The 57,671-nt window shown below is 59.0% G+C and carries 43 protein-coding genes and 1 pseudogene (1 of these 44 only partly in view); 31 read left to right on the top strand and 13 right to left on the bottom strand.

Features of this window, described 5'->3' with window-relative positions; genetic code table 11:
• Positions 1-127: 127 nt before the first annotated feature.
• Genes AC3A5O_RS03085 through AC3A5O_RS03070 form a run of 4 tightly spaced genes read left to right on the top strand, consistent with a single transcriptional unit; the run spans position 128 to position 5,998 of the window.
• Entirely contained in the window at positions 128-2,188 is a 2,061-nt protein-coding gene (locus AC3A5O_RS03085) for a type VI secretion system Vgr family protein (RefSeq protein WP_305468865.1), read from the top strand.
• Positions 2,185-3,039, top strand: a complete 855-nt coding sequence (locus AC3A5O_RS03080; RefSeq protein WP_305468867.1) for a DUF4123 domain-containing protein — start codon at positions 2,185-2,187, stop codon at positions 3,037-3,039. The genes AC3A5O_RS03085 and AC3A5O_RS03080 overlap by 4 nt, the downstream gene beginning before the upstream one ends.
• Positions 3,036-3,809: a hypothetical protein gene (locus AC3A5O_RS03075; RefSeq protein ID WP_305468869.1), complete on the top strand. Its 774-nt coding sequence runs from the start codon at positions 3,036-3,038 to the stop codon at positions 3,807-3,809. Before AC3A5O_RS03080 ends, AC3A5O_RS03075 begins: the two co-directional genes overlap by 4 nt.
• A gap of 11 nt (positions 3,810-3,820) precedes the next feature.
• Positions 3,821-5,998, top strand: a complete 2,178-nt coding sequence (locus AC3A5O_RS03070) for a lipase family protein (protein WP_305468871.1) — start codon at positions 3,821-3,823, stop codon at positions 5,996-5,998.
• A 151-nt stretch (positions 5,999-6,149) separates the two neighbouring features.
• On the opposite strand, the gene AC3A5O_RS03065 is transcribed toward AC3A5O_RS03070, so the two are convergent.
• A complete protein-coding gene (locus AC3A5O_RS03065; protein ID WP_305468874.1) occupies positions 6,150-6,332 on the bottom strand; it encodes a hypothetical protein in 183 nt (60 codons plus the stop codon).
• Here AC3A5O_RS03065 and AC3A5O_RS03060 point away from each other — a divergent pair.
• From AC3A5O_RS03060 to AC3A5O_RS03000, 13 genes and pseudogenes are all read left to right on the top strand, one after another.
• Positions 6,318-7,433 carry a type IV toxin-antitoxin system AbiEi family antitoxin gene (locus AC3A5O_RS03060; RefSeq protein WP_305468876.1) on the top strand — a complete coding sequence of 372 codons (1,116 nt, stop codon included), beginning with the start codon at positions 6,318-6,320 and terminating at the stop codon, positions 7,431-7,433. The two genes, AC3A5O_RS03065 and AC3A5O_RS03060, sit on opposite strands and share 15 nt — an antisense overlap.
• Positions 7,418-8,323 (top strand): hypothetical protein, encoded by a 906-nt coding sequence (locus AC3A5O_RS03055; protein WP_305468878.1) that lies wholly within the window; start codon positions 7,418-7,420, stop codon positions 8,321-8,323. Before AC3A5O_RS03060 ends, AC3A5O_RS03055 begins: the two co-directional genes overlap by 16 nt.
• Before the next feature lie 24 nt (positions 8,324-8,347).
• Positions 8,348-8,561: pseudogene (locus AC3A5O_RS03050) on the top strand (IS66 family transposase); the annotation flags it as partial.
• 58 nt (positions 8,562-8,619) lie between these two features.
• Positions 8,620-9,198, top strand: a complete 579-nt coding sequence (locus AC3A5O_RS03045) for a plasmid pRiA4b ORF-3 family protein (RefSeq protein WP_305468880.1) — start codon at positions 8,620-8,622, stop codon at positions 9,196-9,198.
• 616 nt (positions 9,199-9,814) lie between these two features.
• Positions 9,815-10,174, top strand: a complete 360-nt coding sequence (locus AC3A5O_RS03040; protein WP_305468882.1) for a DUF6124 family protein — start codon at positions 9,815-9,817, stop codon at positions 10,172-10,174.
• A gap of 455 nt (positions 10,175-10,629) precedes the next feature.
• The gene (locus tag AC3A5O_RS03035; protein WP_305468884.1) at positions 10,630-11,190 is read left to right on the top strand and encodes a hypothetical protein; all 561 of its coding nucleotides are present in this window, start codon (positions 10,630-10,632) and stop codon (positions 11,188-11,190) included.
• 73 nt (positions 11,191-11,263) lie between these two features.
• The gene (locus tag AC3A5O_RS03030; protein ID WP_305468886.1) at positions 11,264-12,283 is read left to right on the top strand and encodes a hypothetical protein; all 1,020 of its coding nucleotides are present in this window, start codon (positions 11,264-11,266) and stop codon (positions 12,281-12,283) included.
• 64 nt (positions 12,284-12,347) lie between these two features.
• Positions 12,348-12,941, top strand: coding sequence for a hypothetical protein (locus tag AC3A5O_RS03025; RefSeq protein ID WP_122567620.1), 594 nt, complete (start codon positions 12,348-12,350; stop codon positions 12,939-12,941).
• Between the two features lie 167 nt (positions 12,942-13,108).
• Positions 13,109-14,140, top strand: a complete 1,032-nt coding sequence (locus AC3A5O_RS03020) for a histone deacetylase family protein (RefSeq protein WP_305468888.1) — start codon at positions 13,109-13,111, stop codon at positions 14,138-14,140.
• 12 nt (positions 14,141-14,152) lie between these two features.
• The gene (locus AC3A5O_RS03015) at positions 14,153-15,253 is read left to right on the top strand and encodes a polyamine ABC transporter substrate-binding protein (protein ID WP_122567622.1); all 1,101 of its coding nucleotides are present in this window, start codon (positions 14,153-14,155) and stop codon (positions 15,251-15,253) included.
• A gap of 188 nt (positions 15,254-15,441) precedes the next feature.
• Entirely contained in the window at positions 15,442-20,058 is a 4,617-nt protein-coding gene (locus AC3A5O_RS03010) for a dermonecrotic toxin domain-containing protein (protein ID WP_487752838.1), read from the top strand.
• A 123-nt stretch (positions 20,059-20,181) separates the two neighbouring features.
• On the top strand, positions 20,182-23,829 hold the full coding sequence (locus AC3A5O_RS03005; protein WP_487752837.1) for a dermonecrotic toxin domain-containing protein: 3,648 nt from the start codon (positions 20,182-20,184) through the stop codon (positions 23,827-23,829).
• Between the two features lie 145 nt (positions 23,830-23,974).
• Positions 23,975-24,781, top strand: coding sequence for a hypothetical protein (locus AC3A5O_RS03000; RefSeq protein ID WP_487752836.1), 807 nt, complete (start codon positions 23,975-23,977; stop codon positions 24,779-24,781).
• A 43-nt stretch (positions 24,782-24,824) separates the two neighbouring features.
• Here AC3A5O_RS03000 and pdxR read toward each other — a convergent pair whose 3' ends face one another.
• Positions 24,825-26,372 (bottom strand): MocR-like pyridoxine biosynthesis transcription factor PdxR, encoded by a 1,548-nt coding sequence (pdxR, locus tag AC3A5O_RS02995; RefSeq protein ID WP_487752835.1) that lies wholly within the window; start codon positions 26,370-26,372, stop codon positions 24,825-24,827.
• Between the two features lie 100 nt (positions 26,373-26,472).
• On the opposite strand from pdxR, the gene AC3A5O_RS02990 reads away from it, so the two are divergent.
• Genes AC3A5O_RS02990 through AC3A5O_RS02980 form a run of 3 tightly spaced genes read left to right on the top strand, consistent with a single transcriptional unit; the run spans position 26,473 to position 28,245 of the window.
• A complete protein-coding gene (locus AC3A5O_RS02990; RefSeq protein WP_487752834.1) occupies positions 26,473-27,114 on the top strand; it encodes an FMN-binding negative transcriptional regulator in 642 nt (213 codons plus the stop codon).
• Positions 27,115-27,116: 2 nt separating this feature from the next.
• Positions 27,117-27,563 carry a GNAT family N-acetyltransferase gene (locus AC3A5O_RS02985; RefSeq protein ID WP_305468895.1) on the top strand — a complete coding sequence of 149 codons (447 nt, stop codon included), beginning with the start codon at positions 27,117-27,119 and terminating at the stop codon, positions 27,561-27,563.
• Between the two features lie 10 nt (positions 27,564-27,573).
• On the top strand, positions 27,574-28,245 hold the full coding sequence (locus AC3A5O_RS02980) for a GNAT family N-acetyltransferase (protein ID WP_122567628.1): 672 nt from the start codon (positions 27,574-27,576) through the stop codon (positions 28,243-28,245).
• A gap of 118 nt (positions 28,246-28,363) precedes the next feature.
• On the opposite strand, the gene AC3A5O_RS02975 is transcribed toward AC3A5O_RS02980, so the two are convergent.
• Both AC3A5O_RS02975 and AC3A5O_RS02970 read right to left on the bottom strand, forming a co-directional pair.
• Positions 28,364-33,361 carry a dermonecrotic toxin domain-containing protein gene (locus AC3A5O_RS02975; RefSeq protein WP_487752833.1) on the bottom strand — a complete coding sequence of 1,666 codons (4,998 nt, stop codon included), beginning with the start codon at positions 33,359-33,361 and terminating at the stop codon, positions 28,364-28,366.
• Between the two features lie 127 nt (positions 33,362-33,488).
• On the bottom strand, positions 33,489-34,388 hold the full coding sequence (locus AC3A5O_RS02970; protein ID WP_122567629.1) for a homocysteine S-methyltransferase family protein: 900 nt from the start codon (positions 34,386-34,388) through the stop codon (positions 33,489-33,491).
• Positions 34,389-34,501: 113 nt separating this feature from the next.
• On the opposite strand from AC3A5O_RS02970, the gene AC3A5O_RS02965 reads away from it, so the two are divergent.
• From AC3A5O_RS02965 to AC3A5O_RS02955, 3 genes are all read left to right on the top strand, one after another.
• Positions 34,502-35,323: an ABC transporter substrate-binding protein gene (locus tag AC3A5O_RS02965; protein ID WP_305491369.1), complete on the top strand. Its 822-nt coding sequence runs from the start codon at positions 34,502-34,504 to the stop codon at positions 35,321-35,323.
• Positions 35,320-36,153 carry an amino acid ABC transporter permease gene (locus AC3A5O_RS02960; RefSeq protein ID WP_024619059.1) on the top strand — a complete coding sequence of 278 codons (834 nt, stop codon included), beginning with the start codon at positions 35,320-35,322 and terminating at the stop codon, positions 36,151-36,153. The genes AC3A5O_RS02965 and AC3A5O_RS02960 overlap by 4 nt, the downstream gene beginning before the upstream one ends.
• Before the next feature lie 494 nt (positions 36,154-36,647).
• Positions 36,648-38,498 (top strand): autotransporter outer membrane beta-barrel domain-containing protein, encoded by a 1,851-nt coding sequence (locus tag AC3A5O_RS02955; protein ID WP_487752832.1) that lies wholly within the window; start codon positions 36,648-36,650, stop codon positions 38,496-38,498.
• Between the two features lie 72 nt (positions 38,499-38,570).
• Here AC3A5O_RS02955 and oadA read toward each other — a convergent pair whose 3' ends face one another.
• Both oadA and AC3A5O_RS02945 read right to left on the bottom strand, forming a co-directional pair.
• Positions 38,571-40,379, bottom strand: a complete 1,809-nt coding sequence (gene oadA / locus AC3A5O_RS02950; RefSeq protein WP_122567633.1) for a sodium-extruding oxaloacetate decarboxylase subunit alpha — start codon at positions 40,377-40,379, stop codon at positions 38,571-38,573.
• Positions 40,380-40,391: 12 nt separating this feature from the next.
• Entirely contained in the window at positions 40,392-41,807 is a 1,416-nt protein-coding gene (locus AC3A5O_RS02945) for an acetyl-CoA carboxylase biotin carboxylase subunit (RefSeq protein WP_025216234.1), read from the bottom strand.
• A gap of 187 nt (positions 41,808-41,994) precedes the next feature.
• Between AC3A5O_RS02945 and AC3A5O_RS02940 the strand changes: the two genes are divergently transcribed.
• A complete protein-coding gene (locus tag AC3A5O_RS02940) occupies positions 41,995-42,957 on the top strand; it encodes a LysR family transcriptional regulator (RefSeq protein WP_122567634.1) in 963 nt (320 codons plus the stop codon).
• Here AC3A5O_RS02940 and AC3A5O_RS02935 read toward each other — a convergent pair.
• Complete coding sequence (locus tag AC3A5O_RS02935) at positions 42,899-43,108, bottom strand: PA3496 family putative envelope integrity protein (RefSeq protein ID WP_487752831.1); 210 nt, start codon at positions 43,106-43,108, stop codon at positions 42,899-42,901. The two genes, AC3A5O_RS02940 and AC3A5O_RS02935, sit on opposite strands and share 59 nt — an antisense overlap.
• A gap of 316 nt (positions 43,109-43,424) precedes the next feature.
• Positions 43,425-44,291 carry a transcriptional regulator HexR gene (hexR, locus tag AC3A5O_RS02930; protein WP_003187110.1) on the bottom strand — a complete coding sequence of 289 codons (867 nt, stop codon included), beginning with the start codon at positions 44,289-44,291 and terminating at the stop codon, positions 43,425-43,427.
• A 431-nt stretch (positions 44,292-44,722) separates the two neighbouring features.
• Between hexR and AC3A5O_RS02925 the strand changes: the two genes are divergently transcribed.
• Positions 44,723-45,037, top strand: coding sequence for a hypothetical protein (locus AC3A5O_RS02925; RefSeq protein ID WP_487752830.1), 315 nt, complete (start codon positions 44,723-44,725; stop codon positions 45,035-45,037).
• Positions 45,038-45,105: 68 nt separating this feature from the next.
• On the opposite strand, the gene AC3A5O_RS02920 is transcribed toward AC3A5O_RS02925, so the two are convergent.
• Positions 45,106-47,979 carry a putative bifunctional diguanylate cyclase/phosphodiesterase gene (locus tag AC3A5O_RS02920; RefSeq protein ID WP_487752829.1) on the bottom strand — a complete coding sequence of 958 codons (2,874 nt, stop codon included), beginning with the start codon at positions 47,977-47,979 and terminating at the stop codon, positions 45,106-45,108.
• Positions 47,980-48,240: 261 nt separating this feature from the next.
• Here AC3A5O_RS02920 and uvrD point away from each other — a divergent pair, with 261 nt between their 5' ends.
• From uvrD to AC3A5O_RS02905, 3 genes are all read left to right on the top strand, one after another.
• Positions 48,241-50,424 (top strand): DNA helicase II, encoded by a 2,184-nt coding sequence (gene uvrD / locus AC3A5O_RS02915; RefSeq protein ID WP_305468908.1) that lies wholly within the window; start codon positions 48,241-48,243, stop codon positions 50,422-50,424.
• A gap of 303 nt (positions 50,425-50,727) precedes the next feature.
• On the top strand, positions 50,728-51,606 hold the full coding sequence (locus AC3A5O_RS02910; protein ID WP_305468909.1) for a Tim44 domain-containing protein: 879 nt from the start codon (positions 50,728-50,730) through the stop codon (positions 51,604-51,606).
• Positions 51,607-51,746: 140 nt separating this feature from the next.
• Positions 51,747-52,154 (top strand): SMI1/KNR4 family protein, encoded by a 408-nt coding sequence (locus AC3A5O_RS02905; RefSeq protein ID WP_003187120.1) that lies wholly within the window; start codon positions 51,747-51,749, stop codon positions 52,152-52,154.
• Positions 52,155-52,167: 13 nt separating this feature from the next.
• Here AC3A5O_RS02905 and AC3A5O_RS02900 read toward each other — a convergent pair whose 3' ends face one another.
• A complete protein-coding gene (locus AC3A5O_RS02900) occupies positions 52,168-53,931 on the bottom strand; it encodes a cation:proton antiporter (RefSeq protein ID WP_122567639.1) in 1,764 nt (587 codons plus the stop codon).
• Positions 53,932-54,210: 279 nt separating this feature from the next.
• Here AC3A5O_RS02900 and AC3A5O_RS02895 point away from each other — a divergent pair, with 279 nt between their 5' ends.
• Positions 54,211-54,696 carry an acyl-CoA thioesterase gene (locus tag AC3A5O_RS02895; RefSeq protein WP_047226692.1) on the top strand — a complete coding sequence of 162 codons (486 nt, stop codon included), beginning with the start codon at positions 54,211-54,213 and terminating at the stop codon, positions 54,694-54,696.
• A gap of 127 nt (positions 54,697-54,823) precedes the next feature.
• Here the strand turns inward: AC3A5O_RS02895 and pdxY are convergent, their stop codons facing one another.
• Positions 54,824-55,696 (bottom strand): pyridoxal kinase PdxY, encoded by an 873-nt coding sequence (pdxY, locus tag AC3A5O_RS02890; protein ID WP_122567640.1) that lies wholly within the window; start codon positions 55,694-55,696, stop codon positions 54,824-54,826.
• 119 nt (positions 55,697-55,815) lie between these two features.
• On the opposite strand from pdxY, the gene AC3A5O_RS02885 reads away from it, so the two are divergent.
• Complete coding sequence (locus tag AC3A5O_RS02885; protein WP_122567641.1) at positions 55,816-56,238, top strand: DUF3301 domain-containing protein; 423 nt, start codon at positions 55,816-55,818, stop codon at positions 56,236-56,238.
• A 12-nt stretch (positions 56,239-56,250) separates the two neighbouring features.
• Here AC3A5O_RS02885 and AC3A5O_RS02880 read toward each other — a convergent pair whose 3' ends face one another.
• Positions 56,251-57,216, bottom strand: coding sequence for a CobW family GTP-binding protein (locus tag AC3A5O_RS02880; RefSeq protein ID WP_305468911.1), 966 nt, complete (start codon positions 57,214-57,216; stop codon positions 56,251-56,253).
• 27 nt (positions 57,217-57,243) lie between these two features.
• Here AC3A5O_RS02880 and AC3A5O_RS02875 point away from each other — a divergent pair, with 27 nt between their 5' ends.
• Complete coding sequence (locus AC3A5O_RS02875; protein WP_122567643.1) at positions 57,244-57,597, top strand: NADH:ubiquinone oxidoreductase; 354 nt, start codon at positions 57,244-57,246, stop codon at positions 57,595-57,597.
• Here AC3A5O_RS02875 and AC3A5O_RS02870 read toward each other — a convergent pair.
• A protein-coding gene (locus AC3A5O_RS02870; protein ID WP_305468913.1) for a DUF1826 domain-containing protein crosses the window boundary here: on the bottom strand, positions 57,594-57,671 show its final stretch. The gene runs 573 nt beyond the window's last position; only the last 78 of its 651 coding nucleotides appear in the window; its start codon lies beyond the right edge, outside the window; the stop codon is at positions 57,594-57,596. The two genes, AC3A5O_RS02875 and AC3A5O_RS02870, sit on opposite strands and share 4 nt — an antisense overlap.

Here is a 57,671-nt window from a genome sequence, read left to right as displayed (position 1 = left end):
CGCGATCATTTTTTCTCTCAAAGAAAATTCCTACATCCTTTTCTTTTTTTACCGGTGCGTGCGCGCACCCTGATCAAGGCTGCTTCAATGAGACCAGGAGCCAAAGCCACAGCCCAAGGACGTTCGCATGTTCCATACCCTTGATTTGCCCAACTTCCGCCTCACGATTGCCGATCTCGAACATGACCTCCAAGTCGTGGCCTTCGAGGGTCACGAAGCCATCAGCGCCCCTTATTCGTTCGACATTGAACTCGTCAGCGAACAAAGAAATATGAATTTGGAAAATTTATTAAACAGGCAGGCCTTTCTAACATTCGATAAACAGGGCAGCGGTGTTCACGGACTGATTTATCGTCTTGCACAAGGTGACTCGGGCAAACGTTTAACGCATTACAAAATAAGATTAGTGCCACGACTGGCTTACTTGGAGCACCGCACCAATCAGCGAGTTTTTCAACAGACCAGTGTGCCGCAAATCATCACATTGATTTTCAAGGAACACGGCATTCTTAGCGACGCTCATCGCTTCCAGTTGAACGCACGTTATCCGCCTCGCGAGTACTGCGTGCAATACCACGAATCTGACTTGCACTTCATCCAACGGCTGTGTCACGAAGAAGGCCTGCATTACCATTTTCAGCACAGTGATTCGGGCCATCTGCTGGTACTGGGTGATGACCAGACCGTATTCCCCCGGCTTAAACACTGCACTGCTTATAAACACGACAGCGGCATGGTTTACGACGAACCGGTTATCCATCGTTTTGGCCTGCGACTGGAGACCCGAACCAGCCGCGTCACGTGTCGTGACTACGATTTCAAGAAGTCGACGTTCCTATTGGAGAGCAGTTGCCAGCCTAACCTCGGAAAAGTCCGGCCGGACTTGGAAACCTATGATTATCCAGGCGACTTTACCCAGGAAAAACGCGGCAAGTTATTGAGCCTGCGGACCTTTGAACGCCATCGCGCCGACTACCGCCAAGCTGAAGGAAAGAGTGATCAGCCGGCACTGACGACGGGACACTTCCTGACATTGAGTGAGCACCCTCGCCAGGAATGGAATGACCTATGGCTCCTGACCGAAGTGCATCACCAAGGCAAACAGCCGCAGGTGCTGGAAGAAATGCCCCCCTGCGATACGGGCAGGCATGAAGACCACCTCAATCAGGGCTATCGCAATCGCTTCGTTGCCACGCCTTGGGACGCCGTCTTTCGTTCGCCGCGGGTCTATAAGAAACCACGTATATCGGGCAGCCAGACAGCAATCGTCACCGGCCCCCAAGGCGAAGATATCCACTGCGACCTGTATGGCCGGGTCAAGGTCAGGTTCTTCTGGGATCGCGCGAAACGCTTCGACGACGGCAGCAGTTGTTGGTTGCGAGTCGCCTCGAACTGGGCAGGCAACCGCTACGGCGGCGTCACGATCCCGAGGGTGGGCATGGAAGTGTTGGTGACGTTCATGGAAGGCGATCCCGACAAGCCTTTGATCAGCGGGTGCCTGACCAACAGCGCCAATGCCTCGCCCTACCCGTTGCCTGCGCACAAGACCCGTACCGTGTTTCGTTCTTGCAGCTCGCCGGACGGCAATGGCTTCAACGAGCTGCATCTGGAAGATCGCGCAGGTCAGGAGCTGATCTATCTACGGGCCCAGCGTGACATGGAACAGAAGATTGAAAACGACAGCCGACTGGAGATTGGCAACGAGCGGCGGGAAACCATCAAGGGCAACAGCATCACCGTCCTGCACGCCGAGGAGCATCGGACCACGGCCGCCAACCGCACGGTCCAGGTCGAAGGCAATGACTACCTGCGCGTCGCCAACCGCCACATCCGCGTTGATCAGGTACTGGCCGTCGAGGCCGGTCAACAGGTGCATATCAAGGCGGGTGCCCATGTGGTTCTTGAAGCTGGGGCGACCCTCAGTTTGAAAGCCGGCGGCCAGCACATCGTGATCGACCACAGCGGCATCTACAGCAGCAGTGCAATCCAGATCGGCGGCGCACCTATGGCCGGTATCACCGCATCGTCGTTCACGCCTGGTTCGACGGCTCCCCTGACGGCCCCCCTGCCAGTGCTCGCCACCACCCAACGAGCCCTGATAGCGGCCAGCAAAGCAGCGGGACTGGATTTCTGCCCCCTCTGCGAGGCTTGCCGTGAGGGTTTATGCCCAACGGAGGCCGCCGCATGAAACGCTCACTCCCGCATCGATGGCTGATCGAACAGCAACGTCTTGGTCATGCCTTGTGCGTTGTGCTGGACTCAGAAAATGAGCATCACATGCGCCAAACATTGCTGAAAAGCAGTCGTCCCGACCAATACCTGAGTGTGTACGGCCAAACCCTGGTTGCTGAACTCGGTGACACCGGGCCCTTTATCTTCATCGTCGAGCGGCCCGGCGACGAACCTGTCAATGAACTGCTCGACCGGCCTGACAGCCATTGGGGCTGGCTTGCCAGCCTTCCCAAAGGGGGCCTGCCAACGTTGATGGAGCACTGGCGTGAGCGGTTGATTATCGGAGAGCGCCCTCATCAAGCGCTGTACCGCTTCCATGACAACCGCGTCCTGGCCCGGGCGCTCAAACATCTGCCCGTTGAAGCCTATCCGGCCTACCTCGGGCCAGCGCTAAGCGTCTGCTACTGGCAGGACACTGGCTGGGCAAGCATGCATAACCCGGCACCGGGGACATACCCAGTGCCTGCTTCGCCGCCTTGGTTGCAGGTGCCTGCTACCGCGCAGCAGGCGACACAAACTCGACTCCTCAATGCCCGCCGCTTCCTGTTGGCCGAACATGTCCGGGCCTTCGCCACACTTGCCGAGCAACGGGATCCAGAGACGTGGTTGCGTGCCACGCTCGATCAGGCCAAGGCATGGCACTGGCAGGCCCCTGAACAGTTGGAGTTCTTGCTGACTCAGTGCCTGCATGCACCCACCCATAGTCCGGCGTCGTACTGGCAAGTACGCCCGGCCGAAAGCCCCGACGAGCATTTTCAACGGGTACGCCTGATGACGGCATTCTGGCAAGGGGATGCGCCGCTATGAAATATGCCCTGCGAATTTCGTGTTTGAGCGGCTGCCTGGCGCTGACGATGGGTTGTGCCGCCAAACAACCGAACACGTTCATTTTTACGGCAGACTTGCCGCCTGACTTTGCCTACCGTGCCGCGGTGTACTACGTACCCGCTCCAGGCGAAACCTGCGCCGTCGAGACCCGGTATAACAAGGCGCCGGTATTCAACAGGGAGTGGCGCAAGGCCTACACACCTGATTCCGAAATCGTTATTCGCCGAACCCGCATGGGTTGCCCGTTGGTGATCGATCGCATCGAACTCGAGATCAACTCCGCCTACGGTAAGGATTGGAGCGATATCAGTCAGGACTCGGCCAATATCGTGATTCGCGATGCGCTGGAAGAACAATACAAAGGCGCTTTCAGCGAAGCGGGCGAAAGCACTTTTTACGGCCAATGCCAATGGTTGTTCCGCACCTCAGGCAAACCTCGCATCCTCAGAAAAATCCTCGACTGCAAAAAAACCGACCCTCAGGGCGTGCTTGGGCGCGGGCGTCCTTTCTCGGCGTACACCCTCGATCAGCTACCGGGCAAGACCGTGAGGATGAAGATCAAGTTGGCCCGCGAGGAGAGCCCTTACATGGGGGATACCTGGGTGAAGGTGCCTAACGGCTGGAAACGCTGCATGGGCGATAACTTCGAAGATCCATACGCATTTTGTTTTGGTAATTACAAAGACTTCAGCGGTTTTCAGATGCCTGACGGACGCAAATGCACTATTTATCCCGGCTGTACGGAATAAGGAGATCACGTATGACGTCGTTTCAAAAGGAATTGGAATCAAGGCTAAGCAATCGCATTTTGACTTGCCCTGCAGGGGGTAGATGGACCAGCTTTCAGCTCGTCGATGAATTGGGCTCTGGCGAGCCTTATGCGGGACTGTCCTATGTCGCTACCGATTCGGAAGGACAAAAATACCCCGGCAACCTGGATGCCACGGGTATCGGTAAAGTCACGAACCACTATGCCGGGCCGGTTGCCCTTGCCTTCGAGCAACAGTATCAAGAGCAGGAAAAGCTCTATATAGAACTTCAGCGTAGAGCCCACTACCCTCTCAAGATCACCGAACTGCAAGTTCGCGCCGAGCAAACCCGCTACCTGAACCCAAATGCCACCCGCACTCGGGAAAATCCGGCACAAGCCTGCGCAGATGATTTTTTCCAGGTAGAAGTTCGGCATCTGGTCAAGCATGTCGCCCATTTGCCCCCCGAGGTGTACCGCCATTACCCGCACCCGGCAGGGCCGGCACGGCTGATGGGCGAACATGGCAAGCTCGGCGTGGCCCTGATGCCGCACAGACACACGGTGCTTGAAATACGACCGTTGCGCGCCTTGCGTCCCATGCTGTCCACGCCCCCCGAGTTTTGCGTGCTCAACTTGTATCAACTGGCCCTGTTGTCGACGCTGACCTATTGCCCCTTCGGCCAGAAACCTGAAAAGGCGCCGATAACAACGCCGGTGAGCTTCACTCGGCAGCCAAGCGTGGGTAATTGGTTCGCCGACGCATTGGCCAAGTTCGAAGAACTCGGGGAGTTCTATCCGGGCCAGACAAAGCCCTACTACCCGCTGTATGAAGACGTGCCCTACTCCAGACGCCTGGAGATCGTGCCCTTCGACCCGGCGCTCTACGCGGTCAATGATCCCGCATTGGGGCTGCGTCAGGAACATCCCGCCAAAGTCCATTTTCTCGACGACACCGGCGAGGAAAACAGTACAAATACCCAGGCCTACATCACCCACAACGATGAGCTGATCCTGATAGCCGTGCGCGGCACCCAGCAACTCGCCGACTTCCTGCGCGACGCCGATGCACGTCAAGTGCCGTTTGAAGAAGGTGTGGGCCAGGTGCATCGAGGATTCTATGGCGCCGCCAAAAAAACTGCGGCCTTCGTGACGCGTTATCTGGACCGGTTCTACGCAGGGCAAAAACTGCTGATCTGCGGCCACAGCCTGGGCGGCGCGGTGGCCTTGCTACTCGCAGAAATGCTGCGGCGCAGACCGGAAGGCTACACCCTCCAGCTCTACACCTACGGCGCCCCCCGCGCCGCTGATGCCACCTTCACAAAAAACGCCGAAGCCCTGGTGCATTACCGAATGGTCAACCACAACGACCCGATACCCAGCGTGCCCGGCAGTTGGATGAATACCCAGAGAGGCGTTTATGGCACAGGGTTGGCCCTTGCATTCGCCAACGTACCGGTCGGGCTTTCCGTATTCGTCGCGGGCATCACTCGCTGGACGGGCGAACCGTATGAACACCACGGCACCTTGCGGCATTTCCTGCCGGTGGAATTCGGTCGCAAGGAACGCTCCTCCATTCTGTGGATGCCCCGTTGCGACACCATCACCCAACACGCCGCCTGCGACGTGGCCCTCGAACATAAACATGGCCTGCCGGACCGCCCGGCCCTACTGGCCCAACTCATCCAGACCGGCAACCACTTCATGGTCCCCAGCTACATCCCCGCTTGCTGGGCGACCTTGCGGCGCTGGCAGCAAGCGCAAATCAGCGGAAGTACGCTGGTGACAAGACGCGAATATGAATGGATCGACAATGCACTGGCGCGGATTACCCAACAGTTGCGCGATGAAGAGCGTCGCCTGGCGGGAAGGAGCGCGCCCAATGGACGTAGCGAAGGCGCCCTCAACGTTGCGCTCATCCGCGAGGTCGACAAGCTGCACAGTACGCGCGCGCGCCTGGCGACACTGCGTACCGCGTCGGTGAGGGAAAAAGACGTCTATGGGAGCTTGTCGGAACAACCTGAGCAACTGGCCCACAACCTGGCTCGCTGGCAGGCGCATCCGGAGAACAGGGTGGCGGAGCAACTGGCGATGGCACCGGCCATGGATGACGGCAGTGAATTGATCCGTGGTGGTCACGGGTATGCCATTGGTGAACCGTATACGCTGGATCTTGATTCCATCATTTGACCGGCGCGGCTGCCAACCTACGGCGGCTGCGCCCGAGGCGTCGGACTGACTTGAGCGCAAACAAGCTCTGTCGCCACGGACCGCGTACGTCTTCAGATTAGGTATGCAGCTCTACTGCCTTCTCGAAGGACGGCTAATTTCCTGAGGATCACTAGCTACAAGCCCATTCTTGCTCGCCAAGAGCTTTACAGATCAAAAAATGATCTTTTTTAGGTTGAATGCTATATTTAGCTGCCCAGCTAAATATTGAATTTAAGCTAATATATTGCTCCAGCTGAAAGTTTTGCTGGGCAGCTAAAGATGGGAAAGGAGCTAAGATATGGAAAAACATCATGATTGGAGCTCCAAGCTTGAGAGTCAGGTCTTGGATAGCTTAGGGCACAGTCTCACTGACGCTTTTGGGCACGAGGCGCGCCTTAAAGTGCACGCAGGGCATGAAGGTCTAGCCGCAGGCCCTGATGCTGTGATCGAGCTGAGCACGTCAGCTAAAGATCTACAGATTCTCGTCGAGGTCATTGGCAGTGCTTACCCTCGAGACATCCGAGACGCAGTCTGGCGCCTGGACAGTTTTGAACGAAATCGACTCCACGATATGGACAGTGTCCGGATGATTGCAGCGGAGTCGCTGAGCCCTGGCGCAAAAAAAGAATTGAAAGAGAGAGATATCGCTTTTTTTGAGCTAGGTGGAAGCCTCTACCTCAAGCATGACTCTTGGCTAATTGATATACAGCGACCATCAAAACCCAGCGCCTCAAGGCGAGCGTTACAGCTTTTTACAGGTGCTCGCGAAAATGTCATTCATTCGCTGCTAGTGCACAGCCATGAATGGCTGACGGGCACTGAGCTATCAAATTTAGCAGAGACCTCTCAATACACCTGCTCCCTGGTGCTTCAAGAGCTGACTCAGCGCGAATGGTGCGAATCAGTAGGTGGAGGTCCAACCCGACGCAGACGATTGATCAACCCAGGAGCGTTACTCGACGCGTGGGCCGAGCAATGGCAGGCACGAGCACGTGAGAATTCATCCACTTGGTATACGTTTGTGGAAAGCCCAAAGCACCTGCTTGCACGGGTTGCAGAAACAGTTGCCGAAAAGCAGATCGATTTTCCATGGGCATTCACAGGGACCGCTGCTGGCAACGTATTCGCACCATTGCTAACAAGCACAGACACTGTCGACCTGATTGTCCCTAAGGGCTATGCAGAAGACATGGCCGATATGCTCAGGCTCAAGCCCGCAAAAAAAGGGCCGAACGTCACCATCACAGAGCGTGAAGGCGCTAGCTTGCTGTTTAGGCAGTCCCATCCCGAATTCCCTGCATATTTTGTAAGCCCATACATTCTGTATCTCGATCTCCTTGATGGTCGAGGGCGAAACAAAGAGCTGGCTGAGCACATTAGGAAATTTTTGGAGGTTGAATGGGCAAGGAATTGAAACCCCGCACGGCTGCGGGGTACGACGTTGATATGACAAACGCCTGTGAGAGGACCTTACTCACACTACTCAGTGCGTTTGGTAATTTGAAAGACACATTGCGCTTAATCGGCGGCCTAGTGCCTCGCTACCTGACCCCAGAGGCACCACCAGAGGTGCCAATGCATGCGGGTACGTCTGATGTAGACCTTGTGCTGAACCTAGAAGTCCTGGCGACCGGCAACGAATACGCCAGCCTTGCCGATCAGTTGAAGGCGCGAGGCTTTGTACGTTGGGTCGAGGATGGAAAACCAACGTCTTGGAGATGGCGCAGACAAGTTGATGAGCATATTGAGGTCGTCGTAGAGCTACTACGTGATGCCGGTGACGAGCAACCTGGAAAGGCCGTGAGCGTTAGCGGCGAGCAGGTCTCAGCACTGACCATCAAACACGCCAGAATCGTGCACGACTGGTATCAAGAAAAAGAGGTCGGTGCTCAACTGCTCGACGGCGGAGGAATGTCGGTCGACATCATACGGTTTGCAGACGTGCCTGCATTTGTGATTCTGAAAGCTATTGCCCTTGACCAGCGGCAAGAGAACAAAGATGCAGCGGACCTCATCCATGTAGTTCAATACTCAGGCTCACTTGAAAACGTGGCCAGGCTTTTTGTTGAGCGAATTCGCACGGGGCAGCATGCAGAGGCCGTGAGCGATGGGTTGGCTGCATTGGCCCGGCGCTTTGGCGACGATAAATTCAGCGATGGGTTTGAAAAGGTAGGGTCAGTCGCATACGCACGGTTTCATGGCGGCGAAGATGAAGACGATCTGATTAGCGCACAGCGCTATGCGGCAGGCTTGATTCAAGGTTTGCTCGCAGAAATCGAAGCTCAAATGGCGAAAGCTACCTGACTCAGGCTGTCCACCACCAAAGCTCACTGCGATGATGGTCGAGTCGAAATCGACAATAGCTACGCCGAACGGGCATTGCGCGCCGAGGCATCGGGTCGCAAATTACCTGTTTGCTGGTTCCGACGCCGGCGGAGAACGAGCCGCTGCGACATACAGCCTGCGGGGTTCGACCAAACTCAACGGCCTGAACCCGCAGGTCTTGACCTACGTACCGGAACGCATCGCCGAGCACCCGATAGCTGCCGCCCTGAGACGTGTCTCTCACACTCACAAAACACTGCGAGGCTGCCTGACCCATGGCTAAAATTGTTCCCTTGCCTAAGCCCGAGCGCGACTTGTTGCTCCTGCACATCGAGCTGAAGTGGATGACTCCAACGATTTGGCGTCGGTTCGCAGTGCCTGAAAACATTACCTTGGGCAGGTTGCATCAGGTGATCCAGATCGTGATGGGTTGGGGCGATTACCATCTGCATGAATTTGAAATTGCCGGTGAGAATTACGGCGTGCCCGATCCTGATGGCTGGGGGCCGCCGGTGAATCTGGAAGCTCGTAAAACACTGATCAAGGCACTGAACGGAAAGCGGACATTCAATTATCTCTATGACTTCGGTGATGAGTGGCATCACCGTATCAAGGTCGAAAAAACATTACCCGCTACTGCCTGTCCTCAAGTGCCGTACTGCCTCGAGGGCGCCAATGCCTGCCCACCGGAAGACGTGGGTGGAGGGCCGGGTTACGAAGTGTTTTTAGAGGCCATGACCAACCCCGAACATCCCGAGCACGACGCTACGGTGGAATGGTACGGGGAGATCTTCGACCCGACGTTCTTTGATTGCGAACGCGTGAACCAGTGGTTAAAACGGATCAAGGTCTGAGTGGCAGGCGGGTGTAGTGCGGATGCTTACCTCAGATTAGGTAGGTAACGTGCTGCCGCCATCGCGAGCAAGCTCGCTCCCACAGGGGTTGGCGGTGTGTGCTCATTCTGGGATCAGCTCGGGACGGTCAACGACGCTCAACCTGTGGCGAGGGAGCTTGCTCCCGCTGGGCTGAGTAGCAGCCCCAAAACGGCCGGCGCATTCCTACAGAAAAACCGCTGCCCCACCGGGTGAGAGCCACGCTTCCTCGCCCCGAATCCTGGGCATTACGAAGGCTTGTTTATTCTCCCTCCGCCCCCCTTCCACCAAGCTACGAATCCTTGCGCCATTGCCTACAACTACGCCAGAATCCGCCCGCTTGTGCGCCTTGCCCATGGGTTCTATCGTTTCCCTGCCACTGCCCATCAGTGGTCGGGTTTAGTAGCCCGAGGTTGTGTCAGTAAGATGCACGAGCACTCCATCCAAACAGGTTCCTAACCTGTCCTTGATGGTGGCTGTGCGCAGGGCGCTTCGGCGCGCCGGCAATGCTGATCTCCCCGGTCTACTAACCTGCGTACAGCCGCCACCCTTCTTTTAGTAGGGAAGAGGTTGCGGCTTAACCATGGAGTATCAGCACATGTTCAAGCCAACACCGAATCCCCCCGAAGCAGATCGCAGCTCTGCGTCCACCAAATCCAAAACTAAGAAACAAGACGAAGCAGAAAGGCGCGCCTTGGATTTTTACCTGCAACCGAAACCGGAAAAACCCGAAGATGCATCCAAACCGGGCCAGCTCTTCACCGTGGCAAAAAACGCCGACAACGAATGCCTGCTCGCCAACCTCAGCGAAAACCTGGCATCCGCCGACGCGATGATCAGCAACCTGGCCTTCGACCTGGAAGGCCCCCGCCGCCACATCGCCCTCGGCATCCAGCAATTGATCGAGATGAGTTCATTGCTGGCGAACCGAGCGCTGGATAACGTCGACCCTCGCTAACCGCTACACCACCCGTGGCGAGGGGATTTATCCCCGCTGGGTGGCGAAGCCGCCCCAAAACAGGCTGGCGCATTTCTTCGGAAATACCGCGTCGGCCGGTTTACGACGGCTGCGCCGCCGAGCGGGAGCAATCTCTGGCCACGGACCGTGTACACCCTTAGTCCGGGCATATAACGTGCTACCGCCATCGCGAGCAAGCTCGCTCCCACAGGGGATTGGGGCTGGGTACCCACTCTGCGACCACCTCGGGATGCTTAGCGACCCGGCCTTTGCGCTGAGTGGTTTCGCAAAGCCCTACGCGCCTTGGAATAAAGCGCGTCGCAAATCAGTCGAGATTCACTCAATAAAAAAGAACCATATTATTATTTATGAACCAATCTTGATAATTTGGTTTTTAAGGCGCAGGATGATTCCATCTCCTCTGCTTCGGAGGAACGCTACTGGAGTTGTTCCCTATGAGCGATGAAAAGGCCGAAACGGTCTCCTACACCCTGCGCAACCTGAGCAGCAGCTTGGACAAGACCATCGCCGCTGTGGCCAGTACGCTTGGCAAATCGAAAAACACCTTGATCCTTGAGACCTTGGAGCGGGAGTTTTACAACTACATCACCACCTACGCCCGGTCGAATTTGCTGGTTTCGGCGATGGATGCCGAGCTGGCGAAAAAATTCGGAATCGAGATTCTTCCGGAGTGGTATGAAAGCGTCCACACCATCCAATATGACCGCTACCTCAGTACCGAACTTAAATTGGACAGCATCGATAAGGTGGATGCTGTGTTCAAGGGGAACCTCCCGTTGCTTGAGTTGCGTGCCAAGCAGTTGGTAGACAAGGGTTACCTGAAACTGCCACGGGGCATCTCCTTGACGTTCGCCTTGTTCATCGAAATCGCCAAGCAAGATGAGGTGCTTGTTCGCAAGATTCACAAAGGACTGTTCGGAATCAGTGAGAACTTCTACGAATACGTGAACGACATTCGTAAAGCCCTTTCGCTTCCCGCTATCAAGCCTGAATAGCCAATGCCAGAGCTACACCTCATTCACCCTGCTGATTTCGTTCACCTAATAGATGAACAAGGAACTATGACGCATGCTACTCGACCACCTTAGTGAAATTACCGACAACCAACACTACCTTGTAAAAACAAGTATTCACTACGACGAATACCTGCACTCGCTAAATAAAATCCTCAACGCTCTTCAGGCTAAAATAGGCGAGAAGAAAATCAATCGTCTCATCCGAGACAAATTACAAGTTCGCGCCGGAGCTTTTAACGAGAGTCAATATATACAGGCTGCCTGCGAGCTGACAGCCATGAGCGAGTTCATCGACTATCCAGATGCGGCATTCGTCTACGAAGATAAAATCACTCCCCCTAAAGACGTAGACTTCAGCGTAACGGTCAAAGGAAAAAAATATAATCTGGAAGTAAAATGTGCCTCTTACAAAGATGAGACACGCCTCCCTGACGAAGTGACGCTTACGTTTTCAAATAGAATGCCAATCCGCGAACAGGCGCTTGGAGAGGTGGGTGAGCGCCTGATGTCGAAAGGCAAAATTGTCAAAGAAGGGAAAAATCTAGATAACGTAATGAAAGATTTTCTTGAGTCCACCCAAGAAAAAGTCAAACAATGCAGAACAGACGACACCAATATATTAATTGTATGCTGTCACGACGAAATTGACATGCAGCTGTGGCGTGGGTACCTATTTGGGGAGGGTGGATTCTTTACTGAAAGCAGCCCAATCGGACACGAACGATTCGATCACGTAGATTTCGTTCTATTCACCAACACTTATAACAGACACTTCCAATATTTCAATGATCCGAGGGTATCCAATCACTGGAGCCTCTCTTCCTCTTTTAATTTACTGTACCCGAACAGATTTTCAAAAAAAAGCAAGTCTATATCCGTTGAAAGCGGACGAGAAAAGCTAAGTGAACTAAATAAAATATTTCCCAACCACAACATAAAATTCGAAGACTACCTGAAGAACCAGGAAGATGTTCCTTCTGGAGAAAAAAAAGCGACGAAGAGCTTCCTTGGCGTTGCTTGGTACGCCGACAAATTCAAGGCCAACAGTGTTTTTTATTTTCGACAGAGCTGAGTCACGCGCCCTTATGTGATCAAGACATTATCAATGACAAGCAAGACCACTTGAGTACCTGTAAATGGCCACTGTTCCTGACGTTTTCATTATTGAAACATTAAACCCTGACGATGAAGGCAATGGTCGCTTCGAAGGCAGCGTTATTTCTTCAGTCTTGAGGCTACACGAAAAAAAACCAATATACTGCTATGTCAGGACGCGGGATCAGTTCATCGAAGCTGTTACAGAGTTCGGAAAGTCGAGATATCGGTACCTACACATCTCAGCTCACGGGAACAAACATGGATTATTTACCACCAATCAGGACAAGGTGAGTTATATAGATCTTGCAAAAATCCTGGCACCTCACCTGAAGAAACGTCGCCTCTTCTTATCCGCTTGTTCCATGATCCATGAAAAATTTTTATCTGCACTTTTCTCTACTACCGAATGCATCTCAATTGTGGGACCTCGCAAGGCATTATACTTTTCTGACGCAGCGGTGACTTGGCCCGCCATTTACCATCTTATGTTTTCTGAAGATACTAAAGGCATGGCTCAAGCTCATCTTAAAGAACAGCTAGCCCATGTCCGCGCTCTTTTTAAAATCGACCTGGCTTATTGCTCAAAATCAAAAAAGAAATGCGGCTATACTCATAATCTCTTGCCTGATTAACACCGCCCCCATGCCCCAACCCCGCGCACACCCGCGCCAACAAGGGGCGATTTACGGTCAAACCTTTTGGCCATTTCGATCCCCTTTTGGCCTCTCCTGCCGTTCTCCAAAACCCCGCACACCGCAAGACTGTGTCTAAACCGACCAGCCTTGCGGAGAACAAAAAAATGCTGACGATCTACTCAGACGATCACCACCTGCACCACGGCCGCTGCGAGTTGATGGACGGGCAATTGATGCCCTGTTTCGAGATGCCGTCCCGGGCCGATCATGTGTTGGAGCGGGTCAAGACGCAGGGGCTGGGGCCGGTGGAGGCGCCGCAGGATTTTGGCTTGGGGCCGATCCAGCGCATCCACAGCGCGGCGTACCTGGAATTCTTCAAAGGCGCTTGGGACCGCTGGGCCAAGTACAACCGCGACGGCGATTTGTTGCCCTTCACCTGGCCAGCGCGGACCTTTCGCACAGTCATACCCACCAGCCTGCACGGCCAACTGGGTTATTACAGTTTCGACGCCGGCGCGCCGATCACCGCTGGCACGTGGCAGGCGGCCTACAGCGCCGCGCAAGTGGCCCTCACCGCCCAGGCGGACATCCAGCGTGGTGCGCGCAGTGCCTTTGCCTTGTGCCGCCCACCGGGGCACCACGCTGCCGGTGATTTGATGGGCGGTTATTGCTACCTCAACAACGCCGCCATCGCCGCCCAGGCCTTTCTCGACCAGGGCCATAAGAAGGTCGCGATCCTCGATGTGGATTACCACCACGGCAACGGCACCCAATCGATTTTTTACGAGCGCAGCGACGTGTTGTTCACGTCGATCCACGGCCATCCGGAGGCGGAGTTTCCGTTTTTCCTGGGCTATGCCGACGAGCATGGCGAGGGCGAAGGTGAGGGTTTCAACTTCAACTATCCTTTGCCGGCGGGCTCAGGCTGGGACACCTGGAGCGCGGCGCTGGAGCAGGCCTGCGGGCAAATCCGGGGTTACGACGCCGACGTCATCGTCGTGTCCCTGGGCGTGGACACCTTCAAGGACGACCCTATCTCGCAGTTCAAGCTCGACAGCCCGGACTACCTGGCGATGGGCAAACGCATCGCGGCGCTCGGCAAGCCGACGCTGTTCGTGATGGAAGGCGGTTACGCGGTGGCAGAAATCGGCATCAATGCCGTGAACGTTCTTGAAGGTTTCCAAAGCGCCCCATGAGGAAATAACAGCATGAACAGACTCAAGCGTTTAATGGCTCCAGCCGTGTGCGCCGCGCTGCTTTGCGGCGCTGTCCAGGCCGAGGAACGCACCTTGCGCGTCTACAACTGGTTCGACTACATCACGCCCAAGGCCTTGGAGGATTTCAAGGCGCAGAACAGCCAGGTCAAGCTGGTCTACGACATCTTCGACACCAACGAGGCCCTGGAGGCCAAGCTGCTGACGGGTAATTCCGGCTATGACGTGGTGGTGCCGTCCAACGTGTTCCTGGCCAAGCAGATCGAAGCCGGGGTGTTCCAACCCCTGGACCGCAGCAAGCTGCCGAACTGGAACCACCTCGATCCCAAGCTGATGAAGCTGATCGAAGCCAACGACCCGGGCAACAAGTTCGCCGTGCCCTACATGTACGGCACCATCCTGATCGGCTTCAACCCGGACAAGGTCAAGGCCGCCCTGGGCGACAACGCGCCGGTGGACAGTTGGGACCTGATCTTCAAGGAAGAGAACATCAGCAAGCTCAAGCAGTGCGGCGTGGCGCTGCTCGATTCGCCGTCGGAGATCCTGCCCCTGGCCTTGCAGCACCTGGGCCTGGACCCCAACAGCAAGAAGCCGGCGGACTACGCCAAGGCCGAAGCGCTGATGATGAAAATCCGTCCGCACATCACCTATTTCCACTCATCCAAGTACATGGCTGACATCGCCAACGGTGATATCTGCGTGGCGGTGGGCTACTCCGGCAGCTTCTCCCAGGCGGCCAACCGCGCCAAGGATGCCAAGAACGGCGTGACGGTGGACATGCGTCTGCCCAAGGAAGGCGCGCCGATCTGGTTCGACATGCTCGCCATCCCCAAAGGCGCGAAAAACCCGGACGACGCCTACACCTTCATCAACTATTTGCTGCAGCCGCAGGTGATTGCGCCGGTGAGTGATTTTGTCGGTTATCCGAACCCGAACAAGGACGCCACCGAGATGGTCGACCCGGCGATCCGTGGCAACCCCAATCTGTACCCGACTGAAGCGGCCATGACCACGCTCTACACTTTGCAACCGTTGCCCAGGGATGCCGAGCGTGCACGCACGCGTGCCTGGACGCGGATTAAATCTGGACAGTGAGGTTGACTGCTTTGTGAGCGCTTCGCGCTCAAGCGGGAGCAAGCTCCCTCGCCACGGGGTTGGCGTGCGCCATAGGAGTACGGCGCGCTATACATAGTTACCACCTTCCCTGTCTTGTGCCGCCCTAGCATGGAGTCCCCCAGCGTTTCGCTCCGGGACTCCACGTCGCACAAGTCAGGGAGACTCCGATGACACAAAGCTCTGCACCCACACGCCTCAAGCCCGCAATCAACCCCAAGGACGCCGTGCTCAACCGGTTGCTCGCCGGCCCCACCTACCCCGAGGTGGCCGCCATCCTCCTGCGGGACGGCCTCAAGAAGCTCTACCCCACGCTCAACCTCGACCCCCACACCACCGTGGTCGGCGAGCCGGCCTGGGACATCGTCGACGGCGAAATCGTCGAACGCCAGACCCGTTATGAGACCCTGAGCGACATGCTCGCCGGGCTGTTGATCGACAGCGGCCCGACGCTGCTGATCGAAGGGTTTCACTTTTTGACCCAACTCCCCCTCACGTCCCCCGATGTGCATTTGCCGGTGCGTATCGACCAGATCGGACGGCTGATCAACGAGCTGCAGCCGGCCATGCTGACGGCCTGCCAGGAACAGCAATTGGCCTATTGGAATGCCTCCGTGGGCGATGCCGGCCCGCGCTGGCATGAACTCTCCAGTGCATTGCGCACCGCCTGGGACGTCAAGCGGGTCAAGGGTTGGAGCGAGGCTGAATGCGCCATGGCCAGGCATTTGTTCCGTTATCCCGACCGGCAAGGCCGCCAGGACAATAACCTTTATGACGCCCATGCCTATCTGATCGACATCGACGGCATCGACGGCGATCAAGTGCAACGCATGGATGACAACACCATCGTGGTGCTGATCGGCAAGATCGACAACAAGGAAGTCATCCTCAAGTACTCGATCGTCAACAGCTATGAGAGGTTCGAGACCCAGCAGGCCTTGGGGCAGTCGCTCCCCGCCCACTTGGCCCCGGACAGCTACCGGAAAATCCAATGGCGGCTGTATGAGCCCGACGGCAATATTTTCGATTACAAGGCCTGCGGGATGATCGCCGAGCAGGTCAAGATCATCGGTGCTTCCAACGTCCCGGACATGTTGACGTTCCGCGAAAACAGCCAGGCCCCCGGCGTCGATGCCAATGACGACCTGGTGGAGGTCTGGTTTCAAAAACAGATGCCCCATTGGTTGCAGGCAGCATCGCCGTCCGACCAGGTCCTGTTTGCCCAGCACATGAAGAACCTGTCGATCTTGAGCCACGCCCACGCCGGCAAAACCTACCTGGACGATATTCCCGCCATCAAGGCCTTTGCGTTGAACGCACTGAAAACCCAGATGACCGCCGACCATGCCGATGCCGCGAAGCTCGATCTGGAAACCATCGAGATCGAGGTGCGCAGCCCGGTCATCTGGGGGAGCTTCGTGGTACCAGGCAGGGTCGACACGGCCCGGTTCAGCCTGGTGGAGCTGGCCTTGCAAAACCTGATCGCGCTGCCCCTGGGCAACAAAACCGTCAGGTCGCTGGACGACAGTGAATTACCCGAATGGATGACCGTCGCCTACCTCGAAAACCTCATCACCCAGGCCGATATCGGTCGCGTTTATCCTGAGCTGGTCAAGAGCAAGTTGCTCGACGATCCAACGGAGTCGGCCCGCCGCGAAAAACTCTACACCGACCAGTTGCGCATTCAGCTGCCGATGCTGGCGCTGGAAAGCAAAATCCGTGGCCAGGGTAACCTGGACGAAAAGGGCTACCGTTACGTCGCGGCCCTGATGGAGCCTGACGAAGCCGATCGCAAGGTGGACGGCAACCCTATCGTCCTGCGCCAACTGGCCTTCGTCCCGGAACTGCAACTGGGCAACTCGGAGGACGTGGTCACCAATATGTTCGTCATCGGGCCGCAGGATTCGAACGCCGGGCCCTGCCTGTTGTATCGACCGATGCTCGAACCGCAGTTGTGCCAATACCCGTCGTTCAGCAACCTGCTGTATGCAATCAGGCAAACGCCGGCCTTGCGCCAATCGGTGCTGGCCTGGTTGCCCGATGGGGTGCGTGACGATTACGGCCGCTATGTGTTCCCGGACCTGCTCCCCTCCCCCTGGAGCATCGTGGCGTTCGTGGCCGCGCCGTTGACGTCCTTGGCCAATAGCGGGCCCATCGGCTTGACCGACAAGACCCTGGGAACGGATTTTCTGCCGCTGTTGTTCAAGGCCAACGCCGAAGCCTTGGTCGAATTGGCCGATCGTGAATCGATCTCCAACCACGAGAGTCGCTGGCAGACCTTCAAGCGTGCCGGCTGGCTGATCCTGAACCTGGCCTTGCCATACCTGGGAACAGCCGTCGGCACCGCAACGTGGCTCTGGCAAATCCTCGACGAGATGGAACAGTTGACGCAGAGCCGCGAAGGGGCCGACAGCCAGGCCAAGTGGGAGACGTTCACCGACCTGCTGTTGAACATCGCTCTGGCGATCATTACCCACACCATCGACCGCGCCAGGGCCGCCCGACGTCCGCGCCGGCCAGAGGCACCGGAAGTAGTGGTGCACGAAAACCTGCCCAAGCCAAAACCTGAGTTCGTGATAGAGCAACGAGCACCGCTTGCCAGCACGACGTTGCCAACCGAACACTACGCGACCATTCGCTCCAGCGGCGCCTTGGTGGGCCGGTCGAGGGAGAGCGCCAAGCTGCTCGACAGCTTCAGCCTCGAAGCGCCCCAAGACCCAGGCCAGCGCCAGACCGAGGGCGCGCTCAAAGGGCTCTATGAGCAGGCCGGCGACTGGTACGCCAACCTGTCCGGCAAATGGTTCAAGGTGCTGGTGGAGGGCGAACAGGTGTCGATCATCGATGAGAAAGACCCTGCCCGCGCAGGCCCTCCCCTGATGGGTGATGCACAGGGCGAGTGGCACGTGGATACGCGTCTGCGTCTACGCGGCAGCGGGTCGCAAGGGATCAGGCAGAAAGTCATCGCCGCAGCGACACGTCGCCGAATCGAGCTGTTGCTGGAACTGAACCTGTTCGAGGCCAAGAAGCCGCAGCACCAGAAACTGCTGACCATGCAGGCGCAGGAAATGAACGAGGCGACGGGCGCGGCCAAGGAAACCAAGCGCGACACCTACGTCAACACCTTGAAAGCCCAGCGGGAAAACTACGAACAAGCCTTGAAGATCCTCTTGGAATGGCCGGTGTTCCAGTCCCGGCCCGACTACCCTCGCACCCGGCTCGGCTACCTGAACGCGCAGGTCAACTTCACCTTCGTGGAGATGGATGCGCTGAACGAACGCTTCACCCCGGTCATGGGCAAAGCCAAGGCCATGATCACCTCCGGGGTCAAGGTGCTGGAGCAAGCGCATATCGATACTGCCGAGAACATGATCCGCGTCGGTGACGACATGATCGAGCGCCTGGACTACATGGAGACCCGCTTCGCCGAGCTCAAGGAGGTGGGTCACGAAGGTTTCGAATTTGTCCGACGACACCGTAAAAAGATGCCGCTGTACACGAGTGACGACCTGCAACTGATCAAGATCGACATGTTTCGCCACCTCTGCCTGTCCCTTGAAAGTGTCGAGTCGATGCCCGAAGGCTGGGAGGCCATCAACCAGATCGTCGATAACGCCACGGTGGCGTTCCAAAGCCTGCGCGACGCGATCAATGAGCGCAGCGTGATCCGCTTGGACGAGCAGATCGACGCCTTCGGCAGCCTGATCGAACAGTTCACGGCTATCGACGAGCATCTCCAATACCTGGCCAATGAATACAAGGGCAGCGCCCGCCCGATACAACTCACTCGATTGCGCACCGGGATTGGCCTGGTCAAAAAACGCACATTGCGCCATTTGGCCGCCGCCCTCGATGAACGAAGCAACCGGCGCATCGCGAGCTCGCCTTACGATCTGCGCCCAAGGCCCCGGAAAAAATTCATCCGGGCGCGCTTCTGGGGGCTCGTCAGTGGCGAACCGCGTTTATCCAAAACCCTGGAGGAAACCGATTGGGTCGACGTGAAGAATCCGTTTTCGGGCGAGATCATCGTCACGTTCCACCGCAAGGAAACCGGCGAATGGATTCCTCACGTCAAGCCCGACGCCACGCCGGCCGCCGTCCCGGCATTGGCCACCAGCATCATCAAGGGCACCGACCTGATCAACGGATTGACGGCGTTCAAGGCACAGATCGAGCAAACCGTAGAACAGACGCACCAAACGCCCGCCGGCATCGGGATGATCCTCAACGCCCATGCCGGCAGGATGGAAAAAGTCAGCGCGGCCATTCAAAAGGCCCTCGACCAGGCGCAAGGCGTCGAGTCCAACGAGACCGCTGAGCTTCCCGCCGTACAACGGCGCTCGGCCGAAGCCTTGCGCCTGCAATTGGAAAAGGAGGCGAGCGCGCTACACGTCCTGGGGTTTGAAACCGTACTGAACGTCATCAAGCGTCGCCCGCCGACCATGAGTAGCGTCATCTGGCTTAAAAGCCGCAACCAGATTTCCATTACCAAACAAAAGACCCGGCAACGGATCAAGACCCCGCCGTACGGCTACCTCGACCGGTATGAGATCAAGGACCTGAAAACCAATAAAACGCTGTGGTTCGCCGATTTCCGTTACTCGACCAACTGGGTGCCGGCCTATGCGTTTCTGTCCGGGCGCTTGAAAACCCTTGAGCAAATCGACCAGAAAGTCTCCCCGCTCGTCCCCACCAAGGCGTTCAACCAGCGTCAATTGATCGACCATTACCGCAGTGAAATTGCCGCGGACCAAGCCAAGGAGGTGTTCTTCCAGAAAAAACACGGGTGACCAGCACGCCGTACGGCTGCGTATACATAGTTACCACCTTCGCTGTCATGCCCCTCCCTAGCATGGAACCCCCGAAGCACTCGGTTTCGGGGATTCCACGTATCACCAGACAGGGAAAGCCAAATGACAGAAACCGTCACAACCACCATGAGTTTTACCTCCGAAGTCACCCTCAGGGAGGCGGTGCTCAATCAAATGCTTGCAGGGCCCACCTCCCCGGAGGTTGCCAGCCTGCTGCTGCGCAAAGCCCTCAAGAGAATGTACTCGACGCTGGACCTCGATCCACACAATACGGTGGTCGGCGAACCGAATTGGGACGTCGTCGACGGCAACATCGTGGAGCTTCCCACCCGCTATAAATCCCTCAGCGACCTGTTGGCCGAGCGTGTAGGCGAGAGCGAGTCGACCTTGCTGATCGAGGGGCTGCATTTTTTGACAAAGTTGCCCCTCACTTCTCCGCCGGTGCATCTGCCGGTGCGTATCACCCTGATCGGGCTGCTGATCAACGAACTGGTCCCCGCCATGACGTCCGCTTTCCAGGAACAACAACTGGTGTACTGGAACACGCCACTCGGCACGACCGGCCCTCGCTGGCATGAGCTCTCCAGCAACCTGCGCAAGATCTGGAACGTCAGCCAGGTCCCGGGCTGGACGGCGACTGAATGCGACATGGCCAGGCAGTTGTTCCTTTACCCGGACCTGCAGGACCGCAAGCGCCATGACCGCTATGACAGCCATGCCTATTTGATCGATATCGATGAAACGGACGGCGATACGGTCAGCCGCGTGAACGAAAACTCGATCGTGGTCTTGATCGGAAAGATCGACCGCAAAGAAGTCATTCTTACGTACTCGCTGCGCAACGGTTATGAAAAGTTCGCTTCACTAGAGGCGTTGGGTCAATCCTTGCCGACTCATCTGAACAGTGCCAACCGCACACAAATCCAGTGGCGGCTCTATGAACCCGACGGCAATGTTTTCGATCACAAGGCCTGCGGGTTGATCGCCATGCAGGTCAAAGTCATCGGCGATCCCGGGTTCCTGGAAGGCCTGATCGCCGACGAGAGCGAACAGGCGGACAACGACGGACCGAACAGGAATAACGAACCTGCCGAGGACTGGTTTCAGAAACAGATTCCCGGTTGGTTGCAAGCCGCGTCGACATCCGACCAGTTCCTGTTCGCCCAACACTTGAAGAACCTTTCGGCGCTGAGCAGCGCCCATGCCGGCAAGACCTACCTGGAGGGTATTCCCTCCATCAAGCAGTACGCGTTGAACAGGCTCAAGCAGCAGATGCTGTCGGACCATGCCGACGCCTCGACCCTCGAGCTGGAAAACATCGAGGTCCAGATACGCAGCCCGGTGGTCTGGGGAACGTTCGTGGTCCCCGGCAAAATCCAGACCACGCGGTTCAGCCTCGTTGAGCTGGCCTTGCAAAACCTGATTGCGCTGCCCCTGGGGGACAAAATAGTCAGGTCACTCAACGGCCATGCATTGCCCGAATGGATGACCGCCGATTACGTCGAAAGCCTCGTCACCCAAATCGACATCGGTCGCGTTTATCCCACCCTGATCAAGAACAAACTCCTCGACGATCCGGCCGAATCCACCCGCCGCGAAAGCCTCTACACCGCTCAGTTACGCATCCAGTTACCGCTGCTGGCGCTGGAGAGCAAAATCCGGGGCCTGGGGGACATCGATGAACGGGGTTACCGTTATGTCGCCGCGCTGATGGAGCCCAAGGCCTCCGAGCGCCAGGTCGATGGGCAAACCATCGTCCTGCGCCAATTGGCGTTCGAATCCAAGCATGCACTGAGCACCTCGGCAGACGTCGTCACCAACATGTTCGTGATCGGCCCGAAAGAGCCGGATGCCGGCCCCTGCCTGCTTTATCGTCCGTTGCTTGAGCCGCAGCTGTGTCAGTACCCGGCGTTCAGCAACCTGATCTACGCCATCCGGCAAACCGCCTCCTTGCGCCAATCGGTACTGGCGTGGCTGCCCGATGGGGTACGTGCCACTTACAGCCGGTTCGTTTTCCCCGGCGCCCTGCCTTCGCCTTGGGCCATTGCGGAGTTTGCGGCCGACCCTGTGTCGTCGTGGCTCAATAGCGCCCCCATCGGTTTGAGCGAGAAAACCCTGGGGGCTGATTTCCTGCCGCAGTTGTTCAAAGCCAACGCCGATGCCTTGGTCGAGCTGGCCGATCGGCAATCGGTGTCCAACAGCGAAAATCGGTGGGCCACCTTCAAACAGGCCGGCTGGTTGATTTTCAATCTGGCGCTGCCTTACCTGGGCAGCTCCGTGGGTACCGCGGCCTGGCTCTGGCAAATCCTGGACGACCTTGAAACGTTGACCCAGAGCGACGAAGCCTCCAACCGCCAAGCCACTTGGGAAGCCTTCATCGACCTGCTGCTGAACATGGCCATGGCGATCACGACTCACGCCATCGACCGCGCCAGGGAAAACGCGGACAGCCGTCGACCGGCGGCGCCAGCGGTCGTGCATGAATCGCAAAGCCCGACAAAACCTGAACTCGTGATCGAGCGGCTCGCCCCGTTAACGCAAAAGAAACCGTCACCTGAGCACTATGACGCCATCCGCGCTAGCGGTGCCTTGACAGACCAACCCGCAAAACGCGCCAAGCTGCTTGAATCCTTCAGCGTGAGCGAACCTGAAAACGCCGAACAGCCCATGATCGAAGGCGCGCTCAAAGGGCTCTACCAGCAGGGCGGGAACTGGTACGCAAAAATCGCCAGCCAGTGGTTCGACGTAACGGTGGAGGGCGAGCATGTGTCCATCGTCGATGCAAACGAGCCCACGCGCACCGGCCCTCCGCTGATCAATGATGCGGCAGGCGAATGGCGTGTCGACACTCGCCTGCGTTTGCGCGGCAGCGGGTCAAAAGGTGTCAGGCAGAAAGTCATCGCGGATGCGAAACGCCTCAGTAACCGACTGCTTGCCGAATTGAACCGGTTCGAGGAAAGGAAAACCCAGAACCAGAAGCTGCTGACCATGAACGCCAAGGAGATGAGCCAGGCATCGGGCGCTTCCAGGGAAGCCCGGCGCAACGTTTATTTGAGTACATTGAAAACCCAGCGGGAAAGCTATGAAGAAGCGTTGGAGATCCTGATTCAGTGGCCCGTCTTCCAATCGAGGCCCGACGCACCTCAAGCCAGGCTCGGTTACCTGAACGCGCAAATCAACTTCACGTTCGAAGAGATAGACACCTTACAGGAGCGATTCGCCCCGGCCCTGAAAACCGCCGTAGACATGACCACCTCGAACATCGAGCACGTGGAGCAAGAACACGTTGATGCCGCCGACAGCATGATCAGGATCGGTGACGACATGATCGAGCGCCTGGATTACATGGAGACGCGCTTCTCCAGGCTGAGGAAGGTCGGGCGCGAAGGCGTTGAACTGCTCCGGCAACACCGGGGGAGGATGCCGTCCTACACGAGCGATGCGATTCGGCTCATCCAGTTGGACATGTATCGCCACCTCTGCTTGTCACTGGAAAGCATCCCCGACATTCCCGAAGGCTGGGCCGACATGAACCAGCTTGTCGATAACACCACGATCGCATTTCAAAGCCTGCACGACGCCATCGATGAACGCAGCGTGATCCGCCTGGACGAGCAGATCGATACATTCGGCAGCCTGACGGAGCAGTTCACCGCCATCCAAGAACATCTCCAATACCTGGGCGAGGAATACAAGGACAGCGTCCGTAACCGAACTCAATCGACTGGGCAGGCAGGTCGGCAATCTTAAAAAACGGGCGTTGAATCAGTTGGCCCGCGCCCTCGATGAAAGAAGCAACCGGCGAAGCGAAGCCGGCCCTTATCGGGAACGCCCAAGGCCCAGGAAGAAATTCATCCGGGCGCGTTTTTGGGGCCTGGTCAGCGGGGAACCCCGTTTGACCAAGACCCTGGAAGAAACCGATTGGGTCGATGTCAAACACCCTCTCACGGATCGCATCATCGCCACCTTCCATCGCAAGGAAACCGGCGAGTGGCTGCCCCATGTGAATACCGATACGCCGTTGGCCGTCCCGGCGCTGGGCACCAGCATCACCAAGGGCAAGGCGCTGCTCGACGGATTGATGGCGTTCAAGGCGCAGGTCGAGCAATACACGAAGAAACCAGAGCGGTCGCCCACCGGTATCGGCCTGCTTCTGAATGCACACGCCAACCGAATGGAGAAAGTCGCCATCGCGATCACCAAGGGCCTGGACAATGCGTCGAACGAAACGGTGGGCATTTCGGCAGATCAACAACGTGTGGCGCAATCCACGCGCACGGCACTCAAGAAGGCATCGAAAACCCTTCACGACGAAAGCTTCGAAACCGTACTGAACGTCATCAAGCAGCGCCCGCCGACCATGAGCGACATCATCTGGCTTAAGAGCCGAAACCAGATTTCCATCACCAAGCAAAAAAATCGACAACGCATCAAAGTCCCTGTGCATGGCTATCTCGACCGATATGAGATCAAGGACCTGACCACCAATAAGACTCTCTGGTTTGCCGATTTCCATTACTCGAGGAACTGGGTGCCGCCTCATGCGTTCCTTTCCGCGCGTTTGAGAACACCTGAGCAGGTCAGTCAAGGGATAAGCGTCGAGTCCACCCAGGCACTTAATCAGCGGCAACTGATGGAGCATTACCGCAGCGAAATTGCCGTGGATCAGGCCAAGGAAGTGTTTTTTTCAAAACAATCATGACGGTAAAAACCAGGGCATCCACAGATGTCCTGGTTCCGCGTCTTCAGATTTTCCAGGCAGTTGCCAGGTTCGCCAGCGCGACGGCTATCGCCGCTGGCGGGACCGCTGCGAACCCCAGCACCAAGCCGGCGCGTACCTGGGACGACGTTGTCGCCGGCAACCAGTAGCTACTCAAGCCATTGACTTCCACGCCTGCGCTGACCGCTTGGGCGATCAGCTCGTGCTCACGTTCAATGCTGTCCACCGGCACCGTGACATGGAGCCCGGCCACCACCGTGGGCATGGCGCCGACACCCGCAACGGCCTTCGGCCAGCCCGCCAGCAACGCGTCCCGCCGGGCCAGGGCTGCCCTGCGCATCCGCCGGATATGCCGCTGGAAATGCCCGGCGGCCATGAACTCGGCCATCACCGCCTGGGTGCTGACTTCGGAGTGGCGCACGTCCACGGCGCGGCGCCGGGCGAAGGCGTTGACCAGGCCTGGCGGCAGCACCAGGTAGCCCAGGCGCAAGGCCGGGAACGCCACTTTGCCGAACGTGCCGACGTAGAGCACCCGCCCCTGGCGATCCAGTGCCGCCAAGGGCGCCAGGGGCGCGCCGCTGTAGCGGTACTCGCCGTCGTAGTCGTCCTCGACGATCCAGCCGTCGTTGCGTTCGGCCCAGGCCAGCAGTTCCAGGCGCCGTGGCAGGCTCATGACGACCCCGGTCGGATACTGGTGGGACGGGGTGACGTAGGCCAGCCGACAGTGGCTCAACCCATCGAGCGCCGTGCAATCCAAACCATCGCCATCCACCGGCACGCCCCGGACATCGGCACCGGCAACGGCGAACGCATGTCCGGCCGCGCGATAGCCGGGATTTTCCACCGCCACGACGTCGCCCGGGTCCACCAGCAGCTGTGCACAAAGGCTGATGCCCTGCTGTGCGCCACTGGTGATCACAATTTGTTCAGCCGTGCAGTGCAGCCCCCGGGAGCTGCGTAAATAAGCGGCGATCAGCCCGCGCAAGCGCGCATCCCCTTGGGAATCGCCATAACACAGCTGTTGCAGGTCCGGCTTGCGCCAGAAAGCCGCATTCAGCTTGGCCCAGACGTCGAAAGGGAACAGATCGAAAGCCGGCACACCGACCCTGAATGCTCGCGGCGGGCCACTGGGCGGCTGGGGCAAATGGTGGTTTTCGACACGATTCAACGCACCGCTGTGGATAACTTTACTGGATGGAATCACAGGCAAATCGAGCCAGTCTGTGGATAAGGCTGTGGGTAAGCCTGTTGAAAACCCTGTGGATACTTTTGTGGATATGTTTTTCAGCGGCAATGTTGTCGAGGACAGTTTCGCCACGTAAGTACCGTCACCGACCCGCCCTTCGATGAAACCCTCGGCGTAGAGCTGGTCGTAGGCGCGCACCACGCTGTTGCGCGAGATCGACAAGGCCGCCGCCAGGTCGCGGCTGGCCGGCAGGCGCGTGCCGCTGGCCAGGCGTCCGTCCAGCACCCGGGCACGCAACGCCTGGTAAAGCTGGCGGCTGAGCCCTTGGCGGCGGTCCAGCTCGATGCCAGCAGGGTTGAACAACAGTGGCGGCGCGGCGTTGTGCATGACAGTCCTCAGGAATGGACCTATCGAATTGGCCAGAAGTGGCTCTTACAACAGACCAATAGCCTGCCTAGGATGCTCGCATTCGCCAAGGAAAATCATCATGTACAACCCCAAAGCCTTTGTCGTCGACGACCTGCCCCAGTTGCACCAGATGATGGGCGATTGCCGCTTGGCCGTGTTGGTCACCCACGGTGAACACGGTTTGCAGGCCAGCCATTTGCCGCTGTTGCTGGACACGCAACAGGGGCCGAACGGCAGCCTCTACGGGCACATGGCCCGGGCCAATCCACAATGGCGCGACCTGGAAGCCGGCGCCGAGGCCCTGGTGATATTCGCCGGTTCCGACGCCTACGTCAGCCCGGGCTTCTACCCGAGCAAGGCTGAACACGGCAAGGTCGTGCCGACCTGGAATTACGTGGCCGTACACGCCTACGGCAGCGCCGAGGTGTTCAGCGACGCCCATCGCCTGCGCAACCTGGTCAGCGCCCTCACCGACCGCCACGAAAGCGCTCGCGCCCTCCCCTGGAAACTCGATGACGCACCGGCCGAGTACATCGACAGCATGCTCAAGGCCATCGTCGGCTTCGCCCTGCCCATCCAGCGCCTGGAAGGCAAGCGCAAGCTCAGCCAGAACCGCAGCCCCGAGGATGTCGCTGGGGTACGCAACGGCCTCGCCACCAGCCCCGACCCGCAGGACCGGGCCCTCGCCCACCTGATGCCTGAACAATCGTCCAAGGAGTGAACATGAGCCAACTCGACATCCGCCGCGTCAGCGCCGACGATCACGCCGCCTGGCTGCCGTTGTGGCACGCCTACCTGCGCTTCTACAACACCGAACTGCCGGAGGCGGTCAGCCAAAGCACCTGGCAGCGCTTGCTCGATGAGCGTGAACCGACCCATGCTGCCCTGGCCTGGCAGGGCGACACGGCGGTGGGCCTGGTGCACTTTATCTACCACCGTTCGAACTGGAGCATCGAGAACTCCTGCTACCTGCAAGATTTGCTGGTGACGGAACAGCGCCGTGGCACCGGCGTAGGTCGCCAGCTCATCGAATTCGTCTACGCCACCGCCAAGACCGATGGCTGCTGCAAGGTGCACTGGTTGACCCACGAAACCAACGCCACGGCGATCCAGCTGTACGAGCGCATCGCCGAGCGCCCAGGCTACATTCAATTTCGCAAAGCCCTTTAAGGAGCGCCTTATGTCGACTTCACTCGCTGATTGGAAAGGTGTCCCGGCGCCGTCTGCGCAATTGCTCGAAGGGCGTTTCATCCGCCTGGAAAAACTCGACCCGGCGCGGCATGCCGATGGCCTGTGGCAAGCCCTCGAAGGCCCCGGCGCCGACCCGAAACTCTGGGATTACTTGCCCTATGGCCCGTTCAAGGATCGCGGCGCGTTCGATGCCTGGCTGAACAACCACGCCGCCAACACCGACCCGTACTTCTTCAGCGTGATCGACCGCGCCAGCGGCGAGGTGCAGGGCATTCTCAGCCTGATGTCCATCGTCCCGGCCCAAGGCCGCATCGAGATTGGCCACGTGACCTTCGGCGCGCCGATGCAGCGCTCGCCGAAAAGCACCGAGGCGGTTTATCTGCTGGCCAAGGAGTCGTTCGCCTTGGGTTATCGTCGCCTGGAGTGGAAATGCAACAACGCCAACGCTCGCTCCAAATACGCTGCCGAGCGGCTGGGGTTCACGTTCGAAGGCGTGTTCCGCCAACACATGGTGGTCAAGGGCCAGAACCGCGACACCGCCTGGTACTCGATGCTGGACTCGGAATGGCCCACCATCGGCGCCGGGTTCGAGCGCTGGTTGAGCGACGAGAACCAGCGTGAGGACGGGCAAGTGCGTGGTTTGGTGGAGTGTCGATCCTAAGTCAGCTACCGACCACCTACCCTATGGCGGACTGTAATCCCCTCGCCACGGTTATTGGCTGGAAACCCAATACCCGCCACACCACCACCCCTGTGGCGAGGGCCCTTGTTACGGTACATCACTCGGGTATCGGCGTTTTGCGTGTAGCCAGGAATGATCGAAGCGATTCGGGGGTCACCCCCGGTCCGACGTATTGCCAGGCCCAGTCCGGTATCGTTCCATGACGACTCAGGTAAAGCGCGAGCGTCAGGCGGCTGTGTTCGGCAAGCGTTCCTGGAAAGTCAAAGTTGTGCAGAAATGCCAGCACCTGTCTCGGGGTCACGTTATAAGCGCTGAGAATAACCTGATGGGCGCGGGCTTCATCGGCGGCAAGGCTGTCGATCAACGCGTTGCTGAACGCCGACTCGGAACTCAGCGAATCAGGCCGCGCCAGTGTTTGCCGGATATTCTCATCGCTGAATTGCGGCCCCACCAGGTCTTCCCAGATTCGCCAGGCGCTACGCGCTGAGATACCGGGCATGGTTTGAATGGATTGCCAGAGGTACGGGATCTCGAACAAAACCGCGATCCGGCTGTTGGGAACCCTCTGCCCTGTCATGGTGAACAAACCCGTGGCATTCGACATATTGCTCTTATCGAGATAACGCACGCCTTGGAGAAAATCCCAAAACTCCACTAATTCATTCTGACGGTAAACAAGGTTGCGTAGATTGCTATCACTGAACGGCCCCATCCAATCAATGTCAATGCGGCCCCATCTCACCAACTCTTGATAACGGCTGCTGGCATATTCGGCAATGATTTGAAGTCGCGTGTTATTCAATGCCGGATTACGTATCCATGCCGCAAGATTCTTCACCGGAAACAGGCCGCCCAAATTGGAACCGATCACGGGACTGCGCAGCAGGATCTGGGCCCGCCTCAACAAGGCGGGGTGACGCCCGAGGGTCACAGTGAGCAGGTCCGTGAGGTCCTCGACCCTGTCGTAGTATTTGAACTGGTCCATCAGATCATCGTCGTCGATGACCTTGCCCGTTTCATGCTCGTATCGACTACTCACTTTTTCGAGATCATCGTGATCTACCAGATACTTACCATCGAGTAGTTCTTCGAGCTGATCGGGATTGAGCCGACCATGCACGGCTTCATCGTATTTGACGAAGGCCATGTCATTGCGAGGATGATGGTCTGTCAGGTCACGGGCCCTGATACCGTACTCAAGCATGATGTGCACCACGTCCTGAGTGAGCATGAGGTATTCATTATTGAGCAGCTCGGCGATTTCCCGACTGTTGATGGGCTGCAGCAGCACATCCTCGAAGAACGCCTGCAAGGCCTGGTCCTTTTGCGCGTAATACGGAATGCTGCTCAGCGCCAGGATTCCCGGCGGGCGGGGTGATAAAAATTTCCCGATGTATTGCAGGATCTCCGGCGGCAAGTCAGCCACTTGGGCCTGGTTCAATACCCTGCGCTCCATTTCTCTTACATACAGGTCCAAGTAATTGCGCAGCGGCTGGAACAAGCCATTTGGATTGTCACCGCCATAGATGATTCGGGTGAGATCGAGCACGGCCGACTCGTCCATGATATCTGCCAGCGTCCGTGCATTATCAGAGAGCGCTTGCTGAAGCCCGGAGGGTTGCGCCACCAGGTAGTCGCCCACCTCCGGGTGCAGATCGATGTAATCGGCCAGGTCGTTGCGCAATCCCTGCATCGAAAACCTCTCCGACGCCAGCCCCTCGTTCAGTCCCCGGGCGGTGGCATTGAAGAAGCAGTCTCCGTTGGCATCGAACTCGACGACCTCTTCCCCCAACATCAGGTTGTAATGGTTCTCACCGATTCGGCTCAAAACGACATCGGTGTCTGATCGAAGCGGATGATTAATCTCCGGATAAGCCCGTTCACTCTGTCCCGGCGTAAAACGCACTGACCAGTCTTGACGGTCCGGTCTTTGCTCGATGATCAACAAGCTGCGGTTGCGTGGCCAATTCGGCAGCCGGGTAATGAGGGCCGGGACCAGATCCATGATCTCGACGTCCCACTCGCCAGACGTGCGCACCAGATCGGCAGCGGTGCGAGACGATGTGGCAGACCTCTTGGGATTCGAGGGGCCTGGCTGAGGGGACGTCGCCCGCGAACGCTTGCCACCGCCCCAACCATGGCCTACCGAGCGCCACTCCCCATCGGGCATCCGCGCCACGGTACTTCTGCTCACGCCACTGGAGCGGATGCTCAACCCCGTGACAGGGTCGACGATGTTGGCCTCGGTGGTCCTCAACCGCGTATGGTCGTGCACCCGGAACACCGTCCCGTCGGGTTGCCGCACATACACCGGACGGGTCACGCTCCCCGTGGCGTTCTGCGTGATCGTGGGGCGATAAAACCCCTGGGGATCCGGGGTGACGCCTTGCAGCAGCGAGGTATCCGTCACCGCATAACGGCGATAGAGCGCCTCCTCCAGCGGCAGCCCGCCCAGTGCTTCGGCCTGGTTTGGGCGAGCCGTCATCGCCAGGAAAGTGGACCGGCCGCGTACCGGCACGCTCACTCCACCGGCCAGCCCTTTCTGCACATGGTTTGCCACGCGATCGACGAACGCCAGGGTGGGCAGGTTCGTGGGCACGGCACCGGTCCTGAGCACCAGCAGACCTGTGTTGATGGCGCGCTTGAGCATCTGGAAACCGGGCACCAGCAGCAGCCCGGCCAAGTCAAAAATGATCTCGACCGTCATCATCGCCAGCTTCGCCGCAGTTTGATGACTGATATCCCGGTTGCTGTTGGAGCGGTGATCCGCGTAGGCGCTTTGGAAGTCGACGTAGGCTCGGTGGAGCTCTTCAAAAAGATCGCCATTGAGCAACACCCCACGAACCAGCGGACGACCGCCCTGCTGCCCCAATGAACGCTTTATCTGCGTGGGGTCCAGCGTGGAAATACGCGAATGGAAATACGCCTGCCATTCCTTTTTCGGCAACAGCTCGACAATACCGTCGCTCAGGTCGGCGAACTCACGAAAATCATCGCCACCGGGGCTGTCCGGGAAATAAACGCCCACGGTGCCCTGGATATCCGGGCCGTCCTGATCGGAAAAAATCAACACACCATCGATACTGACTGCATTGTTTAGCGCATCTAGTTGCCCACCAGCCCCCACGCTGCCGCCCAGCACCAGGCCATGGACACAGACCTTGCGCCCATCGACCCAGGTACGCCCCGCCGCTGTCGGCGAACGCAGCACCGTGTCCAGCCAGAAAGCCACCCGCTTGCGTGACCTCGGTGGGTCGAAAGCCTTATCGAGCACGGTGGCCTTGAACACCTCGTCGCCCCTGAGCGAAGCCTCGTAACCCTTGAATTGCAAATTAGCCAGATACGCCGCCTGCCAGGCGGCCTTGTAGCGAGGTTTATTCATCTCCTTGCGCAGCAGGGTTTCATAACGGCCCCCGATATCAAGTTGGTTCGCCATCTCGGCCAGTTGCTTGCCCGTCAGCGTGACAAAAAAGCCATTGGCCGGGTGTTTGACACGTTGGCCATGTCGATCGAGCAGATAAACCGGCAAGACTTCCCTCATCGCATTCGGGTATTGATGCGGGCGCAGGTTATCGAGCATCAACTGGGTCAGGCTGCTGGTGCGGAACTGGCTCGGACGGGCGCTGCCGCCCTGGAACAGCGTGACCATGGTGTTGTCCGGGTCCGGCTCAATGCCCGGGTTCACGGTGCGCTCAAGGTACTGCCTGATCTGCTGGCGCGCGAACTGCAGCAGCGTCTGCACACCGCCGCCCAAGGCGTAGACCGCCTTGAATACCTGCCCCTCCAGGCGACGATAGTGGGCCTGCTCGGAACGGGTCGCGGCCCGGTAGAAACCCGGACGATTGTTTTCCACCAGGGTTTGCTGGCGCACCGCCAGGGGCCCGGTCAATGACAACATGGGCAGGCCCAGCGCACTTTCCGCACGCTGCGCGAAGGTGTTCAACGGGACCGTCTCGTTGCCTGGCGCATTCAGGACCGTTTCCAGGGCAGCGCTTTGCAACTGCAGCAGGTCATCGGCCGCGACTTCGAATACATGCCCGGACAGCTCGGAGGAAATGTCGAGGATCGTGCGCTCCTGCCCGTCGTGGGTCGGCTGCACATTGCTGATCAGGTCCTGGACAGAACGGAAGCGCTGTATCCCGCCTTCCAGGGAGTACAGGAACAATGTCAGGCGATCGGTAAACTTGATCACCATCGCCGCGGGCCATTTCTGCGGCGCGGCCGTGCCCATGTCCAGCATCACGCTGTAGACATGGGGGATGGGGGCCAGCAGCAACCGGTCTCGGTCCGCCTTGGCGGGATGGGTGGTGATGATGTCCAGCAAGCGATCTTCATCTTTCTGCTGGATGCGCTCACTCGGTGTGAGTCCGCTGGCCGGCCCCCGATCGACTTTGTACAGATTGAAAAAATGCAGGAATCGCAGGGAAAGCCAATGCGCGAAAGCCGCAGCCGTGGTGGGCAGCTCAAGGGTGTCTTCGCGGTAGTGGCGATTGCGAAACTGGGTCAAGTCGTCGCGAAACTGGCGCTTCACGCGTTCATTCGTGGTGGGGTTGGCGAGATAGAGCACCGCCTCCATGGCCCGTAGATCCTGTAAATCCAGCGGGCCGACAAACAGACTGTCGGCCTCCTTCACCGAGTCTGGACGAGTGAAGAAGCCCACGCCGCCGTCCGTGTAGGTCGCGGGCGTGTCCGCCTGCAAGCATCGCCACAGGACGTCGGTAAAACTCTCCGAGGCCGTCAGTGCACGCCCACCGTTCGAGTCAGCCTTGAAGTGGCCCACATAGCAGAAGTCCGGATCGATCTCCGCAGGTCGTGAGGCCCGTAACTTGTGCGAGGGGATCTTGGTTTGCAGCGTGTCGACCAGCAAACGCTTGAGCACGGTGTCGAACGTGGGAAGGCCGGCGAACAGACGTGCCAGTTTCGCCTGGTTGGTGTCCAGCAAGCCCAATAACCTGGCCTGCTCTTTTCCCTTGGGGCTGAGCAGGTCGCCTTGAGCCGCGCTGTCGAGGCCGCTGGGTAACACGTCGGTGGGTTTAAGGGAGACAACAGGGGTATTCGATGGCGCGCCTAGCTCATGTTCGGGAAAAATAGACATTCAAAGGTCCGGTTTTGATTGAGAAAACCGGACCCTATCCCGTCGTCGAAGCGCGAATGACATACATATGTATAGGCATCGCCGAGCAAGCGACGAGAATCGTAAGCTTGGATGTCCTGTCGGCAGCTCAGTCCAGCTGTTGCGCCAACACGGCAATATGCTCCGGCCCGATCCCGCAGCAGCCGCCCAGGTGATTGGCCCCGCGCTTGCGCCAGTCCGCCGCCCATTGCAGATAACCCGGTGGGTCGAGGTCTTCGCGCAACGGGTCCAATCCGTCGTTGGCCGTCGCTTCCTTCGGTTGCGGCGGGAAGGCGTTGGCGTAGGCACCGATGTCGATCTTCACCCCCAAGCGCTCGAAGGTGTCCCGCGCCGCATCGATGGCCGCGCCGATCACTTCCGGTTGGCTGCAGTTGAACAGCAGCACTTCGACGCCCAGTTCGGCCGCCACCGCCGCAGCGTCCGCCACCGGCTCGCCGGAGCGCAGGCGTGGCACTTCATCGGTGTCTTCGTCTTTCAGGGTGAACGACAGCCAGAACGGCTTGCCGTCTTTCGGCAGGCCGGCGTGAATCGCCCGCGCTTCGACCGTGGAGCTTTGGGTCTCGGCGAGCCACAGGTCGACATGGGACGCCAGGCCGTTCACCAGGGGCGCCAGCAGTTCACTGGCGCGGGAAGCGTCGAACAGGTCCGGCCGATAGGAACCGAACAGCGGCGGCAATGACCCGGCCACCCGCACCGCTTTGCCTGAAGCCTGTACCGCCCGTTGCGCCAACTCGCCAGCCAGCGCAGCCAAGGCCTGGCCTTCGGCGGCGAAACGCGTTTCGCCAATATGGAACGGCACCACCGCATAGCTGTTGCTGGTGATCACCTGGGCGCCGCTGGCAATGTAGGCCGCGTGCACGGCTTCAACCGCCTGGGGCGCTTCGCTCAAGGCCAGGGCCGACCACTCAGGCTGCCGGAACGGCGCGCCCCGGCGTTGCAGTTCGCGGCCCATGCCGCCATCGAGAATAACTGTCGTTCCTGCGCCCATATGCGATTCACTCATAAGCTTATGAAAAATACTCACTACCGGAGTTGTTCTTATAACTATTTAATACGCACCATTCAGAGAACTACAACTTATTTTTCTAACAGGGCCTTCCCATGAAATTACCACCATTGCTGGCCCTGGGCCTGACGCTGCTGACCGCCGCTTCGCAAGCATTCGCCGGTGCCACGCTGGATCGCATCGAACAGAAAAAAGAGCTGGTCGGCGTGCTGATGGAAAGCTATCCACCCTTCTCGTTCCTCAATGACCAGAACCAGCTCGACGGTTTTGACGTGGACGTCGCCAAGGCCGTGGCGCAGAAACTGGGGGTGAAGCTGCGCCTGGAGACGCCGTCCTGGGACGTGATCGCGGCCGGTCACTGGAGCGGGCGCTATGACATCTGCATCTGCTCCATGACGCCGAGCAAGGCCCGCGCCGAAGTGTTCGATTTCCCGGTGCAATACTACGCCTCGCCCGCGGTGATCGTGGTTAACGCCAAGGATGACCGTATCCACGGCGCCAAGGACTTGAGCGGCAAGAAGGTCGGCCTCACCAGCGCCTCCAGCTACGAGAGTTACCTGAACAAGAACCTGGTGATCGAAGGCGCCGAGGATACCCAACTGAGCTACCCGTTCGAGGACGTGCAGATCGCTCCGTACGACACCGACAACGTGGCGTTCCAGGACCTGGGCCTGGGCGCCGGCGTGCGCCTGGATGCGGTGCTGACCAACCTGGTGACCGCACAGCCGCGCCTGACCGAAGACAAGCGCTTCAAACTGGCCGGCGAGTCGCTCTACTCCGAACCGAACTCGGTGGCCATCGAAAAGGGCGATGCGCAGTGGAACAGCAAGGTGCGTGAAGTCTTTGCCCAGTTGAAACAGGACGGCACCTTGAGCAAACTCTCGCAGAAATGGATCGGCGCCGACATCACCCAATGACTTCTTTTCCACCCCCTCAGCCACCGCCACCGGTGGCTGAATCACGCCTGCAAAAAATCTTCGGTTTTCGTACCCGGCTGTACCTGACCTGGGCGGCCATGCTGGTGCTGTTCGCGAGTTTCTTCCTGAGCTTCGACCTGAAGTTCTCCATTATCCTCGACAAACTGCCGAACCTGCTGGGTGTGCACCTGGCGCCCAATGGCTTTTTGCAGGGTGCGGTGCTGACGTTGTTTCTGTGCCTGTGCTCGATCGTTGCGTCGTCATTGCTGGGCTTCATCACCGCCCTGGCGCGGCTGTCCAGCAGCGCGGTGGCATTCGGCATCGCCAGTTTCTACGCGTCGTTCTTTCGCGGCACGCCCCTGCTGATCCAGATCCTGTTGATCTACTTGGGCCTGCCCCAACTGGGCGTGGTCCCAGGTGCGATTGCCGCCGGGATCATCGCTCTGTCGTTGAACTACGGCGCCTACCTGAGCGAGATCTTCCGCGCCGGCATCCTCGGTGTCCCCAACGGCCAACGCGAAGCCTCCCTCGCCCTGGGCCTGAGCGAAACCGTGATCTTCTGGCGCGTCACCCTGCCCCAGGCCATGCGCACCATCATCCCGCCGACCACCAACCAGTTCATCTCCATGCTCAAGGACTCTTCGTTGATCTCGGTGATGGGGGTTTGGGAGGTGATGTTCTTGGCGCAGTCTTATGGTCGCTCCAGCTATCGGTATATCGAGATGCTGACGACGGCGGCGATTATTTACTGGTTGATGTCCATTGCGTTGGAGCTGATTCAAGCGCGGATGGAGCGGCATTATGGGAAGGCTTATCTGAATAATCGTTGAGCTGAGGTGGGATTTTAAGGTCGCCTGACGTGCAGCCGAATCGCTAGCAAGTGAAGCTTGGAGATCACACCCACCGATGCCCCCCCAACACTTCCAGCGCATCGCAACCATCCTGCAACAACAGATGCGCGGCGTTGGCGAAATACTCCAGGTCATAACCCTAATGCTGCCGCGTCCGACCAAATTTGATCTGCATGACCTGTAGACGCCCCTCAGACTTCAATCAAACAGAAAGATCTACACATGCTGTAGGGCAATGCCTCAGTCCATGGAAGCCACCGCAACGATGCCTTGGTCGCAGCAAAGGCAGCCTACAGATTTCATCCGCTGTGTCTTGCCCACCGCAAGGAGATGGCTGGCATCGCGTTCCGGGGTGAATTTTTAAAGTGCGGGTTCCCTTTATGAGAGACCGCACGATGCCTACCCCACCTGTGTACCCACTCCGACACCTCGCCCTGGCGATTGCCTTGGCGCTCGGTTGCGCCGATGTTTCGATGGCCCGTCAATCGACCCATGATGCTGTTGCTCCCCCCTCTGAAACAGCCCCCCAGCCGCAAACCCAACCCGAAAATTCGACCAAGGCGTCCAGCAGACCGCCCAAGTTCACGACTATGGAAGGCGAATGGTCGCGCGACATCAGTTTCAGCCATAAAGGCCGGGTTGCGGCGGACACCCAATTTCGCAACCTCGGCCAAATTGGTGCCGAAATAGAGGTTGCCGGCGACTTTCAGAACGAGGGAAGCGTGAGCAAGTCTGTTTTCGTGGACCAGACTGGCACGTTTAGCGGTCCTGGCACCGTCAACGCGCTGAAGGTGCAAGGCCAGTTGGCGGTCGACCCCGAGAGAGGGGCGCCTACGATCAAAAGAAATCTTGAATTGGCGCCAGGCGCAACATTGCTCTACGGCATCCATCCAAACGGCGGCAGCGCCACGATCAAAGTCGGCGGCACCGCGAAACTGGGCAATGCATCGCTGAAAATCGTCAACGTGCCCGGTGAATACATCGGCACCAGCAATCACGTCGTGATCGATGCAAAGAAGGTGGATGGAGAGTTCGGGGCGATCGTCAATGAACTTGCGTTCATGACAGCGACGGTGGACTACACCGCAAAACAGGTGGGCCTGACCTACACACGTAATGAAGTTCCGTTTGAAGATGCAGCAACCACGGACAACGCACGAAAATTCGTGGCCAGTATCGAGGAGCCGCAACAGGTGGCACCGCCAGAGCCAAGCCCCATTGTCGCCCCGGCCATCGCTCAGGTGTCTGCGGTTAAGCCAGACAACCATGGCGCGACACACATTCCCACCGAACCACCAAGAACCATCAATACCGCAGCACAACCCAATACCGCCATCAATGCCCTCCTCGGCACCAATATGATTACGGCGGCCAACGCCATCGATCAACTGAGTGGCTACCACACCGCTGAACTGGGCAACGCCACCTTGAGCAGCGTCGCACCGACCAGCACCGGCGTGCTCTCGGCCATGGACTCGACACAAGCAGGAAACACACGGGGCGACGGTCAGGTCTGGGTCCAGGCCATCGGTAACAACGGCCGCCTCGCCAAGCAATTGGGCAGCTATGCCCTTAAACATTCGACAAAGGGCCTGATGCTGGGAACCGACTGGGCCATCAGCCCCAATTGGCGACTGGGCATCATCGGCAGCAAGACCCAGACACGACTGGACAGCTATCAATTCGACGGAGCACTCGACAGTTGGCTCGTAGGTGCCTATGCCTTGCGCCAGGACGGTCCGCTGGCGCTGCGCCTGGGCGCTGTTTATGGCAATCATGACGGCAGCACCAAGCGCCATGTCGTGTTCAATGGATTCAGGGACCGCCTCAAGGGTCGTTACAACGCCACAACGCAACAGGTCTTTGGACAGGTCGGCTACAACCTGGACGTCGGACAATTCGATATAGAGCCCTACGTCCAAGTGGGCTACCAACGCTATCAACGCGACGCCTACTCGGAAAAAGGTGGCGACGCCGCGTTGCAGTACAACGGCCAAACCCAGGAACACTACAACAGCGAACTGGGCCTGCGCCTCGCCCGTCCTTTTGTCTTCGACCAAGGCATGCGATTGACGCCGCGCGTCGATGTCGGCTGGAAACACCTATACGGCGACATCAGGGGCAGCTCCCATCAACGCCTGGCTAACGGCGGCAATGTCTACCTCATCAAAGGAGTCGAGCTGGACCGCGACAGCCTTCTCTTGCAAGCAGGACTGGACCTGGCCGTATCGCCACGTCATACCCTGGGACTGAACTACAGCGGCGAAACAGGGCAGGACAACCGCAACGGTGCGCTGATGGGGCAGTGGCGAATGATGTTCTGACCTTCTCGCGGGCAAAAAAAAAGGGGAGCACATGCCCCCCCGAGGTTAAAACGTTGTATCGAGGCTGTTCAGTCAGCCTTCGATCTCGATCAGGATCTCGCCCGGGTTGACCCGGTCGCCCTTGGCTACATGAATGGCGGTGACCTTACCGGCGATGGCCGCCTGCACTTCGGTTTCCATCTTCATGGCTTCAGTGATCAGCACCGCTTGGCCGGCCTTCACCACGTCGCCCTCCTTGACCAGGACATCGACGATGTTGCCCGGCATGGTGGTGCTGACATGGCCCGGCGCAGTGGCTTGCTTGCGCTTGCTGCTGCCGCCGCTGACAAACTCATTGAGCGGTTCGAACACGACCTCTTCCGGCATGCCATCGATGGACAGGTAGAAGTGACGCTTGCCTTCGGCCTTGACGCCTACACCAGTGATGTCGACGCGGTAGGTTTCGCCGTGAACGTCGATGACGAACTCGGTCGGCACGCCTTCGCCGCCCGCGGAGCTGACGCTGCCCGCCTCGGGGATCGGCAGCAGCACTTCCGGAGTCAGGGTGCCGGCGTCGCGTTCTTCGAGGAACTTGCGACCGATGTCCGGGAACATGGCATAGGTCAGCACGTCCTCTTCGGACTTGGCCAGCGCACCGATTTCGCCACGCAGCTTGGTCATTTCCGGCTTGAGCAAATCGGCCGGACGCACGTCGATCACCTCTTCGCTGCCGATGGCCTGGCGACGCAGCTTTTCACTCACCGAACCCGGCGCCTTGCCGTAGCCGCCCTGCAGGTAGAGCTTCACTTCGTTGGTGATGGTCTTGTAGCGCTCACCGGCCAACACGTTGAAGAACGCCTGGGTGCCGACGATCTGCGAGGTCGGGGTCACCAGCGGCGGGAAGCCGAGGTCTTCGCGCACGCGCGGGATCTCCGCCAGCACTTCGTTCATTCGGTTCAGTGCGCCCTGCTCTTTCAACTGGTTGGCGAGGTTGGAAATCATCCCGCCCGGTACCTGGTTGACCTGGACGCGGGTGTCTACGGCGGTGAACTCGCTTTCGAACTGGTGGTACTTCTTGCGTACGGCGTAGAAGTACAGGCCAATTTCCTGCAACAGCTCCAGGTCCAGCCCCGTGTCGAACTCACTGCCTTTAAGGGCCGCGACCATCGACTCGGTGCCCGGATGGCTGGTGCCCCAGGCGAAGCTGGAGATCGCGGTGTCAATGTGATCGGCACCGTTTTCGATAGCCTTGAGCTGGCACATCGCGGCCAGGCCGGCGGTGTCGTGGGAGTGGATGAACACCGGCAACGATTGCTCGGCCTTCAGCGCTTTCACCAGTTCGCCGGTGGCATACGGGGTCAGCAGGCCGGCCATGTCCTTGATCGCCACCGAGTCGCAACCCATGGCTTCCATCTGCTTGGCCTGGGCCACGAACGCGTCGATGGTGTGCACTGGGCTGGTGGTGTAGGCGATGGTGCCCTGGGCGTGCTTGCCGGCGGCCTTCACCGCCTCGATGGCGACCCGCAGGTTACGCACGTCGTTCATCGCATCGAAAATACGGAACACGTCGATGCCGTTGACCGCAGCCTTGGCCACGAACGCCTTGACCACGTCATCGCTGTAATGGCGATAGCCCAGCAGGTTCTGGCCGCGCAGCAGCATTTGCAAGCGAGTGTTGGGCAGCGCCGCGCGCAGTTGGCGCAGGCGCTCCCACGGGTCTTCCTTCAGAAAGCGCACGCAGGCGTCGAATGTCGCGCCGCCCCAGACTTCCAGCGACCAATAGCCAACTTTGTCGAGCTTGTCGCAGATCGGCAGCATGTCTTCGGTGCGCATGCGGGTGGCAAGCAGCGATTGGTGGGCGTCGCGCAGGATTGTGTCGGTAACAAAGATCTTCTTGGACATGGTCATACTTCCTTACAGGCCTGCGTGGGCGGCAATGGCGGCGGCGATGGCCAGGGCCAGCTCTTCGGGTTTGCGCTTGATCGAGTAGTTGGTCAGCTCAGGGTGGCTTTCAACGAAGCTGGTATTGAACTGACCGCTGCGGAATTCCGGATTGCGCAGAATCTCCTGGTAATACGCGGCGGTGGTCTTGACCCCCTGCAGGCGCATGTCATCCAGGGCTCGCAGGCCACGGTCCATCGCTTCTTCCCAGGTCAACGCCCAGACCACCAGCTTCAGGCACATCGAATCGTAGAACGGCGGAATGGTGTAGCCGGTGTAGATCGCTGTGTCGGTGCGCACACCCGGGCCGCCAGGGGCGTAGTAGCGGGTGATCTTGCCGAAGCTGGGCAGGAAGTTGTTTTTCGGGTCCTCGGCGTTGATACGGAACTGCAACGCAAAACCCCGGTGCAAGATGTCTTCCTGCTTGACCGACAGCGGCAACCCGGAGGCGATGCGGATCTGTTCGCGAACGATGTCGATACCGGTGATTTCTTCGGTGATGGTGTGTTCCACCTGCACCCGGGTGTTCATCTCCATGAAATACACCTCGCCTTCGGCGAGCAGGAACTCCACGGTGCCGGCGTTCTCGTAGCCCACTGCCTTGGCGGCGCGCACCGACAGATCGCCGATGTAGGCGCGCTGCTCGGGGGTCAGTTGCGGGCTCGGGGCGATTTCGATCAGCTTCTGGTTGCGGCGCTGGATCGAGCAGTCGCGTTCGAACAGGTGCACTACGTTGCCGAAACTGTCACCCAGGATCTGCGCTTCGATGTGCTTGGGATTGACGATACATTTTTCCAGGAACACTTCCGCCGAACCGAATGCCTTGGTGGCTTCGGAGATGACTCGCGGGAAGGCCTGTTCGAGTTCTTCGCGGCTGTTGCAACGACGGATACCGCGACCGCCGCCGCCAGACGTGGCCTTGAGCATCACCGGGTAACCGATCCGATCACCTTCGGTCAGCGCCTCTTCAATGCCCGATACGTTGCCTTCGGTGCCCGGCGTGACCGGCACACCGGCCTTGATCATGCTGCGGCGCGCTTCGGTCTTGTCGCCCATGCGACGAATGACTTCCGCCGAGGGGCCTATGAATTTGATGCCGCGTTCAGCGCAGATGTCCGCCAGCTCGGCGTTTTCCGAAAGGAAACCGTAGCCGGGGTGCAAGGCATCGCAGCCGGTTTCCACCGCCAGGTTCACCAGTTTGCGCGGGTTGAGGTAGCCGGCCAGCGGATCGGCACCGATGCTGTGGGCCTCGTCCGCACGCTTGACATGCAACGCATGGCGGTCCGCGTCGGAGTAGACCGCGACCGAGCGAATGCCCATCTCGGCGCAAGCGCGCACGATGCGGACGGCAATCTCACCACGGTTGGCGATCAGGATCTTTGTTATCAATTGGAGGTTCCCTTGAGCCGGTGATACCACGGCCTGGGTTCCAGGCCGACGCGTGACCAGATGTAACAATTGGTCGCAGCTCCACACTAGTCCTGGCTGGGGATTAACAAAAATGAATAATTATTGGGTCATGCATAAGCAAAGACTTATAGTTGCGCTATTCGTCTCACTCCAGAGTGCTTAGGAAATGCGTAAGTCATTGATGCGTATGACATTGCGTCAATTGCAGATTTTCAACGAGGTGTGCGACCTGAGGTCTTACAGCCGTGCAGCCGACGAAATGTCTCTCACACAACCGGCCGTTAGCCTACAGATTCGATCCCTGGAAGAGCTGATTGGCCAGCCCTTGTTCGAGTATGTCGGCAAAAAACTCTACATGACCGAAGCCGCCGAAGCCCTGCAACGTGCCAGCCGAGACATCTTCGGGCGCCTGGAAAACCTCGATATGCAGCTCTCGGACATGCAGGGTTCGCTGCAAGGCCAATTGAAGCTGGCGGTGGAGTCCAGCGCCAAGTACTTCGTCCCGCACCTGTTCGCTGCGTTCAAGCGCCAGCATCCGGAGGTCAACCTGAACCTCACGGTGGTCAATCGCGGCCAGGTCATCCGACGCCTCTCGGACAACCGTGACGACCTGGTGATCATGTCCATGGTGCCCCAGGACATGGGCCTGGAGTTCCTGCCCTTTCTCAACAATCCGATCGTCGCCGTGGCGCCGCCCGATCATCCGCTGTGCCACCTGGGTCCGCTGCGCTTGCAGGACCTGGAGCCCTACACGCTGCTGGTGCGCGAACCGGGGTCCGGCACGCGGCTGGCCTGCGAGGAATACTTCAAGGAGAAACGGGTGCACTTCACCCAGACGCTGGAAGTGGCGTCGGCGGAGGCCCAGCGCGAGTGCGTGGTCGCCGGGCTGGGCGTGGCGTTGTTGACGCGCCACGCCGTGAGCCGGGAACTGTCGTCCGGCGCACTCATCGAGTTGCCGGTGGAGGAATTGCCGCTATACCGCAGTTGGTGCCTGGTGCAGGCCAGGGCCAAGCGCCTGTCACCGGTAGCCCACGCCTTCCTGGCGTTCGTACGCGGCGAGCGCGCTCAGATCATCGGCCTGGTTGAGCGTTTCGACGGGAAGCCGCCGGTGCTGCCTGCCAGTAATTGAACTCTGCCGCGTCAGGAAATTCGCTGATCTCGGCCAAGAGCTGGCGCTGTTCATAGCGGTCTTCGATGGCACGACGGAACGCCATGCGGCGCTGGTCTTCCTGCTGACGACGGGTTTTGACGGCGCTGCGTTCTTCGTAGGACTGGGTCATGTCGAGACTCCCAAGACGTATACGGGAGCTTTACGATGACGGCGCGGGATGACGGTTTGGCGGCGCGAGGGTTACAGAACGATGAATTCGGGCAAACGCACCTTCTGTGCCGAACAATGCTACTCACTTAAGGCGCGCCCGATTCATTGTGGCGAGGGGATTTATCCCCGTTGGGCTGCGCAGCAGACCTCAGCTTTTCTTGTGTGCCAGGTGATTTTTAATGGCTGCTCGAGGGGCTGCTTCGCAGCCCAGCGGGGCGGTGCGACGTTTCGCTAAATCCCCTCGCCACAGAAGTCCCCAACTTCAAGACCAGCGGTCAGTCGTCCAGCGCCTTCACCGACTTGGGCGACAGCCGCAAGCTGCGAAGGCTGCGCTTCACGCTCTTGAGGTGGTTGACCAGGCTCGGGCCACGGGCCATGGCGACGCCCATTGCCAATACGTCGATCACCACCAAGTGGGCGATGCGTGAGGTCAGTGGCGTATAGATCTCGGTGTCTTCATGCACGTCGATGGCCAGGTTCACTGTGGAAAGCTCAGCCAGTGGCGTCTGGCTCGGGCACAAGGTGATCAGCGAGGCCCCGCTTTCGCGCACCAGGTTCGCGGTGATCAGCAGATCCTTGGAACGCCCCGATTGGGAAATGCAGATCGCCACATCGGTGGGCTTCAAGGTCACCGCCGACATGGCCTGCATGTGCGGATCGGAATAGGCCGCTGCCGTCAGCAGCAACCGGAAGAACTTGTGCTGGGCATCGGCCGCCACCGCGCCCGAAGCACCGAAGCCATAGAACTCGACACGCTGGGCCTGGGACATGGCCGTGACAGCTTTTTGCAATGCCACCGGGTCGAGCTTCTCGCGAACCTCCATCAGCGTATGCAGGGTGGTGTCGAAGATTTTCAGGCTGTAGTCCGCCACTGAGTCATCTTCATGGATCGCAAACTGACCGAAGCTCGCGCCGGCGGCCAGGCTTTGCGCCAGTTTGAGTTTCAAGTCCTGGAAACCCGAGCAACCGATGGCCCGGCAGAAGCGCACGATGGTCGGTTCGCTGATGCCGACGCTGTGGGCAAGATCGGCCATGGAGCTATGCATCACGGCCGCAGGATCAAGCAGTACATGATCGGCGACTTTCAGCTCCGACTTGCGCAGCAAGTGGCGTGACTGGGCGATGTGTTGCAACAGGTTCAAGGGGCTGGACTCTTGTTATGGGCAGATGCCGGGATGTAGCAAGCTTGTAGTTATACTACAAGAATTGGCGCTTTGCCCGTCCAAAACGTAACTGGATTGCCTCGCGGCCCCTTTGTTTTGGCCGAGGATCGCCAGATGTAGCAGCCTGTGTCGTGGCGCAGACCCTCTGTGTCGCCGATCCGCTGATTTCCAAGCGCGACCTGAACCTCTGACTGGCGAAAAATCGTTTAATCAATCACTGACTACTGACTATCCCCCAACAACCTATCCCAGCCGTAATAGACAATAGACCTCAACGAAGAACCTGTTAACTCATCATCGACTAACTTCTACTTACAATACCAATCTCAATTCCCCCAGACACTATCCAGTCGAAATCGATATATTGGCTCCCGCAGGACGCAATCAACTTAACTACAGGAGTTACTATCATGACCATCACAACTAAAGAGTGGACCGCACAAATCGATCGCATGCCAGGTACCGCTTCTTTCCGTACCTTTGGCACTGTAACCGTACCCCACACGGGCATTACGCCAAAGCTGGTACGAAGCCAAATGCAGGACAAGTCCTTCGATCTGCGACTGGAATTGAAACTCGAACATTCCAACGAAATTTCGCTGCCGGTCATCACCGACAAAGTCGTCGAGTACAAAGTGCTGGGCGAATCTCATGTCACCGGCGTGAGCATTTTTTTCGAAGATCAGCTGCTGCACCACATCGATGAAGTACTAGTGACCAACTAAGCGCATGCTCATCACTTCCCGTCAGACAATAAAATCGTCTGGCGGGAAGTTCCAACCAGGGATCATATTCATTCAATCAAGTGTTGCATTCGCAACAAACCGGCCAGCCCCTCAGCTTCCACCGGCCGGCTGATCAGATACCCCTGCACCTCGTCACAACACTCGCTCCTGAGGAAATCGAGCTGCTCCTGCCGCTCTACACCTTCGGCCACTACCTTGAGCGACAGTCCATGGGCCATTGCAATGATTGCCCGGGTAATGGCGGTGTCCACGCTGCCCTCGCCCAGCCCGCGAATGAATGCCTGATCGATCTTCACGTAGTCCACCGGGATGCGTTTGAGGTAGCTCAGGGATGAGTAACCGGTGCCAAAATCGTCGATCGCCAGCTTGACCCCAAGGTCACGCAATTGCTGAAACGTGGCAATGATGTGTTCAACGCTGTCGAGCAGCTGGCTCTCGGTCAACTCCAGTTCCAGGTACTGGGGTGCCAGGCCGGTTTCTTCCAGCACTTGTCGCACCAGGCTGACCAGCTTGCCCTGGCGCAGTTGATGCACCGACAGATTGACCGACACCCTGATCGGCTCGAGCCCTTGACGCTGCCATTCGCACGCCTGCCAACAGGCCTGGCGCAACACGAACTCGCCAATCGGCCCGATCAACCCGGTCTCTTCGGCCAGGCCAATGAAATCCCCCGGCGGCACCCGCCCCATGGCCGGATGATCCCAACGCACCAGCGCCTCGGCGGCATTCAGGCGACCGGTCGCCAGACACAATTTTGGCTGATAAAAGACCTTCAGTTGTTGCTCTTCCAAGGCTTTGCGCAACTGGTTTTCCAGTTGCAGGCGCTCCAGCGTGCTGGCTTGGAGGCTGTCGGTGTAGAACTGGAAATTGTTGCCGCCCAAATGCTTGGCATGCTGCATGGCCATATTCGCCTGGCTGACCAGCGTGGCAATTTCCCGCGTGTTGTCAGGCAACAAGCTGATGCCGATGGAGGCGCTGAGCACCAGTTCATGGCCTTCGATGGTCAGCGGCACACGCAGCTTGGCGGCCAACCGGGTCGCCACCCGGGCCAGACTTGAAAGGTTGCCGTAGGCATCGAACAACACCGCAAACTCATCGCCGGATAACCGGGCGATGGTGTCCGCCTCGGGCAGTGCATTGATCAGGCGCCGCGCCATTTTCTGCAACAACTGGTCGGCGATGTCATGACCAAGGCTGTCGTTGAGCAACTTGAAGCGGTCCAGGTTGATATGCAGCAACGCCAGGCTGCGCCGTCCGCCCTGGCGCACACGCTGATGAGCTTCGTTCAGGCGCTCGCGAAACAGCGAACGATTCGCCAGCCCGGTCAGCTCGTCGTAATGGGTCAGGTAGCGCATCCGCTCTTCGGATTCGCGTCGGGCCGAAAGATCGGCGAAGAAGCCCACGATATGGCTGACATTTCCCCGAGCATTGCGCACCACGTTCAATTGCAGCCATTGCGGATACAGCTCGCCGTTGGCCCGCGCCTCCACCAGCTCGCCCTGCCAGGTGCCGTGCTGCTTGAGCGCTTGGCGAATGATCGGGTAGTGCCGGCGCGCATCGCGACTGCACGGCAGGTCGACCACGCTGCGCCCGAGCATGTCCTCGATATTGAAACCGGTGACCCGCGTGAACGCCTGATTGGCGGCAAGCAGCAGGTAGTTGGGGTCGAAAATAACAATGCCTTCGCTGGCGGCCTCGAATACCGTGGCCGCCAGCTGCCGTTGCTGCTCGAGTTCCTTGCTGGCGCTGATGTCGCGCCGGGTGCCAACCATGCGCAGCACCCGCCCGCTCGCGCTGCGCTCCACGGCCCGGCCGCGGTCTTCGATCCAGACCCAGTGACCATCGCCGTGACGCACACGGTATTCGATCTGGTAATCCTCGCTACGGCCCTTGAGGTGTTCGACCAGGGCCCGCTTGAGTGCCGGCACATCCTGGGGGTGCAGGCGCGGGGTCAGGTGGCTGAGCATCGCCGTGACGTATTCGGGCTCCAGCCCGAACAGCTCCTTGAGCTGGGTGTGATGGACTTCGTCAGTCTGCAGGTTCCAATCCCACAACCCCAGCTCACTGGCTTTGAGGGCCAAGGCCAGGCGCGCCTCGCTCTTGCTCAGGGCCTGGCTGGCGGCCTCCAGTTCAAGGCTGCGCTGCGCGACTCGCGCCTCCAGGCCAACCTGGGCCGCCCGCAGCTTCTCCTCGGCCGAGCGACGTTGCTCGACCTCCCGGCCCAGCGCCTCGTTGAGCAACGCACTGCGGGTTTGGGTTTGCTGCAGATGCTCGATCAGGGCCTGGTTCTGGAAGCGTCGCAGCATGCCACTCTGGATCAAGCGGTTGACTTGCCAGGCCACCACGCTCAAGGAAACCAGCACAATCAGCCCCAGCCAGCCCCAGCCACGTTGCTGCTCATCGCCGCCCCAGAAGAGATAGCCGATGGCCGGTAACAGGCAAGGCAAAGTGAAGGACAGGAACGCCGGAAGACTCACGGCATAGGCCACGCTGGCCGACAGCGCGGCCGCGCCAATCAGGCCGAACACCCAGGCCTGCTGCTGGAAGCTGTCGGCCGGGACCAGCGCGATACCGGCCCCGGCCAGCGTCAGGCCGGTCATCGCTGAGCCCAGCAAAAACATCCGCAACCAGATCGGGTGCGCCTGGCGGCTTGGCATCGCCGAATCGAAAGCCGCCACCTGGATCACTCGCAACGCCACCAGTGACAACAACCAGACGAGCCAGACACTGACCAAAAAATAGCGTCGCGGCTCCCATAACAGCGCAGCGCAGACCAGACCGTTGAGCAGCATGAACAGCGTAGGCAGCAGCGAGCCTTGATACAGCAGACGTGTGCGCTCGACCGCCATCTCCGTGGCGTACTGCTTGCAGATGACCCGTGGTTCCACACTGGGCCCCGCCGGATCGGAATTGAGGGTCATTGGCACTGTTCTTGTTCTTATTCAGTGGAGCGTGGAGAACCCGAAACGAGCACCGAGCATACACAAGCCATGGGCCATCCCACACTGCCCCAGCTCACAAAAACACTGAAAAAAGTCGCTATTTCATTGGGTGGCGACCCTCCCGGGCGAGTCCCATCAACGCCTGTAGCCTGTGACCCGCCGGTCATCACCAAGCGGTCTTTTATCGGTTGATGCAAAGCTCGGTTTGCCCGGGGTGACGCCGCACCCTAGAATGCCCTGATGCGCGATGATCTCTCCCTTCTGCTGAACTCCCTCAACGATGCCCAACGTCAGGCCGTAGCCGCCTCCGTGGGTCGTCAGTTGGTCCTGGCCGGTGCCGGCTCCGGTAAAACCCGAGTGCTGGTGCACCGTATCGCCTGGTTGATCCAGGTCGAGAACGCCTCGCCCCATTCGATCCTGTCGGTGACGTTCACCAACAAGGCCGCGGCCGAGATGCGCCATCGCATCGAACAACTGATGGGCATCAATCCCGCCGGCATGTGGGTCGGCACCTTCCACGGCCTGGCGCACCGCTTGTTGCGGGCGCATTGGCAGGAGGCCGGGCTGAGCCAGACCTTCCAGATCCTGGACAGCGACGACCAGCAACGCCTGGTCAAGCGGGTGATCCGCGAGCTGGGCCTGGACGAACAACGCTGGCCGGCCCGCCAGGCCCAATGGTTCATCAACGGCCAGAAAGACGAAGGCCTGCGCCCGCAGCACATCCAGGCCAGCGGCGACCTGTTCCTGGCGACCATGCGCAGCATCTACGAAGCCTACGAGGCGGCGTGCCAGCGTGCCGGGGTGATCGACTTTTCCGAATTGCTGCTACGGGCGCTGGACCTGTGGCGCGACCACCCAGGGCTGCTGGCCCACTACCAAAAGCGTTTCCGGCATGTGCTGGTGGACGAATTCCAAGACACCAACGCCGTGCAATACGCCTGGTTGCGCCTGCTCGCCAAGGGCGGCGACAGTCTGATGGTGGTGGGTGACGACGATCAGTCGATCTATGGCTGGCGTGGCGCCAAGATCGAGAACATCCACCAGTATTCGGCGGACTTTCCCGACGCCGAAGTCATCCGCCTGGAACAGAACTACCGCTCCACCGCCGGCATTCTCAAGGCTGCCAACGCCCTGATCGCCAACAACACCGGGCGCCTGGGCAAAGAATTGTGGACCGATGGCGGCGAAGGCGAGGCGATCAACCTCTACGCCGCCTTCAACGAACACGATGAAGCCCGCTACGTGGTGGAAACCATCGAGAGCGCGCTGAAAACCGGCCTGGCCCGCAGCGACATCGCCATTCTGTACCGCTCCAACGCCCAGTCGCGGGTGCTGGAAGAGGCATTGCTGCGCGAACGAATCCCCTACCGCATCTACGGCGGCCAGCGCTTCTTCGAGCGTGCTGAAATCAAGAACGCCATGGCCTACCTGCGCCTGATCGAAGGTCGCGGCAACGATGCGGCCCTGGAGCGGGTGATCAACGTGCCGACGCGGGGCATCGGCGAGAAAACCGTCGAGGCGATTCGCGATCACGCGCGCCACAGTCACGTATCCATGTGGGAAGCCATACGCCAGTTGGTGACCAACAAGGGTGTGACCGGTCGCGCCGCCGGCGCCCTGAAGGCCTTCATGGACCTGATCGAAGACCTGGCCGCCAAGTGTGGGGAAATGCCCCTGCACTTGATGACCCAGACCGTCATCGAGCAGTCCGGCCTGATCGCCTACCACGAAGCGGAAAAAGGCGAGAAAGGCCAAGCCCGGGTGGAAAACCTTGAGGAACTGGTCAGCGCCGCGCGCAATTTCGAGAACACCGAAGAAGACGCGGACCTGTCGCCTCTCTCGGCCTTCCTGGGCCATGCCTCCCTGGAGGCCGGCGACACCCAGGCCGACGAACATGAAGACAGCATCCAGCTGATGACGCTGCACAGCGCCAAGGGCCTGGAATTCCCCTACGTGTTCCTCGTGGGCATGGAAGAAGGCCTGTTCCCCCACAAGATGAGCCTGGAAGAACCGGGGCGCCTGGAAGAGGAACGGCGCCTGGCCTACGTCGGTATCACCCGCGCCATGCAGAATCTGGTGCTGACCTACGCCGAAACCCGACGTTTGTATGGCAGCGAGACCTACAACAAGGTGTCGCGCTTCGTACGTGAGGTGCCAAAGGGCCTGATCCAAGAAGTCCGGCTGTCCAACAGTGTCAGCCGACCATTCGGTGGCGGCCAGCAACAAAGCACCAGCAGCCTGTTCGGCGGCAGCGATATCCCGGAAACCGGCTTCAGCCTCGGCCAGACCGTGCGGCATTCGGTGTTCGGTGACGGCGTGATCCTCAACTTCGAAGGCGCCGGCGCCCAGGCCCGGGTGCAGGTGAACTTCAGCGAAGGCAGCAAGTGGCTGATGCTGGGGTATGCCAAGCTCGAGGCGATCTAAGGATTTGCTAAACCCTGTGGAGCAAGGCTTGCCCGCGAGGCGGTGGCGCATCCAACATAGATGCGTCAGATAGATCGCTATCGCGGGCAAGCCTTGCTCCCACAGATACCTTCCTCTACCCATACTAGTTTTCCGATAGAACTTGTTCCCCTTTCCTACAGCCCAAAGCGAACAGGCCCTCTTGCATAGCTGAAGCTGAACCTCACCTGTCACGCAAAAGCCCGAAACACTCTGCTGCTAGCCAGCAACAGTTCAGCTGTGCAACATGGCGCGCGTGCTATCCACAAATGGGAATGCCTTTATATGAAACGTTTTCTTAGCATCGCCATGGCGTTGTGCATCGGCCTGACGATGGCCATCGACGCCAATGCCGCCAAGCGCTTTGGCGGTGGTAAAAGTTCGGGAGCAGCCCCGACTCACCAGACCAGCCAGATGGCGCCGTCTTCTGCCGCCGGTTCTACCGCTGCCACCGCAGGCGCGGCCGGTGCCGCAGGCGCCGCTACCAAGGCCAGCGGCGCTTCGCGCTGGCTCGGCCCCCTGGCCGGCATCGCCGCCGGTGGCCTGCTCGCCTCCATGTTCATGGGCGACGGCTTCCAGGGCATGCAGATCTTCGACATCCTGATCATGGCGGTCATCGCCTTCCTGGTCTTCCGTTTCATTGCCGCTCGTCGTCGCAAGCAGCAGGAGCAACTCGCTCCGGCCGGCCACGCGCCGATGCAGCGTGAAGTGTTCAACCAGCAGCCGCCTGCCAGTGGTTCGATCTTCGGGGGTTCGGCAGCGCCTGTGGCCGCCCGTCCGGTCATCAATGCGCCGGCCTGGTTCAACGAGCAACGCTTCATCGAAGCCGCGCGCAGCCACTTCATGTCCCTGCAGCAACATTGGGACGCGAACGAAATGGACAAGATCTCCGAGTTCGTGACCCCGCAACTGCTGGAATTCCTCAAGCGCGAGCGGGCTGAGCTGGGTGATGGCTTCCAGTCAACCTACATCGACAACCTGCAGGTGCAACTGGATGGCGTCGACGATCGCGCCGACAAGACCATCGCCACCCTGACCTTCAGCGGTGTGTCGAAGGATTCTCGCTTCGACAAGGGCGAAGCGTTCAGCGAAAGCTGGAACATGGAACGTGCCCAGGGCGATGACCAGCCTTGGCTGGTGGCAGGTATCCGCCAGAACGGTTGAACCTTTGCCCGTTTTGCATGTTGAAATAAAAGAACCCCGGCTCAGGCCGGGGTTTTCTATTTCGCGGTTGCATCTATAGCGAGCTACTGTATAAACCGCTCCATATAAAACCGCGCCATCGAGAAAGAGGATCCCCGGACGTGGAAGAAATCATCGAACAATTGCGTGAAGCCAACGAGCCCGTACCGGTCCCGCTGGAATTGCCCGACGAAGACTTACTGGTAGAGATCGAAGAGCAGCTGTTCATCGATATCCCATTCGTCTTCAGGGAGTTTTTGCTGACCGTCAGCGATGTCGTCTACGGCAGCCTGGAACCGGTGACCGTCACCGATCCACAGTCCCACACCTACCTGCCGGACGTGGCCGCCAATGCCTGGGACGCCGGTGTCGACCGCAGCCTGATCCCGATCTGCCAGGACGGCGACGATTATTACTGCGTTGAAGAGGACGGCACGGTGGTGCTGTGGCAGGCCGAAGAAGAACTGATCGCCGAGGAAACCTGGGAATCGGTCTGGCACTGGGCGCGGGACGTCTGGCTGGAAAGCTGAGCCCCGCCGCCAGTCAATGCCCGGACGATTCCTTGTGATTGTCCAGGGTTTCAAGCAAGGCCACCTGCATCCGCGTATGCAGGCGGATGAACCAGCGCCAGAGCAGTGCCGCAACGGCAGTCGCCACCACGGCGATCAGTACGAGCAACTTGTTGGTCGGCAGAATGCTGGCCGACAAGGCTGCCAATAGCAGGAAAATCACCAACAGCGAGAGAATCGGGATCACTTCGGCGATCACTCGACGCACGCGCTGGGTGTGGCGGCCAGCCATCTCCGGCTTCACGCCCATCTCCGCCAGCAGCATCGACAGCGCCTTGAGCTTGCGATACGCGGCGATCAGGAACGGCAGCGACAGCAGCAACGCCCCGCCCCAGATCAGTGCTTTCTGCCAGCTTGGGTCGCTGATCCATGCTTGCAGGTAAGCCGACATCCGCTCGGCGAAAAAACCACCCGAGACAAAAATCGCAATCACCAGCGCCAAGTTGACACCGACCTGCAGCAAAATTCGCCGGATCATCGACGCCACCATCGCCCCTTCACCGTGGGGCTGGATGCTACGCAGCCATTCGCCATACATCCCCAGCACTCGCGTCAGCCGTTGTGGCATGACCGCCGCCAACTTGACGGACAACGGGTCGGCAGCTCGAATCAGGTACGGCGTCAGCAGTGTGGTCAACACCGAGACGGCGACCGCAACCGGATAGAGAAAATCGCTGGTGACCTGCAGGGTCATCCCCAACGACGCGATGATGAAGGAAAATTCGCCAATCTGCGAAAGCCCCATCCCAACGCGCAGCGAGGTGCGTCCGTCGTTGCCGGCGATAAAGGCACCAAGGCCGCAGGACAGCATCTTGCCGAGCACCACAGCGGCCGTGATCACTGCAATCGGCCAGGCGTACTGCAGCAATATCGCCGGATCGAGCATCAGCCCGATGGCGACGAAGAAGATCGCGCTGAACAGATCACGCACCGGCTCCACCAGCCGCTCGATCTTCAGCAGTTGCCGGGACTCGGCCATGATCGCACCGATCAGGAACGCCCCGAGCACCATGCTGTACTCCAGCTTCACCACCAGCAGGCAGAAGCCAAAACACAGGCCCAGTACGGTAATCAACAGCATTTCGTTGCTGTCGAACTTCGCCACGTAGGCCAGCACCCTCGGCACCAGCAGAATGCCGATGACCAACGCGACGATCATGAACAGCGACAACTTGCCGACAGTGGAAAACACCTCGCCGGAGCTCACGGTGCCGCTGACGGCAATGCTCGACAGCAAGGCGATGATGCCGATGCCCAGGATGTCCTCGACGATCAACACCCCGAAAATCAGCTGCGCGAAGCGTTCGTTCTTCATCTTCAGGTCGTTGAGGGCCTTGACGATGATGGTGGTGGAGGAAATGGCCAGGATCGCGCCCAGGAAGAGCGAATCCATGGTGCTCCACTCAAACCAACGGCCGATTTCATAGCCGATCCAGATCATCAGCACAATTTCGAGAAACGCCGCGATGAAGGCCGTGGCGCCGACCTTGAACAGTTTGCGCAGGCTGAATTCCAGGCCCAGGCAAAACATCAGGAAGATCACCCCAAGCTCTGCCAGGGTCTTGATCGTGTCTTCGTCGTGGATAAAACCGAACGGTGGCGTATGCGGGCCAATGATGAAGCCGGCCACGATGTAGCCCAGTACCACCGGTTGTTTGAAACGATGAAAGAGTACGGTTACCAACCCCGCAGCCATCATGATGATCGCCAAATCCTGAATGAAGCTGATGGCATGCATGTCGAGGCTCCCTGTTCAAAATGACTCACTGCAGAGCTGGAGAAATCCGTTTCCTCTGTAGGAATTGCCCTCGCAACGGGCTTTTGAAGGGTAACACCGCGACTTCTGACAAAAAGACGGTGCAATATATGGAAACAGATCCATCGGCGCGTGACGGCAACCACAGGCGCAGCGTCCCGATATCGGTGGCTTTTAAAACCTGGTGCCCTGTTCGCAGGCCACTCCCCAGCACCCGTAGAGGTGCACTCCCGAATGACTGCCTTGAACCGTGAGTACGTTATGGAACCCGGAAACGCCCAGCTGTCGATGACGGTGTTGATGACCCCTGATATGGCCAACTTCTCTGGCAATGTCCATGGCGGCACCTTGCTCAAATACCTCGACGAAGTCGCCTACGCCTGCGCCAGCCGCTACGCCGGACGCTACGTGGTGACCCTGTCGGTTGACCAGGTCATCTTCCGTGAGCCGATCCATGTCGGCGAGCTGGTGACCTTCCTGGCCTCGGTGAACTACACCGGCAACACGTCGATGGAAGTGGGCATCAAAGTCGTGACCGAAAATATTCGCGAACGCTCGGTGCGCCACACCAACAGTTGCTTCTTCACCATGGTTGCGGTGGATGACCAGCGTAAACCCGCTGCCGTGCCGCCCTTGCAGCCGCAAAACAGCGAAGAAAAACGCCGCTACGAACAAGCCCAGCAACGCCGGCAAATCCGCCAGGAGCTGGAGAGACGCTACCAGGAGATCAAGGCGGACGGGCCTTAACCAGCCACTTAAAAAACAACTGTGGGAGCGAGCTTGCTCGCGATGAGGCCATTACATTCAACATCAATGTCGACTGTTAGACCGCCATCGCGAGCAAGCTCGCTCCCGCAGGGATTAGCAGCTGCAATCAGAGGTTGATTGGCACAGCCTCGAACCGCACCCGTGGATGGGCGATCCGGTCCTGGGCGCGGACCAGTTCCAGCTCATAGCTGGTGCATGCCTGGGTCTCCAGCAGCACTTCGTGCACCGCCGCGGCGGTGAATTCGAACGCCGCCACCAGGCTGTCTCCCAGCAGTATCCGCGCCAGGAACAACCCCGACGTCAGGTCACCCACGCCCACCGGCTGGCGCGGGAAAGCCAGCAGTGGACGGCGCAGGTGCCAGCTGCCATCGGCGGTCACCAGCAGCATTTCGAAACTGTCATCGGGTTTGCCGGGATAGGCCAGGTGCTTGACCAGCACCGCCTTCGGGCCGCGGGCCAGCAACGCGCGGGCCATGGCCAGGCAATCGAACAACGACTGTGCCTTGCGCCCCGAAAAACTGTCCAGTTCCAGTTGGTTCGGGCACATGAGGTCCGCCACGGCAGCGGCTTCTTCCAGGAGAAATTCGCTCACTTCGGGCGCCACGATGCAGCCCTTCTCTGGATGTCCCATGACCGGGTCACACAGGTACAGCGCCTTGGGATTGGCAGCCTTGATCCGCGCCACCCCCGTCAGGATCGCCCGCCCCTGAGCCGCACTCCCCAGGTAACCGGACAACACCGCATCGCAATGACCCAGCTCACCGATGGCTGCAATGCCTTCTACCAACGCTGGTATCTGCTCTGGCGCCAGCACCTCACCGGTCCATTGGCCGTACTGGGTGTGATTGGAAAACTGCACGGTATTGAGCGGCCAGACATTCACGCCGACCCGCTGCATCGGAAACACCGCAGCGCTATTGCCAGCGTGACCGAACACCACATGGGACTGAATGGCAAGCAGATGAGGCGTACGTTTCATGCGGGAAGTTTCCGTAAAACGATTGAAATTCAAGCCGCGCAGTATGCGACTAAACGCAGCCTGTACGACAGACCGGCGAGACAGTTAAGCTGACAGCAACTTGTTGGAGCACTTCGTTCATGCTGACCCTTGGAAACATCTTCGTGCTGATGCTGCTGGCTACCGGCGGTGCCTGGCTGTGGCACAACCATGGCTTGCGCGAGCGGGCGTTGGCGAGGGTCATGCAGCATTGCGCCAACCTCAAGATCGAGCTACTGGACGGCAACGTGGCGCTGAAAAAAATCGGCTTCGTGAAGGACGCCAAGGGTCGACGACGACTGGCTCGCGTCTACACCTTCGAGTTCACCGTCACCGGCGAAAGCCGTCATTCGGGCACCATCACCCAGTTCGGTGCCCACAGCGCGCAAATAGAACTAGCGCCCTACCCGATGCCTTTCGAAGAAACCCCGCCAGCGCCCATTGAACCGGCCCAGACCAGGCCCAGGGCCGAAGTCATCGAGTTGAGCCAGTGGCGCCAGGAACACAACAAGTGGAAGCCTTGAAACAAGGCTGACTCAAGAACACCGACAATTCACCAGACCGGCTTGCAGGCGATCGACGTCTTGCGGCTGATCGAAAATAAGCTCGATCCGGGAATCCTGGCGCCACTCACTGGCTTGCCAGCCCAGCAACGCCCCCTCCAACGCATTGGCTGAAACCCAACCGTCGTGGCTGTGGATAACCATCTTCGCCCGTTTCCAGTCCTGGCCTTGTAGCCATCGCGTCAGCACCGCTGCGTCGAAGCGTTGGCTTGGGTGCCAGCGCCAGCCAATACTCCAGCCACCGTCCTGCTGCTGGTGCAGGCAGATTGGCTGCGTCGGGTCGGTCCAGATGGCCGGGATCTGGCCCAGACGCTTGGGCAGGTTCAAGTTATCCACAGCCCCGCTGCCCCGAGCCGTAAGGCCTGGCAATCGATCTATCGGTAATGCAGCCTGTTGCGTCCAGTACAACACAGACCCTGACAGTTGCGCCGTCACCCGTTCGCGATCGGCGTGCGTGAGGCTCTCGGACTTGTTCAGCACCAGCAGTCCGGCATCCGCCAAGGCTGGTCGTTGCGCGTCCGGCAAGGGCTTGCCGTTCGCCATCGCCCGGGCATCCAACACCACTACACAGGGTTGTACCGCGAGCACACCGAGCCATGGCGCCTCACTCAGTTGCTGCATCAACTGCGCAGGATGACCCAGGCCCGAGGGTTCGATGAACAGCCGATCCGGCCGGGACTTGCGCAGCAAACGCCCAAGTCCGATCTGAAACGGCGCGCCGTTGACGCAGCACAAGCAGCCGCCGGCCACTTCCCCCAGTGCGATACCATCGCCAGCCTGGGTCAGGAGCGCGGCATCCAGGCCGATCTGACCGAACTCGTTGATCAGCACCGCCCAGCGCTCGTTGGCCGGACGCTGGGCCAGCAGATGCCTGATCAGGCTGGTCTTGCCGGCGCCCAAGGGACCGGCGATGACATGGGTGGGAATGTGCTGCAACATAATCGACGGCTTTCGGTGGAGGTGAAGATGCGAATGATCGGTTGGTTATTACTGGCACTGACGTCGAACCAGGCGCTGGCCCAGGCCTGCGTGGTTCACAGCCAGGCGGAGCGACTCGATGTGAAAGTCTGCCAACAGAACCGCAGCATTCCGCAGAAGCTGTTTGCCGACGGCTTCTGCCAGCCGAACCTTGCCGGCCAGAAGGTCGAAGTGCAATACGTCGATCAATGCCCTGGCGGCGCATTCGGCGTCTGCAGCAACGCCCAGGTCGCCAATATGCCTTACCGCCAGGATATTCACTATTACGGCGTGGCGACCGATGCCGCTTACCTGCAGCCATTTTGCGAAGGGCAAAGCCAGGGCACCTGGCTCAAGCCTTAAGCGAGCCAATCCAGCGTGAGAATCAATCGGCGCTCCCCCGGCGCGGGCTCCGGCGAGCGATGGATCAAGCCAAA

The sequence above is a fragment of the Pseudomonas sp. Soil_N_39 genome (assembly GCF_057655955.1).
This window is presented reverse-complemented; position numbering and strand designations above follow the sequence as displayed.

Coding starts and splice junctions, on each gene's coding strand:
- oadA (WP_122567633.1), bottom strand. CDS start 40,379: ATGTCCAAGAAGATCTTTGTTACCGACACAATCCTGCGCGACGCCCAC.
- AC3A5O_RS03070 (WP_305468871.1), top strand. CDS start 3,821: ATGACGTCGTTTCAAAAGGAATTGGAATCAAGGCTAAGCAATCGCATT.
- AC3A5O_RS03080 (WP_305468867.1), top strand. CDS start 2,185: ATGAAACGCTCACTCCCGCATCGATGGCTGATCGAACAGCAACGTCTT.
- AC3A5O_RS02935 (WP_487752831.1), bottom strand. CDS start 43,108: ATGACCCAGTCCTACGAAGAACGCAGCGCCGTCAAAACCCGTCGTCAG.
- AC3A5O_RS02920 (WP_487752829.1), bottom strand. CDS start 47,979: ATGACCCTCAATTCCGATCCGGCGGGGCCCAGTGTGGAACCACGGGTC.
- AC3A5O_RS03055 (WP_305468878.1), top strand. CDS start 7,418: ATGGGCAAGGAATTGAAACCCCGCACGGCTGCGGGGTACGACGTTGAT.
- AC3A5O_RS02975 (WP_487752833.1), bottom strand. CDS start 33,361: ATGTCTATTTTTCCCGAACATGAGCTAGGCGCGCCATCGAATACCCCT.
- AC3A5O_RS02990 (WP_487752834.1), top strand. CDS start 26,473: ATGTACAACCCCAAAGCCTTTGTCGTCGACGACCTGCCCCAGTTGCAC.
- AC3A5O_RS02895 (WP_047226692.1), top strand. CDS start 54,211: ATGGAACCCGGAAACGCCCAGCTGTCGATGACGGTGTTGATGACCCCT.
- AC3A5O_RS03005 (WP_487752837.1), top strand. CDS start 20,182: ATGACAGAAACCGTCACAACCACCATGAGTTTTACCTCCGAAGTCACC.
- AC3A5O_RS02970 (WP_122567629.1), bottom strand. CDS start 34,388: ATGGGCGCAGGAACGACAGTTATTCTCGATGGCGGCATGGGCCGCGAA.
- AC3A5O_RS02965 (WP_305491369.1), top strand. CDS start 34,502: ATGAAATTACCACCATTGCTGGCCCTGGGCCTGACGCTGCTGACCGCC.
- AC3A5O_RS02980 (WP_122567628.1), top strand. CDS start 27,574: ATGTCGACTTCACTCGCTGATTGGAAAGGTGTCCCGGCGCCGTCTGCG.
- pdxY (WP_122567640.1), bottom strand. CDS start 55,696: ATGAAACGTACGCCTCATCTGCTTGCCATTCAGTCCCATGTGGTGTTC.
- AC3A5O_RS02955 (WP_487752832.1), top strand. CDS start 36,648: ATGGCCCGTCAATCGACCCATGATGCTGTTGCTCCCCCCTCTGAAACA.
- AC3A5O_RS02880 (WP_305468911.1), bottom strand. CDS start 57,216: ATGTTGCAGCACATTCCCACCCATGTCATCGCCGGTCCCTTGGGCGCC.
- uvrD (WP_305468908.1), top strand. CDS start 48,241: ATGCGCGATGATCTCTCCCTTCTGCTGAACTCCCTCAACGATGCCCAA.
- AC3A5O_RS03075 (WP_305468869.1), top strand. CDS start 3,036: ATGAAATATGCCCTGCGAATTTCGTGTTTGAGCGGCTGCCTGGCGCTG.
- AC3A5O_RS03065 (WP_305468874.1), bottom strand. CDS start 6,332: ATGATGTTTTTCCATATCTTAGCTCCTTTCCCATCTTTAGCTGCCCAG.
- AC3A5O_RS03060 (WP_305468876.1), top strand. CDS start 6,318: ATGGAAAAACATCATGATTGGAGCTCCAAGCTTGAGAGTCAGGTCTTG.
- AC3A5O_RS02900 (WP_122567639.1), bottom strand. CDS start 53,931: ATGCATGCCATCAGCTTCATTCAGGATTTGGCGATCATCATGATGGCT.
- AC3A5O_RS02885 (WP_122567641.1), top strand. CDS start 55,816: ATGCTGACCCTTGGAAACATCTTCGTGCTGATGCTGCTGGCTACCGGC.
- AC3A5O_RS03015 (WP_122567622.1), top strand. CDS start 14,153: ATGAACAGACTCAAGCGTTTAATGGCTCCAGCCGTGTGCGCCGCGCTG.
- AC3A5O_RS03010 (WP_487752838.1), top strand. CDS start 15,442: ATGACACAAAGCTCTGCACCCACACGCCTCAAGCCCGCAATCAACCCC.
- AC3A5O_RS02910 (WP_305468909.1), top strand. CDS start 50,728: ATGAAACGTTTTCTTAGCATCGCCATGGCGTTGTGCATCGGCCTGACG.
- AC3A5O_RS03045 (WP_305468880.1), top strand. CDS start 8,620: ATGGCTAAAATTGTTCCCTTGCCTAAGCCCGAGCGCGACTTGTTGCTC.
- AC3A5O_RS02960 (WP_024619059.1), top strand. CDS start 35,320: ATGACTTCTTTTCCACCCCCTCAGCCACCGCCACCGGTGGCTGAATCA.
- AC3A5O_RS02925 (WP_487752830.1), top strand. CDS start 44,723: ATGACCATCACAACTAAAGAGTGGACCGCACAAATCGATCGCATGCCA.
- AC3A5O_RS03020 (WP_305468888.1), top strand. CDS start 13,109: ATGCTGACGATCTACTCAGACGATCACCACCTGCACCACGGCCGCTGC.
- AC3A5O_RS02875 (WP_122567643.1), top strand. CDS start 57,244: ATGCGAATGATCGGTTGGTTATTACTGGCACTGACGTCGAACCAGGCG.
- AC3A5O_RS03035 (WP_305468884.1), top strand. CDS start 10,630: ATGAGCGATGAAAAGGCCGAAACGGTCTCCTACACCCTGCGCAACCTG.
- AC3A5O_RS03040 (WP_305468882.1), top strand. CDS start 9,815: ATGTTCAAGCCAACACCGAATCCCCCCGAAGCAGATCGCAGCTCTGCG.
- AC3A5O_RS03025 (WP_122567620.1), top strand. CDS start 12,348: ATGGCCACTGTTCCTGACGTTTTCATTATTGAAACATTAAACCCTGAC.
- AC3A5O_RS02985 (WP_305468895.1), top strand. CDS start 27,117: ATGAGCCAACTCGACATCCGCCGCGTCAGCGCCGACGATCACGCCGCC.
- AC3A5O_RS03085 (WP_305468865.1), top strand. CDS start 128: ATGTTCCATACCCTTGATTTGCCCAACTTCCGCCTCACGATTGCCGAT.
- AC3A5O_RS03030 (WP_305468886.1), top strand. CDS start 11,264: ATGCTACTCGACCACCTTAGTGAAATTACCGACAACCAACACTACCTT.
- pdxR (WP_487752835.1), bottom strand. CDS start 26,372: ATGCACAACGCCGCGCCGCCACTGTTGTTCAACCCTGCTGGCATCGAG.
- AC3A5O_RS02940 (WP_122567634.1), top strand. CDS start 41,995: ATGCGTAAGTCATTGATGCGTATGACATTGCGTCAATTGCAGATTTTC.